The sequence below is a fragment of the Neorhizobium vignae genome (assembly GCF_000732195.1).
Lineage (GTDB): Bacteria > Pseudomonadota > Alphaproteobacteria > Rhizobiales > Rhizobiaceae > Neorhizobium > Neorhizobium vignae.
The window spans coordinates 1-57,671 of sequence record NZ_JNNU01000027.1 but is presented as its reverse complement, the minus strand read 5'-3'; the positions used below and the strand labels follow the sequence as shown (position 1 = coordinate 57,671).

The window sequence follows — 57,671 nt, the reverse complement described above, 5'->3', positions numbered from 1 at the left end:
ATTCAATTAGCGCGGGCGCCGTGGCGGTCGTTTGAGGCCGCGCCAAAACCGCAAAATTTTGCAGTGCCACATCATCTCCTTATTAGCCCGGTCTAAAGGACCCGCTAACGGCAGCCGCCATGTGGACGGGGGTTGCAAAGATAAACGACCAGGATTCGTGAAACATCGCACCGTCAATCCGGCGACGCGATGAGTGGGTAATTGCGTAACAACGCCCGCGGTTCCTGTTGGTCCGGAGACACTTCACCTACATGAATACAATGATTGTTGCTGCCGCGGCGGGCCTTGCCATGCTGGTCGCGGGAACCGAACTCGTGCGTGCTGAGGACGACGCCGTCACCACCTATACCAGGCCGCTCGTCATTCCATGGGAAACGCGCGAAACCGGTTTTGCCGCGCCCACCGACGAAGCCAAGCGCCTGGTTCGGCAGCTTCATTATTCCCAGCTGGTCTCGAAATATGCGGACGAATACGACGTTCCGGAAGAGCTTGCTTTGGCGGTGGTGCAGATCGAGAGCAATTTCCGCCCGACCGTCAAGGGCAGCGCGGGCGAGATCGGGCTGATGCAGATCAAGCCGGCAACGGCGAGGCTGATGGGCTACCGCGGGCCGGACTATGGCCTCTACGATCCCGAGACCAATATCCGCTACGGCATGAAATATCTGGCCGGCGCGCATGAACTCGGTGGCGGCAAGATCTGCGGCACCATCCTCAAATACAATGCCGGCCACGGCGCCAAGCGCATGAACCCGGTTTCGAAGCGCTATTGCAATCGGGTGCAGGCGGTGATCGAGACCGCCGAACAGTCGATCGAACAGACTGCGTCGCTTTCGCCTGTGGCATTTTGATTCCAAAAACGGCTAGAAGTGCTTCTGACAGAAGACATTTCGGCCGGTGGAATCGAAAGGCGAGGGCATGACGGAACGGTTCAGATTTATCGTGATCGGGAGGGGCATGATGGGCGCTGCGGCGGCTCGCTACCTCTCGAAATGGACCGACGGTATTGCGTTGGTCGGTCCCGGTGAGCCGGCGGACTACGGGCGCCATGACGGCGTCTTTGCCAGCCACTACGACGAGGCGCGCATCACCCGGACGATCGATCCCGATCCCGTGTGGGCGCGCCTCGCCAACCGTTCGATCGAGCGCTACGGCGAGATCGCTCGCGAAAGCGGCGTGGATTTCTATACCGAATCGGGCTGCCTGCTGGTCGGGCCGAAGCGGGGCGAGGGACCTTCCTACGTCGCAAACGTCCTCGATGCGGCAGACAGGCTCGGTGTTTCGACCGAGACGCTGTCGGATCCCGATCTTGCCAACCGGTTCGGTTTCTTCTCGTTCCCCCAGAAGAGTGAGGGTGTCTGGGAGCCGGCGAATGCAGGGCACATCAATCCGCGCCGGCTGGTGAAGGCCCAGGCTCTCATCGCCGAGCGCCAGGGCACGGCGATCATTCCGGAAACGGTTTCCTCGGTGCGCCAGGACGGCGATCAGGTCACCGTCACGACCAGCGAGGGCAACAGCTATCTTGCCGAAAAAGTGCTGGTCGCAGCCGGCGGATTCTCGATCAACGAAAACCTGCTGCCACGACGCCTCGACCTCAGCGTCTATGCCCGCACCGTCGCCTTCTTCGAGGTCGACGAGGCTACCATGGACATCTGGGGCAGGGTGCCTTCGCTGATCTGGAAATGGCGCGAGGGCGAGGACGGCATCTATCTCCTGCCGCCGGTGCGCTATCCCAATGGCAAGATCTACCTGAAGATCGGCGGCGATCCGGACGATCTTCTGCTTCCGACCGAGCCCGATATCCGCGCCTGGTTCCGCTCGGGCGGGCGCGAAAGCACCAGGGCGCGGCTTGCCGAGATCATGACGCGGCTGATGCCGGAGCTCGATCTTTCCCGCTCGTCGATGGCGGCCTGCGTCACCTCCTTCACCCCGACGGGATATCCGGCAATTGCCATGACCGATGCCTCCCGAATCGGCATCCTCAGCGGTGGCTGCGGGGCGGCGGCAAAGAGTTCCGACGAGATCGGCCGGCTCGGCGCCGAGTTGATCTTCCATGGGAAAATCCGGGACGAAGCCTATTCGGCCGATTTCCGGGCGGATTATCTCTAAGCCGATTATCTCCGGCCTGATTACGTCTCGCCTATGGCTTTCGCCCTGTATCTCGTTTATGGACCGCCTGCCAGTTGGCCGGGCAGCCGCGCTTTACCAATGCCGAAAGGCGGTAGGGTGAGGAAAGTCCGGGCTCCACGGAAACACGGTGCCGGATAACGTCCGGCGGGGGCGACCCTAGGGAAAGTGCCACAGAAAGGAAACCGCCCCGCCTGCTGTACCGCTTGTCACCAAGCGGCAGAGCTGGCGGGGTAAGGGTGAAAGGGTGGGGTAAGAGCCCACCGCGCTTCTGGTAACAGCGGCGGCAAGGTAAACCCCACCGGGAGCAAGACCGAATAGGGATGACGCGGGTCCACGCGAAAGCGCGGACTACAGCCTGTTTCCGGGCCAGTCATCCGGGTGGGTTGCGTGAGGCGATATGCAAATATCGTCCCAGATGAATGGCTGCCGCGTTCCGGTGCTTGCACCGGGGCCTTACAGAACCCGGCTTACAGGCCAACTGGCGTTTTCTCCCCTTCCTCGCGATTCTGTGTACGCCTGCCAGAGACGATGCAGGCGTCGCAGGAGGCCCGTTTCGGGCCTTTGTCTTTTATATGAGGAATTTTGAAAGCTGTTTGGTTTTCCGCAGCTTACTGGGTGTCCCAAATCGACTTGCCGGGCACTGCCAAGGCGGTTTCTTCGCTTCCTCTAATAACCCTTTGTTAAACTTAACAGCTTATAAATAAATCCTGCTTGGGAGTGGCTAGCGGGGCTTCTCCCATTGACGCCCATATGGTCCCATGGTATCCCAAAATCGCACTGCACAAGGGCGAATGAGCGCCCGTCAATCCCAGAGTTTCGGTCGTCGTCCTGCGGCCGGGCGGATATCCGCCCATCCGGACGGCGAAGCTGTGTCTGGTGTGGCGCTTACCGGTGGACGGGCTTCCGTCTTGAACCATAACGGGGCGGATGTTTGGCGTGATGAGCCGCTTCCTGTCGAATGCGACGAACAGGATCGATGCGAAGGGACGGGTCTCCGTTCCGGCGAGTTTTCGTTCGGTCCTTTCGGAGCGTGGGATCCAGGAGCTTTATTGCCTCCAGGATTTCACCTATCCGGCGATCAGCGTCGGCGGGCCGGATCTGCTCGATCGTTACGAGCGGCAGATCGCTTCCGTCGATCCGTTTTCGCCGGAAGCGAACCGGATGTCGCTGCTCGTTCACGGTGGCGGCGTCTTCATGAGGCTCGATGCGGAGGGCCGGCTGATGGTCACGGATTTTATCCGCGACTTCACGGGAATCAGCTCGGACATCACCTTCGTTGGGCGCTCGGATCATTTTCAACTTTGGCAGCCGCAGGCGTTTCACGAGGCGCAGGCGGCGGCGAGAGAGGGGCGCTTCGGTTCGCGCCCCGCGTAAGACAGGGGAACGGAATGGCGGCGAATCCAGGCGACGGAACAACCGAGCCCGAAGGCGGACCGGTTCGTCACATTCCGGTTCTTCTGAAGGAAGTCCTCGAGGCGCTCGAGCCCCGGGCCGGCAAGGTCATCCTCGATGGTACGTTCGGGGCGGGCGGTTATACATCCGCGATCCTTGCGGCGGATGCCGAGGTGATCGCGCTCGATCGCGACCCGAATGCGATTGCCGCCGGCAGGGCGCTGGTCGATGCCCATAAGGGCCGTCTCCACCTCATCCAGTCACAGTTCTCCGAACTTGCCGATCACGCGCCGGAAGGCGGACTTGATGGCGTCGTGCTCGATATCGGCGTCTCCTCCATGCAGATCGACGAGGCCGACCGCGGTTTCTCCTTCCAGCGCAACGGTCCGCTCGACATGCGGATGTCTTCGAGCGGTGTTTCGGCGGCCGATGTCGTCAATCGCGCCAAAGTCGGCGATCTCACCCGCATCTTCGGTTTCCTCGGCGAGGAAAAGCAGTCGGGCCGCATCGCCCGCGCGATCGAGAAACGCCGCCTCACCGAGCCGTTCACCACCACGCGCGAACTCGCCAACCTCATCGAGACGGTCAATCCGCGCAAGGCCAAGGACAAGATCCATCCGGCGACCCGTGTCTTCCAGGCGCTGCGCGTCTTCGTCAACGACGAACTCGGCGAGCTCGCCCAGGCGCTGTTTGCTGCCGAACGAGCCTTGAAGCCCGGCGGACGGCTGGTCGTCGTCACCTTCCATTCGCTCGAAGACCGGATCGTCAAGCAGTTCTTCGCCGATCGTTCCGGGAAGGCCTCCGGTTCGCGCCATCTGCCGATGGTGGTGGCAAAACCCGCGATCTTCGAACCGCTCGGCAAGTCGATGATCTCGGCGAGCGACGAGGAGGCGGAACTCAATCCGCGCGCCCGGTCCGCCAAGCTTCGCGCCGGGGTCCGCACGGATGCCCCGCCGCGGTCGGCCGACATGTCGATTTTCGATCTGCCCGATCTCGCCAGCCTTGCAAAGATGGGAGCCTGATACATGCTGCGTAGCTTCGATCTTGTCCTGATCGGCGTGATGACGGCGGCGGCCGTCGTCACCTATTCGATCAAGCACCGTGCCGATGAAAAACTCAGCGAAGTTCGCCGGCTGGAGTCGGAAATCAAGCTGGAGAAGGATACGATCGATCTCCTGAAAGCGGACTGGGCTCTGCTGACCCAGCCGAACCGCCTGCACCGGCTGATCAACGTGTACAATACCGAGCTGGCGCTCGCCCCGACGGAAACGACCCAGCTTGCGATGCCCAAGGAGTTGCCGATGCCGAAGGCCCGGCTTCCGCAGCCCGAGACCACCATCGAGGACATCATCGCCGGCAAGAACAGCGAGGTCGCCGCCGCGCTGAAGGGGGTTGCGGCCGCCAAGGCGAAGCCCGCCGCCAAAATTCCCGTGCCGCAACGGCGCGGTTCCATCGAAGTCATTTCCACAGGATCGGTGAAACGCTGATGTCTTTCCTGTCCCGCATCATGATCGTCAAGAGCCGCGCGCATTTTTCGTCCGACAGCCGCGCTTGCGGCTCCGAGAAGGCCTCCTTCGAGGGGACCCGCAAGCGCAAGTCCGCGCAGGCGAAAAACCGCGTCGGCCTGCTGATCGCCGGTTTCACGGTCTTCTACTGCGTCATCGGCGGCCGGCTGATGCAATATGGCGTCGCGCAGCCGCTGACGACGTCGAGCATCCTGCCGGCGGACCGCCTTCTGGCGTCGCGCCCCGACCTCGTCGACCGCAACGGGGCGGTTCTGGCGACCGACATCCGCACCGTTTCGCTGTTTGCAGAGCCCAACAAGATCATCGATGCGGACGAGGTGATCGAAAAGCTCTCGACGGTTCTGAACGACCTCGACGTCAAGGGCACCTATTCGAAGCTGACCTCGAACTCACGTTTCCAATGGCTGCGCCGCCAGTTGACGCCGAAGCAACAGAGCCAGATCCTGGCGCTTGGCATTCCGGGCATCGGTTTCCGGCCCGAGAAGCGCCGTTTCTATCCGGGCGGCCCGACCGCCGCGCATGTCGTTGGTTATGTGAATATCGACAACCGCGGCGTTGCCGGCATGGAGCGTTACGTCGACAATCAGGGGCTTGCCGATCTCGCGGCCGTCGGCATGACTTCCAGCCAGCCGCTGGAGCCGGTCAAGCTGTCCATCGACCTGCGCGTCCAGTCGATCGTTCGCGACGTGGTGACCGAGGCGATCAGCAAGTACAACTCGATCGGTGCCGGCGCGGTCGTTCTCGACGTCCATACCGGCGAAATCGTCGCCATGGCCTCCGCGCCCGATTTCGATCCCAACAATCCGGTCGAAGGCGGCGAGGAGGGATGGTTCAACCGCATGTCGAACGGCACGTTCGAAATGGGCTCGACCTTCAAGTCCTTCACCATCGCCATGGGCCTCGATTCCGGCAGGGTGAACCTTCAGAGCACGTTCGACGCCCGGTTCCCGATCCGCATCGGCGGCTTCACGATCAAGGATTTCCACGGCAAGGGGCGTGTGCTGAGCGTTCCGGAAATCTTCCAGTATTCGTCCAATATCGGCACCGCCAAGATTGCCGATACGGTCGGCATCGAAGGCCACAAGGATTTCCTGACCAAGCTCGGCCTGCTGACCAAAATGCACACGGAGCTTCCGGAAGTCGCCTCTCCGAGCCAGCCGCGCGAATGGAAGAAGATCAATTCGATCACCATTTCCTTCGGCCACGGCGTCTCGACGACGCCGCTGCAGACGGCGGTTGCCGGCGCCGCGCTCGTCAACGGCGGAAAATACATCCCGCCGACCTTTCTGCCGCGCAACCGGGCAGAAGCCGACAAGGTCGCGACCCAGGTGCTCAAGCCCTCGACCAGCAAGGACATGCGCTTCCTGTTCGAATGGAACGGCGTCAATGGATCGGGCCGGAATGCGCGCGTCGCCGGCTTCAATGTCGGCGGCAAGACGGGTACGGCGGACAAGGTCGTCAACGGACGTTACGCCCACGACAAGAACTTCAACGCCTTCCTCGCGGCCTTCCCGATGGACAATCCGCAATACGTCGTCTTGACGTTCTGCGACGAACCCAAGACCGACAAGGGCAATGGCGCAGCTCTTGCCGCAACTTCTGCCGCGCCGATGGTCAAGGAGATCATCACCCGCTCCGCGCCCATTCTCGGTGTAAAGCCGAAATTCGGCAATGACGGTTCTGCCCTGCTTGTGTCTTATTGAGCGATAACAAGTTGAGCGCACGATTCGAGGGACGACGCTCAGAATGGAACATCAGCCAATGAAATTGCGAGAACTCGCCGGAGGGGATTTCCCCGAACTAGCCGACCTGATGGCCGGGACGGCCGGCGATCTCGACGTGACCGGCCTTACGTCCGACAGCCGCAAGGTAAAACCCGGCATGCTGTTTGCGGCACTTGCAGGCACCAAGGCGGACGGGTCGAGCTATATCGGCGATGCCGCCGCCCGCGGCGCGGTCGCGGCGATTGCCGGACATACGGCGGACGCGGGCATTCCCGTCCTTGCCGTTTCCAATCCGCGCCGGCTGCTGGCGCTGGCGGCCGCCCGTTTCTTCCATGCGCAGCCGGAAACCATGGTCGCCGTTACGGGCACCGCCGGCAAGACCTCCGTCGCCTCGTTCACCCGCCAGATCTGGGCGCATGCCGGCCATGCCGCGGCGCAGATCGGCACGACCGGCGTGGTCTCGCCGACCCGCAACGACTACGGCTCGCTGACCACGCCCGATCCGGTCGAGTTGCAGATGCTGCTTTCCGAACTGGCCGCCGAGGGCGTCACCCATGCCGCCATGGAAGCCTCCAGCCACGGCCTGGATCAGAGCCGGCTCGATGGCGTTCGTCTTGCGGCTGCCGGGTTCACCAATCTCGGCCGCGACCACATGGACTACCATCCGACCGTCGAGAGCTACATGGCTGCCAAGATGCGGCTTTTCGATACGCTGATGCCGAAGGGCGCACCGGTTGTCATCTTCGCGGACGACGCGTGGTCGGAGGAAGCGATACGGGTGGCGACGGTTGCCGACCTCGAAGTCCGCACCGTCGGTCGTCGGGGGGATTACCTCTGCCTGAAGCGGGTCGAGCATTTCCGTCACAAGCAGACGGCCGAAATTCATGTCGGCGCGCAGATTTTCGAAGTCGATATTCCGCTCGCAGGTGATTTCCAGGTGTCGAACGCGCTGGTCGCGGCAGGGCTTGCCATGTCGACCGGGGTTCCGGCTGCCGTTGCCATGGCCGCGCTCGAAAAGCTGGTCGGCGCCTCGGGTCGTCTCGAACTGGTTGGCCAGACGAAGGACGGCGCGCTCGCCTATGTGGATTATGCCCACAAGCCGGACGCGCTGGAAAACGTGCTGACCTCCGTGCGCCCGTTCACGACCGGCCGCGTCATCGTCGTGTTCGGCTGCGGCGGCGACCGCGACAAGGGCAAGCGGCCGATCATGGGCGATGTGGCGACGAGGCTTGCCGATATCGTCATCGTCACCGACGACAATCCGCGTTCCGAGGTTCCCGAAGTGATCCGCTCCGAGATCATGGCGGCCGCTCCGGGCGCCGTCGAGATCGGCGATCGGGCCCAGGCGATCCGCGAGGCGGTCGGTATGCTGCAGTCGGGCGACACATTGATCGTTGCGGGCAAGGGCCACGAGGAGGGCCAGACGATCGGCACGACAGTCCTGCCGTTCTCCGATCACGTCGAAGTCCGCAAGGCATTGCAGGAGCTGAAATCGTGAACTGGCTATGGACATCCGAGGATTTGACCGCTGCCATGGGCGGCCGCCCGATCGGCTCGCTTCCGGTGGGCATTACCGGTATTTCTATCGACAGCCGTTCGATCGGGCCGGGAGAAGCCTTCTTCGCCATCAAGGGCGACCGCGTCGACGGTCATGACTATGCAAGCCTCGCGGTCGCCAACGGTGCGACGCTGATCGTCGTCAACGAATCGAAATTGCCGGCACTCGGCAAGCTGAGCGTGCCGATCATCGTCGTGGAAGACGTTCTTGCGGCGCTTGGAAAACTGGCGCTCGCCGCGCGTGCGCGCAGCCGGGCACGTATCGTCGCCGTCACGGGTTCGGTCGGCAAGACGACCACCAAGGAAATGCTGCGCCATGCGCTCGCCGCGTCCGGCAAGGTGCATGCCGCTGTCGCCTCCTTCAACAATCACTGGGGCGTGCCGCTGACGCTTGCCCGCATGCCGGCGGACACCGATTTCGGCGTCTTCGAGATCGGCATGAACCATCCGGACGAGATCCGCCCGCTGGTGAAGATGGTGCGTCCGCATGTGGCAGTGATCACCACGATCGCCGCCGCGCATCTTGGCCATTTCAAGGACCTCGAGGAGATTGCCGCCGCAAAGGCCGAGATCTTCGAAGGCCTGGAGCCCGGCGGTTCGGCGATCCTCAACCGCGACATCAAGCAGTTCGGCTTCCTGCAGAAAAAGGCGCAGGAGGCGGGTGTCTCGCACATCCACACCTTCGGCCAGCATGCCAAGGCGGATTTCCGGCTGGCGGATTTCGAAGGCAATGGGGAAAACTCGGTCGTCTGGGCCGTGCTGAACGGCGAGACGTCGGAAGTCCATATCGGCGCCCCCGGCCGGCACATCGCCGAAAACGCCATGGCGGTTCTCGGCGCCTGCCTGCTCGTCGGCGCGGACATGGCCGGCGCCATGGCGGCGCTTGCGGAACTGAGGCCGGTCAAGGGCAGGGGCGAACGCCACCGCCTCGGGATCGGCGAGGGCCATCTGACGCTGATCGACGAGAGCTACAACGCCAATCCGGCCTCGATGCGGGCGGCCATCGCGCTTCTCGCATCCGCGACGCCGGAACTGACCGGCCGGCGGATCGCGGTGCTCGGCGACATGCTGGAAATGGGCGAGTTTTCCGCCAAGGTGCATGAGGAACTGGCGGGTCCGCTGCTTGCCGCCGGTATCGAACATGTCTGGCTGGCGGGGGCGGAAATGGTTGCGCTGCGCGACGCGCTGCCCGACAGCGTCGATGTGCACCATTACGAAAAGACCGCGGATCTTGCCGAATTCGTGGTGCGCTCGGTGATGCCCGGCGACGTGGTGATGGTGAAATCTTCGCTCGGCATCGGTTTCGGCAAGATCGTGGCCGCGCTTATTGACAACTACCCGGCATTCTCCGACACGGAGCGCCACTAATTGAGACGGGCTTCTGGAAAGGGCGCTGAATGCTGATCTGGCTTGTGGAACTGGCGGATAAAGTCCAATTTTTCAACCTGTTCCGGTACATCACCTTCAGGACGGGCGCTGCGCTCTTTACGTCTGCGCTGATCGTCTTCCTGTTCGGGCCGATGATCATCGCATCGCTTCGCCTGCGCCAGGGCAAGGGACAGCCGATCCGTGCCGACGGGCCGCAGACCCATTTCAAGAAGGCCGGCACGCCGACCATGGGCGGGCTGATGATTCTCGCCGGCATTGTCGGCGGATCGCTGCTCTGGGCCGACCTTTCGAACGTCTACGTGGTGGCGACTTTGCTCGTGACGCTCGGTTTCGGCGCGATCGGCTTCTATGACGACTATCTGAAAGTCACCAAACAGACCGACAAGGGCTTTTCCGGCAAGGCGCGTCTCGGCATCGAGTTCGTAATCGCGGGGATCGCCGTCTTCTTCATGATGCGGGTGGCGCTCGCCAGCGGCCAGTCGAGCAATCCGACGCTCGGCACCTCGATTGCGTTCCCGTTCTTCAAGGACCTGTTCATCAATCTCGGCATCTTCTTCGTCCTGTTCGGCGGTTTCGTCATCGTGGCGGCCGGCAATGCGGTGAACCTGACGGACGGCCTCGACGGGCTGGCGATCGTGCCGGTCATGATCGCAGCAGCCTCCTTCGGCATCATCGCCTATCTCGCAGGGAACGCGGTGTTTTCGGGATACCTGCAGATCAATTTCGTCCCCGGCACCGGGGAACTCGCCGTCATTCTCGGAGCGGTGATCGGGGCCGGCCTCGGCTTCCTCTGGTTCAACGCGCCGCCTGCCGCCATCTTCATGGGCGATACGGGATCGCTGGCGCTCGGCGGCCTGATCGGCTCGGTCGCCGTCGCCACCAAGCACGAGATCGTCATGGCGATCGTCGGCGGCCTGTTCGTGATGGAGACGCTGTCTGTCATCATCCAGGTCGGCTTCTTTAAGATGACCGGCCGACGCGTCTTCCTGATGGCGCCGATCCATCACCATTTCGAAAAGCTCGGCTGGACGGAAAGCCAGGTGGTGATCCGTTTCTGGATCATCGCCGTCGGCCTTGCCATGCTCGGCCTTTCGACGCTCAAGCTGCGGTGACACGGCGATGATCGCGGTCACCACATTCAAGGACAAGCCGGTCGCGCTGTTCGGCCTCGGCGGCTCGGGACTGGCCACGGCCAGGGCCTTGGTTGCTGGCGGCGCGAAGGTGGTCGCCTGGGACGACAATCCCGACAGCGTCGCCAAGGCTACGGCAGAGGGCATCGCGACCGCCGACCTGCGCGCTATCGACTGGTCGGCACAGGCCGCCTTCGTGCTGTCGCCGGGCGTGCCGCTCACCCATCCGAAGCCGCATTGGAGCGTCGATCTCGCCCGGTCCGCCGGCGTCGAGATCATCGGCGATGTCGAGCTTTTCGTGCGCGAGCGGCGTGCGCATGCGCCGGATTGCCCGTTCATCGCGATCACCGGCACCAACGGCAAATCGACCACCACGGCGCTGATTGCCCATATCCTCAAGTCGAGCGGCCGCGATACCCAGCTCGGCGGCAATATCGGCACCGCGATTTTGACGCTCGATCCGCCGAAGGCCGAGCGCTATTTCGTCGTCGAATGCTCGTCCTACCAGATCGATCTGGCGCCGACGCTCAATCCGACCGCCGGCATCCTGCTCAACCTGACGCCGGACCATCTCGACCGGCACGGCACCATGCAGCACTATGCCGACGTCAAGGAACGGCTCGTCGCCGGTAGCAAGACGGCCGTCATCGGCGTCGACGATTCGTTCTGCGCCCTCATCGCCGACCGCGTCGAACGGGCCGGCGTCGCGGTCAAACGGGTTTCCAAACGCGTCGTGGTTGCTGACGGACTTTATGCCGAAGGCACCCGGATCATCGAGGCGCATGGCGGCGCGACATCGCTGCTCGTCGATCTCGACGGTATCCAGACCCTCAAGGGCAGCCACAACGCCCAGAACGCAGCGGCGGCAATCGCCGCCTGCCTGGCGGTCGGCGTGTCGCGGGACGAGATTCGGGCGGGACTGAAATCCTTCCCCGGCCTGAAGCATCGGATGCAGCCGGTCGGGCGTCGGGTCCAGGTGGTGTTCGTCAACGATTCGAAGGCGACCAACGCGGATGCGGCGGCGCCGGCGCTCTCCAGCTACGACCGGATCTACTGGATTGTCGGCGGCCTGCCGAAGGAGGGCGGCATAGTCAGCCTCGCTCCACTCTTCCCGCGTATCGTCAAGGCCTATCTGATCGGAGAAGCCGCACCGGCATTCGCGGCGACGCTTGGCGAGGCGGTGCCCTACGAGATTTCGGGCACCCTCGAAAAGGCGGTCGCACATGCCGCGGCGGATGCGAGCGCCGATACCACGCCGTCCGCGGTGATGTTGTCGCCGGCCTGCGCCAGCTTCGATCAGTTCAAGAATTTCGAAGTTCGCGGCGATGCCTTTGTCGGCCACGTCGCAAGCCTCGACGGCGTCACGATGTTGGTCGATTCAGATTGATCGAGACGGAAAAGGGGAACGACAGATGGTAAGCCGCGCAGACCGTGGGCCGCTCGCAGACTGGTTCTGGACGATCGACCGTTTCTTCCTCGTCGCCTTCGTGCTGCTGATGGGGGTCGGTTTCATGCTCTCCTTCGCGGCGTCGCCGGCGGTCGCCGAGCGGATCGGCCTCGGCAGTTTCCACTTCGTCGAGCGTCACGCGCTGTTCCTGCTGCCGTCGCTGATGGTGATGGTCGGCCTGTCTTTTCTGACCCCCCGGCAGGTGCGTCGGACCGCGATCGTCCTCCTGATCATCTCGCTGGCGCTGATGGTCCTGGCGCTGTTTTTCGGCGTCGAGGTCAAGGGATCGCGGCGCTGGATCGGTGTCGGCATGTTCTCCATCCAGCCCTCGGAATTCATGAAGCCGGCCTTCGTGGTGGTCTGCGCATGGCTGTTTGCCGAGCACGCGCGGCAGCCTGAAATTCCGGGCAATCTCTTCGCCATCATCCTGTTCGGCATCGTCGCGGCACTGCTGGTCGCTCAGCCCGACCTTGGCCAGACCATTTTGACCAGCGTCGTCTGGGGCGGCATGTTCTTCATGGCCGGCATGCCCTGGCTGTGGATCGTACTGCTCGGCGGCGTCGGTGCCGGGGGCATCGTCACCGCCTATTATATGCTGCCGCACGTGACCGCCCGCTTCGACAAGTTCCTGACCGGCGAGGGCGACCGCTTCCAGATCGAGACCGCGCACGAAGCGATCCTGCAGGGCGGCTGGTTCGGGCAGGGGCCGGGCGAAGGCATCGTCAAGCGCATCCTGCCGGACAGCCACACGGACTTCGTGTTCTCGGTTGCAGCCGAAGAATTCGGCATTATCTTCTGTATGGCACTTGTGGCGATCTTCGCGTTCATCGTGCTGCGCGGCCTGAACCACGCCTTCAAGGAGCGCAATGACTTCAACCGGTTCGCGGTCGCTGGCCTCGTCCTGCAGATCGGCATGCAGTCGCTCATCAATATCGGCGTCAATCTCGAACTCATGCCGGCCAAGGGCATGACGCTCCCCTTGATCTCCTATGGCGGCTCCTCGATGATCGCGATCTGCATCACTGCAGGCTTCATCCTGGCGCTGACCCGCCATCGTCCGGAGAAGCGAGCGCAAGAGCGGAGCCTGTTCCGGGTCGCCCAGGGCGTACCCGCGGAGTAAAAGTCTAATGACCAAGGGCATCATATTGCTTGCCGCCGGGGGAACCGGCGGTCATGTGTTTCCGGCGGAAGCGCTGGGACACGAATTGAAGGAGCGCGGTTATTCCGTGCACCTCGTCACCGACAGCCGGGCTGAGCGTTATGCCGGCACGTTTCCTGCCGACGAAATCCATGTCGTTCCGTCCGCCACGTTCGGATCCAAGAACCCGATCGCGCTCGCCCGCACCGGCTGGAAGCTTTGGACAGGCCTGCGGGCCGCCCGCCGACTGATCGGCCGGCTCAAGCCGCTCGCCGTCGTCGGCTTCGGCGGCTATCCGACCGTACCGCCGCTGATGGCCTCGACCGCCATGGGCGTGCCGACGATGATCCATGAACAGAACGCCGTGATGGGCCGCGCCAACAAGGCGCTGGCCGCCAAGGTCCAGGCGATCGCCGGCGGCTTCCTGCCAGAGGGCAGCGGTCCCTATGCGGACAAGACCGTGACGACCGGCAACCCGGTGCGGCCGGCCGTGCTTGCGGCCTCCAACGTCCCTTATTTGGCGTCCCGCGGCGATGATCCCTTCCGGCTGGTCGTGTTCGGTGGTAGCCAGGGCGCGCAGTTCTTCTCCTCGGTGGTGCCGACGGCGCTCAGCCTGCTCGACCAGGCCGAGCGCGATCGTGTCGTCGTTACCCAGCAGGCGCGTCCGGAAGACAAGGATCGCGTCAGCTCCTGTTTTGCCAAGCTCAAGGCACCCGCCGATATTTCGTCGTTCTTCTCGGACATGGCCGAGCGGTTGGCGACGGCACATCTGGTCATCTGCCGTTCCGGCGCCTCGACGGTGTCGGAAATTGCGGTGATCGGCCGGCCGGCCATTCTCGTGCCTTACCCGCATGCTCTGGATCACGACCAGGCAGCCAATGCCGAGGCGCTGGTGGCGACCGGCGGCGCAAAGGTCGTGCAGCAGTCGGAGCTTTCTCCGGAAAAGCTCGCCTCGATCATTTCGGGTGCGATGAAAGATCCGGACAAGCTGGAAAGAATGGCGGCCGCCGCCAAGTCCGCCGGACGGCCGAATGCCGCCGGCCTGCTTGCGGATCTGGTGGTGGCCATCGCCGAGCGGAAATCGATTTCGGAATTTAAGGGGGTGCATTCATGAAGATGCCGAAGGCCATCGGGCTCGTCCATTTCATCGGCATTGGCGGTATCGGCATGAGCGGTATCGCCGAGGTGCTGCACAATCTCGGCCACAAGGTCCAGGGTTCGGACCAGGCCGACGGCGCCAATGTCCAGCGCCTGCGCGACAAGGGCATCCCGGTCTTCGTCGGTCATCAGGCCGAAAACATCGGTGACGCCGAGGTGGTCGTCGTCTCGACGGCCATCAAGAAGAACAATCCGGAGCTGATGGCGGCGCGGGAAAAATCGCTGCCGATCGTCCGCCGGGCCGAAATGCTCGCCGAGCTGATGCGCTTTCGCAATGCGATCGCCATCGGCGGGACGCATGGCAAGACCACGACCACTTCCATGGTCGCGACGCTTCTGGAAGCGGGCAATCTCGATCCGACCGTAATCAACGGCGGCATCATCAATGCCTACGGCACCAATGCGCGCATGGGCGAGGGCGAGTGGATGGTGGTTGAGGCCGACGAATCGGACGGCACCTTCCTGAAGCTTCCCGCCGATGTCGCCGTGGTCACCAATATCGATCCCGAACATCTCGACCACTATGGCAATTTCGACGCCGTGCGCGCCGCCTTCCGGCAGTTCGTCGAGAACGTGCCGTTCTACGGTTTCGGCGTACTCTGCCTCGACCATCCTGAAGTCCAGGCTCTGGTCGCCCGCATCGAGGATCGCAAGATCGTCACCTATGGCGAAAACCCGCAGGCGGATGCGCGTTTCTCGAATGTCCGCATGGAAGGCACCAAGTCGATCTTCGACGTGGAAATCCGCCGTCGCCGCACCGGCCGGGTGTTCCAGTTCAAGGATCTTGCGCTGCCAATGCCCGGGCGCCACAATATCTCGAATGCCACGGCAGCGATTGCGGTCGCCAACCGGCTCGGCATTTCGGAAGAGGATATCCGCAAGGGGCTTGCCAATTTCAGCGGCGTCAAGCGGCGCTTCACCCTGACGGGCACCTGGAACGGCGTGTCGATCTTCGATGACTACGGTCACCATCCGGTGGAGATCAAGGCCGTGCTGCGGGCCGCGCGCGAATCGTGCCAGGGCCGCATCATCGCCGTCCACCAGCCGCATCGCTACACGCGCCTGTCCAGCCTCTTCGAGGATTTCGCCAATTGCTTCAACGATGCCGACAGCATCCTCCTGGCACCGGTCTATGCCGCAGGCGAGGAACCCATCGAGGGTGCCAATTCGGAAGCCCTGGTTTCGCGCATCCGGTCAGGTGGTCATCGAGACGCGCGATACATGGCATCGCCGACGGAACTCGCTTCGATTGTATCGGGCATTGCGAAACCGGGTGATTTCGTGGTTCTTCTGGGGGCGGGCAATATCACGCAGTGGGCGGCGGCATTGCCGAAGGAACTGGAAAGCGTATCGGGACAGTAGGAAATGAAACAGGTGAACGGGGAAAAGCTTCTGGCGTCGTTGGGGGATGACGTCAACAAACTGCGCGGCAGGCTGACGCCGGACGCGCCGATGGATCGCGTCACCTGGTTCCAGGCCGGCGGGCTCGCCGAACTGATGTTCCAGCCCCATGACGTCGACGATCTCGTGACTTTCCTGCAGATCCTGCCGGAAGAGGTGCCGCTGACGGTGGTCGGCGTCGGTTCGAACCTGCTCGTCCGCGACGGCGGCATTCCGGGCGTCGTGCTGCGCCTCTCGGCCAAGGGTTTCGGCGGTGTCGACCTCGTCGGCGACAACCGGATCAAGGCCGGCGCGATCTGCCCCGACAAGCACATTGCCGCAATGGCGATGGACAACGGCATCGGCGGTTTCGCCTTCTATTACGGCATTCCGGGCTCGATCGGCGGGGCTCTGCGCATGAATGCCGGCGCCAATGGCGGCGAGACGTCCGGGCGCGTCGTCGAAGTGCATGCCGTCGACCGCAAGGGCGGCACGCATGTCTTCTCGACCGCAGAGATGGGCTACAGCTATCGCCATTCCTCGGTCCCTGCGGACATGATCTTTACCCACGCGGTCTTCGAAGGATATCCCGAGGAGCGGGCAAAGATCCGCGCCGAGATGGATGCCGTGCGTCAGCATCGCGAGACGGTGCAGCCGATCAAGGAAAAGACCGGCGGCTCGACCTTCAAGAACCCCGAAGGCCATTCCGCGTGGAAGCTGATCGACGAGGCTGGCTGCCGCGGGCTGGTCAGCGGGGGAGCACAGATGTCGTCGCTCCATTGCAACTTCATGATCAATATCGGCCATGCCAGCGGCTACGACCTCGAGTATCTCGGCGAGACCATTCGTCAGCGGGTCTTCGAGCATTCCGACATCAAGCTCGAATGGGAAATCAAGCGTCTCGGCATATTCATGCCCGGCCGCGAGGTGAGACCCTTCCAGGGCATGACGAGCGAATGATGGCAGGCCGGCCTCCTGCCGGCCCGCAATCACAAGTGCCCGTGAAGATTTTGAAAACAGTAGCTTACGGCGGTTCGCTCATGTTTTTGTTTCATGAAACGGAGCTGAGCCGCCGCCTTAATATGGGCGTGTTCTTCAGAACTTGCTTATTCATTGAGCATTCATGAGCGTGTATTGCATAATGATCCCGTCTTGAATGAGATTCGTGCCAAGAACCGGCAGGGTGCCGGGGGCGCGAGCAGGGGGATATCCAATGTTCAAAAAATTAGCGGCCGAGTTCTTCGGCACTTTCTGGCTTGTCTTCGGTGGATGCGGCAGCGCGGTTCTGGCCGCCGCATTTCCGGATCTCGGTATCGGCTTCGTCGGCGTAGCGCTTGCGTTCGGTCTGACGGTGCTCACCATGGCTTATGCGGTCGGCGGTATTTCCGGCGGGCACTTCAATCCGGCGGTCTCGGTGGGACTGACCGTGGCGGGCAGGTTCCCGGCGTCTAGCCTGGTGGCCTATGTCGTCGCCCAGGTGGTGGGGGCCATCGTCGCGGCCCTGGTTCTCTATCTCATCGCCTCCGGCAAGGCTGGTTTCCAGCTCGGCGGCTTTGCGTCCAACGGCTATGGCGAGCATTCGCCCGGCGGTTATTCGTTGACTTCCGCGCTGTTGATAGAACTGGTTCTCACCGGTTTCTTCATCTTCATCATTCTCGGCGCAACCGGGCCGAAGGCGCCGGCGGGCTTTGCTCCGATCGCAATCGGCCTTGCGCTGACGCTGATCCATCTGATCTCGATCCCGGTCACCAACACATCCGTCAATCCGGCACGTTCGACCGGCGTCGCGCTGATCGTCGGGGACTGGGCTCTCGCGCAGCTTTGGCTTTTCTGGGCGGCACCGATCGTAGGCGCCATCCTCGGCGCGCTGGCCTGGAAGCTGGTGGACGATTCGGAAGAGCGGGCCGCGGCCTGATTCAGAAGAACGGCGCGTTCCGCCGAGGTGAAAGAGCCCGCGAAGCCGCCCGCTTCGCGGGCTTTTCTATGTCTCGAACTTTCAGGAATCGCCGCCCGATTCGAGAGGCTCGATCGTCCTTTTATTGCGGTTCCGAATGTTGCCGCAAACTGGGCGTTAACTTCCAGCGATTCGATTTTTCCTTTGTTTTCATGCTTTTGGCTACCCGGGTTAATCAAGGTAAACGGTTTGTTAACTATATTCGGGCACTAATGCAGGCATGCCTAACGTCCGGCGAGAATCGTCAGGGAACAGGTTGGCGCAAGCGCCGTACTAGAGAGTGTAGTCCTTTTTGGCGGGAGTGATTGATGAGCGACAAGCACGTGGCTGTTTTGATGGGAGGATTTTCCTCCGAGCGGCCTGTCAGCCTGTCCTCGGGCACTGCCTGTGCGGATGCTCTGGAAGGCGAAGGCTATCGCGTCACCCGAGTGGACGTCGGCCGGGATGTTGCGGCCGTTCTCTCGGAGCTTCGGCCGGACGTTGCCTTCAATGCATTGCACGGACCTTTCGGTGAGGACGGAACGATCCAGGGCATCCTCGAATACCTCGAGATTCCCTACACCCATTCCGGCGTGCTGGCCTCGGCGCTCGCCATGGATAAACATCAGGCCAAGCACGTCGCCAAGGCATCCGGCATTCCCGTCGCCGAAGCCAAGGTCATGAATCGCTTCGATATCGGTAACGCCCATCCGATAAAGCCGCCCTATGTGGTGAAGCCGGTGCGCGAAGGCTCGTCCTTCGGCGTCGTGATCGTGCAGGAAAATCAGTCGCATCCGCCGCAGATCATCGGATCGTCCGAGTGGCGTTACGGCGATCGTGTGCTGGTCGAGCGCTATATCTATGGCCGCGAGCTCACCTGCGGCGTCATGGGCGACGTGGCGCTTGGCGTCACCGAAGTGGTGCCTCTCAGCCACGCCTTTTACGATTACGATGCGAAATACGCGGAGGGTGGTTCGAAACACGTCATCCCGGCGCAAATTTCACCGAATATTTACCAAAAGATTCAAACACTAGCGCTCAAGGCGCATCAGGCGATGGGCTGCCGTGGCGTCAGTCGCTCCGACTTTCGCTACGACGACCGCTTCTCCGAGAACGGCGAGGTTATCTGGCTGGAAATCAACACGCAGCCGGGCATGACCCCGACATCACTGGTGCCCGAAATGGCCGGCCATGCCGGTCACTCCTTTGGTGAACTCGTCCGTTGGATGGTGGAGGACGCTACGTGTTTGCGTTGATCGGCAGAAAGGCGGGTGGACCGCGAGGCCGTTCTCAGGCTCATTATCTCGGTGCCGAAGAGCGCCGGGTTCTCCCGCGCCCGCTTCGTCGGGTGTTCCGGTTCTGCGCCAGCCTCGCCACCGGCCGCATCCATATCCCGCCCCATACCGGAACCCTTTCCGCTCTCGGCTTTTTCGCCGCGGTCGGTCTCTACGGCATGTCCCTCGGCGGTCACGGCCAGGCGGTCGCGCAGGCGACCACGGCGGCTGTCGGCTTTGCGATCGAGGATGTGCGCGTCTCGGGCAATGACCAGACGTCCGAAATCGACATCCTGCAGCTTCTCGGCCTCGACGGCACGACCTCGCTGGTCGCACTCGACATCGATTCCGCCCGCCGCAAGCTCTCGGCGCTTCCCTGGGTCCAGTATGCGGAAGTTCGCAAGATCTATCCGAAGACGATCGAGGTGATGCTGAAGGAACGTCAGGCCTTCGGCATCTGGCAGCACGGTGCCGAGCTGTCGCTGATCGAAAAGAACGGCAGCGTGATTGCGCCGCTGCGTGACAACAAATTCGCCTCGCTGCCGCTCTTTGTCGGCCGCGATGCCGAGACGGCCGCCTCCTCCTTCGAAGACGCCATGGCGGGCTGGCCGGAGCTGAAGAATCGCGTGAAGGCCTATGTCCGCATTGCCGGTCGCCGCTGGGATCTGCATCTCGACAACGGGGTCGTGCTGAAGCTGCCGGAAGCCAACGTCGCCAAGGCGCTCCGCGTGCTCGCACGGCTCGAAAAGGAGCAGGGCTTGCTGGAGCGCGATGTCGCCGCCGTCGATCTGAGGCTTGAGGATCGCACCACCATCCAGCTTACTCCCGGTGCCTTGGATCGCCGCAGAGAGGCGCTGGATGCGCGGACGAAGGCCCTGAAGAAACTGGGAGAGCAGTCTTGAGCGTATTCGGTTCATCCCATTTCGGTCTGCCCCGCATGAAGCCGCTGTCTTCCAAGCGCAGTCACGTCGTTTCGGTCCTCGATATCGGCTCCACCAAGGTGGTCTGCATGATCGCCCGGCTGACGCCGCGTCAGGAAAGCCAGGTTCTGCCCGGCCGCACCCACAATATCGAGATCATCGGCATCGGCCACCAGCGCTCGCGCGGTGTGAAGTCCGGCGTGATCGGCGATCTCGATGCCGCAGAAAGCGTCGTCCGTCTCGCGGTCGATGCCGCCGAGCGTATGGCGGGGCTTACCGTCGACAGCCTGATCGTCAACGTCTCCGCCGGCCGCATCACCAGCGACGTCTATACCGCGACGATCGATCTCGGCGGCCAGGAAGTGGAAGAGGCCGATCTCAAGAAGGTTCTGATCGCGGCAAGCCAGCAGTCGCTGCGCCAGGATCGTGCCATCCTGCACTCGCTTCCGACCGGCTTCTCGCTCGACGGCGAACGCGGCATCCGCGATCCGCTGGCGATGTTCGGCGATACGCTTGGTGTCGACATGCACGTCGTGGCCGCCGAGCGCGCCACGCTGAAGAACCTCGAACTCTGCGTCAACCGTGCGCATCTGTCGGTCGAAGGCATGGTCGCGACGCCCTATGCGAGCGGCCTTGCGGCCCTCGTCGACGACGAAGTCGAACTCGGCTGCGCCGCGATCGACATGGGCGGCGGCACGACGACGATCTCGGTCTTTGCCGAGGGCAAGCTGGTCCATACGGATGCGATCAGCCTTGGTGGCCATCACGTGACGACCGACCTTGCTCGCGGGCTTTCGACCCGGATCGAGGATGCCGAGCGCATGAAGGTCGTGCACGGTTCGGCGCTCGCCAACGGTGGCGACGAGCGGGATGTGATCTCCGTTCCGCCGATCGGCGAAGACGATCGCGACCAGCCGACCCAGGTGCCGCGCTCGCTGGTCACCCGCATCGTGCAGGCGCGCATCGAAGAGACACTCGAACTCATCCGCGACCGCATCCAGAAGTCGGGTTTCAGCCCGATCGTCGGCAAGCGCGTCGTGCTGACGGGTGGTGCCAGCCAGCTTACCGGCCTTTCGGAGACGGCGCGCCGCATCCTGGCGCGCAATGTCCGCATCGGCCGTCCGATGGGCGTCTCCGGCCTGCCGACGGCAGCCAAGGGACCGGCCTTTTCGACGGCAGTCGGACTGATGATCTATCCGCAGGTCGCGGATCTCGAAACACACGCTTCGCAGAGCGGCCTGATGGCCACGCTGGGAAGCGGCAATGGCAGGCTGGCCCGCGTGGGTCAGTGGTTGAAGGAAAGTTTTTGATGCGAGGGGCTTCGGCCCGCGTATCGGAGAAGAGTTGCAATGAATTGGCCGGCGGCGATGCGGCCAGCAAAAGAAGGAACTGGTGCAATGACCATCAAGCTGCAAAAGCCTGATATCACCGAGTTGAAGCCTCGGATTACCGTGTTTGGCGTCGGTGGCGGCGGCGGTAACGCCGTCAACAACATGATCACCGCCGGCCTCGAAGGCGTCGACTTCGTCGTCGCCAATACCGATGCCCAGGCGCTGACCATGACCAAGGCCGAGCGGATCATCCAGATGGGCGCCCGGGTCACCGAAGGTCTCGGCGCCGGTTCGCAGCCGGAAGTCGGCCGCGCCGCCGCGGAAGAATGCCTCGACGAGATCGTCGATCACCTGCACGGCACGCATATGTGCTTCGTCACCGCCGGCATGGGCGGCGGAACCGGCACGGGTGCCGCGCCGGTCGTCGCGCAGGCCGCCCGCTCCAAGGGCATCCTGACCGTCGGCGTTGTCACCAAGCCGTTCCACTTCGAAGGCCAGCGCCGCATGCGGCTTGCCGAATCCGGCATCCAGGAACTGCAGAAGTCGGTCGACACGCTGATCGTCATCCCGAACCAGAACCTCTTCCGCATCGCCAATGACAAGACGACCTTCGCCGACGCGTTCGCGATGGCCGACCAGGTTCTCTATTCGGGCGTCGCCTGCATCACCGACCTGATGGTCAAGGAAGGCCTGATCAACCTCGACTTCGCCGACGTCCGCTCGGTGATGCGCGAGATGGGCCGCGCGATGATGGGTACCGGCGAAGCATCCGGCCCGGGCCGCGCCATGCAGGCCGCCGAAGCCGCCATCGCCAACCCGCTGCTCGATGAGACCTCGATGAAGGGCGCCCAGGGCCTCCTGATCTCGATCACCGGCGGCCGCGACCTGACGCTGTTCGAAGTCGACGAAGCTGCGACCCGCATCCGCGAAGAAGTCGATCCGGATGCGAACATCATCCTCGGCGCGACCTTCGACGAAGCGCTCGAAGGCCTGATTCGCGTATCGGTCGTCGCGACCGGCATCGATCGCGCCGCCGGCGCCGTCGACATCCGTGCCGCCGAAATGCGCGCCGCCACGAAGCCGATCATCCGCCCGTCGGCGGCCATTGCTCCTGCTCCGGTTGCCGCTCAGCCGGCTCCGGTCATGCAGGCAGCCCCGGCTCCGAAGCCGTTCGTCGATCCGATCGCCGAGACGATCCGCATGGCGGAAGCCGAAATGGAACGCGAACTTGCTATCGCTGAACCGCAGCACCAGCATGCGGCCCCGGCACCTCAGCCGGTCGCTCCGCAGCCGGTCATGCATCAGCAGGAAGAGTTCCGTCCGCAGAGCCGCATCTTCGCAGCGGCTCCGGCCGAAGCACCGGCTCCGGTCATGAGCCGCCCGGCTCCGGCCCCGCAGCCGGCCCCGGTTCATCATCACGTGCAGCAGCCCGCTCCGGCGATGAGCCAGCCGGCGCCGCGCCCGGCGCAGCCGGTCTACCGCGAGCCGCTGGCGCCTTCGATGTCGCAGGTGGTCGAACCGGTCCGCATGCCGAAGGTCGAGGATTTCCCGCCGGTCGTGAAGGCCGAGATGGATCGTCGCGCCCAGCCCGTGCAACATGTGCAGGAAGAGCGCGGCCCGATGGGTCTCCTGAAGCGGATCACCAACTCGCTTGGCCGCCGCGAAGAGGAAGAGCCTGCTCACGTCGAGCCGGCGGCACCGGCTCCGGCCCCGCAGCAGCGCCGTCCGCTGTCGGCCGAAGCAAGCCTCTATGCGCCGCGCCGCGGCAATCTCGACGATCATGGACGTGCGGTTCCGCAGGCCCATCACGAGGAAGATCAGCTCGAAATTCCGGCCTTCCTGCGCCGCCAGTCGAACTGAGTTAAAGACGGTCACGAAACGTGAAGAAGGCCCGGATCACGCATCCGGGCCTTCTCGCGTTTTCTCAATCAACACGCAGGGTTAACAACGTAACAATCCGAAATGAACAGTGATTTGGATTGTGCCGGATGGCTGCGTATGAAGGACTCTGAGACACGCCGACAGAGATCGACCGATTCAGGCGATCGGTCCGGCAGGCGTTAAGAATATCGGATCCTTCTGCTTTACGGATCCGGCGAAAAGAAGGCAGCAGGAATGACCATCGGACTGTTCGGTTTCCAGACCACCATCGCCTCCCCGGTAACCCTGAAGGGCATTGGCGTTCATTCCGGAGCCCCCGTAAGCCTTACTTTTCAGCCTGCAGAAGCCGGCACCGGCGTAATCTTCACGCGTCTTCTCGACGACGGCAGCTCGGTCGAATATCGGGCCGTTTCCTCCCAGGTCGGCAATACCGATCTCTGCACCGTTCTCGGCACGTCGCTTTCCCGCTCCGTCGCGACGATCGAACATGTGATGGCCGCGATTTACGCGCTCGGCATAGACAACCTCATGGTTGAAGTCGACAGCGGCGAAATGCCGATCATGGACGGCAGCTCCCTTCCTTTCATCGAAGCCATCGAGCAGGCCGGCATCGTCAATCTCGGCATCAAGCGCCGCTATATCCGCGTCCTGAAGCCGGTGCGCATCGACGCAGGTGCGTCCTGGTCGGAGTTCCGCCCCTATGACGGCACGCGCTTCGAAGTCGAGATCGACTTCTCTTCGCCGCTGATCGGCCGTCAGAGCTGGAAGGGCGACCTGACCGCAGAGACCTTCAAGCAGGAACTCTCCCGCGCCCGCACCTTCGGTTTCATGCGCGACGTGGAACGTCTCTGGGCTGCCGGCTACGCGCTCGGCTCCTCGCTCGAAAATTCGGTGGTCATCTCCGACGACGACACGATCGTCAATGTCGAGGGCCTTCGCTACAAGGACGAATTCGTCCGCCACAAGACGCTCGATGCCGTCGGCGACCTGGCGCTTGCCGGCGCCCAGTTCATCGGCTGCTACCGCTCCTATCGCGGCGGCCACAAGATGAATGCCAATGCGCTGAAGGCGCTGATGAGCGATCCGACGGCTTATGAGGTCGTCGAGGCTCCGTCGTCGCGTGCGGCCCGCGTGCGGGCGCGGGAGTTCGTACCGGTCAACGTGCCGGAACTCGCGTCCTGGTTTGCCTGATAAAGTTGATCCAGTCGACTCGGCCGCTTCTCCGGAAGCGGCCTTTTTCTTTTTGGGAGACAGGTTCCGATTTAACCTTGAAATGCCGTATATTGCGGCGACGTGCCACAAAAATGCATTAATGCCACAGCATTGCGTTGCTCTCCCTTTGCTTTTATGGCTAGAACGGCCTGCTTGGGCAGCGGGCTTTTCAGGCGCGGGACGATCAGGAATTCTCGAATGAACCATGTAAGGTCTGTTGGAATGCGTAAGACGGCAAGAGTAGCGCTTATGTCGCTGGTGCTGGCCGGCGCCGGCTTTGGCATGACCGCGTGCCAGTCGGATCCCGATATCGACATCACCAAGCTCGGTCTCGAAACGGATGCGCCGGAGACGCTCTACAACCAGGGTCTCGCCAACATGAAGGCCGGCAACCTTGCCGAAGCGGGCCGCAAGTTCGATTCGATCGACCGCCAGAATCCCTTCACCGAATGGGGCCGCAAGGCGCTCGTGATGAGCACGTTCACCAAGTATCGACTCGGCCGCAACGACGAGGCGGTGGCCACCGGCAACCGCTACATGAGCCAGTATCCGCAATCGCAGGATTCGGCCTATGTCCAGTATCTCGTCGGCCTCGCCTATTCCAAGCAGATCGCCGACGTGACCCAGGACCAGCGCGCTGCGGTGCGCACCATCGATGCGATGAACAAGGTCGTGACCAATTATCCGACCTCGGAATATGTCGAGGATGCGCAGGCGAAGATCCGCTTTGCGCGCGACCAGCTCGCCGGCAAGGAAATGCAGATCGGCCGCTATTACCTGGAGCGCAAGGAATATCTTGCCGCGATCCAGCGCTTCCGCAACGTGGTCGAGCAGTATCCGAACACCAACCAGGTGGAAGAGGCGCTGGCGCGTCTGACCGAAGCCTATTATGCGATGGGCATCACGGAGGAGGCGCAGACCGCTGCCGCTGTCCTCGGGCGCAATTATCCCGACAGCCAGTGGTATGCCGATTCCTTCAAGCTCCTGAAGGGCAACGGCGTCGAACCGCGCGAGAATCGCGGTTCGTGGATTTCCCGCGCCGGGGCCAAGCTGATCGGCGCATAAGGTCTGAGACATGCTGATCCAGTTGTCGATCCGCGATATCGTTCTGATCGAACGGCTGGACCTTGCCTTCGAGACCGGCCTTTCGGTTCTGACCGGCGAAACCGGCGCCGGCAAATCGATCCTTCTCGACAGTCTTTCGCTGGCGCTCGGCGGCCGCGGCGATGGCGACCTGGTGCGCCATGGGGAGGACAAGGGCCAGGTGACGGCCGTCTTCGACGTCTCCGGCAGCCACGGCGCCCGAAAGCTCCTGCGTGATAACGGCATCGACGACGACGGCGACCTGATCTTCCGCCGCATCCAGTCGGCCGACGGGCGCACCCGCGCTTCTATCAACGACCAGCCGGTCAGCGTGCAGCTGATGCGCCAGGCGGGCCAGCTTCTGGTCGAAATCCACGGACAGCACGACGACCGGGCGCTGATCGACACGGACGCGCACCGCACGCTGCTCGACGCCTTCACGGGCTTGGGCGACGAGGTGCTGCAGCTTTCCGGCCTCTATCGCTCTTGGAGGGACGCGGAACGGGCCTTCAAGACCCATCGCGCCAAGGTGGAGGCCGCGGCGCGCGAAGCCGATTATATCCGTGCCTCGGTCGAAGAGCTCGAAGCGCTCTCACCGCGCGACGGCGAAGAGGACGAGCTCGCCGAGCAGCGCTCGCGAATGCAGAAGTCCGAACGCATCGCCGGCGACATTTCCGAGGCCTCCGAATTTCTCAACGGCAATTCATCGCCCGTGCCGCTGATCGCCTCGCTGGTGCGGCGCCTGGAGCGCAAGAGCCACGAGGCGCCGGGCCTGCTGGAAGAGACCGTCGAGCTTCTCGACCAGGCGCTCAACTACCTCTCCAATGCCCAGATGGAAGTCGAGGCGGCGCTGAGGCGCACCGAATTCGACCCGCGCGAACTGGAGCGAGTCGAGGAGCGACTGTTTGCCCTGCGCGCCGCCGGTCGTAAATATTCGATCCCGGTCGCCGACCTGCCGGCGCTTGCCGAAAAGATGATATCGGACCTTGCCGATCTGGATGCCGGTGAGGAGAAGCTCGCCGAGCTGGAAAAGCTCACCGCCTCTGCCAAGGCCGCCTACGATCAGGCCGCCGCCATCCTGTCCGAGAAGCGCCGGCATGGCGCCGAGGCGCTGGCCGACGCCGTGATGGCCGAGCTGCCGGCGCTGAAGCTCGAACGGGCCCGCTTCATGGTCGATGTGGCGAGCGATCCGGAAGCGGCGAGCGCCGAAGGCATCGATACCGTCGAGTTCCACGTCCAGACCAACCCCGGCACGCGTCCCGGTCCGATCATGAAGGTCGCTTCGGGCGGCGAGCTGTCGCGTTTCCTTTTGGCGCTCAAGGTGGCGCTCGCCGACCGCGGCTCGGCCCCGACGCTGGTCTTCGACGAAATCGATACCGGTGTCGGCGGTGCCGTCGCCGATGCGATCGGCCAGCGGCTGAAACGATTGTCGGACAAGGTGCAGGTGCTGTCCGTCACCCACGCGCCGCAGGTGGCCGCGCGTGCCGCCACCCATCTCCTGATCTCCAAGGGACCGGCCGGCGAAGGCACAGACAAGATCGCCACCCGCGTCGCCACCATGGAACCGGAACACCGCACGGAAGAGATCGCCCGCATGCTCGCCGGCGCATCGGTGACCGACGAGGCGCGGGCGGCGGCCAAGCGGCTTTTGGCGGGGAACGGTTAGGCTTTGCGCTGGGGGCCGGCATCGCAGCCCTATCTCTTATCGCGCCCCAAATGCCATCCCGCAGAACCTTCCCCCACCCTTCCCATCGCTAAAAATTGCTCTACAAAACGACTCCTCGCTATCCGAGGAGTAGACCCGCATGCCCGCCGAACAGACCCCCGTCGAAAACCTGACCGAGGAACAGGCCGCCGCCGAACTGGCCTATCTGGCGGCGGAGATCGCCCGCAATGACGAGCTCTACCACGGCCATGACGCGCCGCAGATTTCGGATGCGGATTACGACGCGCTGAAGCGACGCAACGATGCGATCGAGAAGCGGTTTCCGCAGCTGATCCGTGCCGACAGTCCCTCTATCCGGGTCGGCGCTGCGCCGCTGCCGACCTTTGCCTCGATCACCCATTCGCGGCCGATGCTGTCGCTCGACAACACGTTCTCGGATGACGACGTGCGGGATTTCGTATCCTCCGTCTATCGTTTCCTTGGCCAGCTTCCGGATGGATCGATCGCTTTTACGGCAGAGCCTAAGATCGACGGGCTGTCCATGTCGATCCGCTACGAAAACGGCCGGCTGGTGAATGCCGCCACCCGCGGCGACGGCACGACCGGCGAGAACGTCACCGAGAACATCAAGACCATCAAGGAAATCCCCAACCGCCTGCCAGCCGGCGTGCCCGATGTCGTCGAGGTGCGCGGCGAGGTCTATATGACGAAGAGCGACTTCCTGGCGCTCAACGAGAAGATGGTGGCGGAAGGCAGGCAGACCTATGTCAACCCGCGCAACACGGCCGCGGGGTCGCTGCGCCAGCTCGACGCCAAGGTGACCGCCAGCCGCAACCTGAAGTTCTTCGCCTATGCCTGGGGTGAGATGTCGGAAATGCCGGCCGACACCCAGATGGGCATGGTCGAAAAATTCAGGGAATGGGGTTTCCCGGTCAATCCGCTGATGAAGCGGCTTTCCGCGGTCGAGGATATCATCGCCCATTACAAGGATATCGGCCTGAAGCGTCCGGATCTCGACTACGAGATCGACGGCGTCGTCTACAAGGTGGACAGGCTCGACCTGCAGGCCCGGCTCGGCTTTCGCTCGCGTTCGCCGCGCTGGGCGACGGCGCATAAATTTCCGGCGGAACAGGCCTTTACCCATGTGGAGCGGATCGACATCCAGGTCGGCCGCACCGGCGCGCTGACGCCGGTCGCGCGCCTGACGCCGGTCACGGTCGGCGGCGTGGTCGTCACCAACGCGACGCTCCACAACGAGGACTATATCAAGGGGCTCGGCAACTCGGGCGAACCCATCCGCGAGCCGGACCACGATATCCGCGTCGGCGATACGGTCATCGTGCAGCGGGCAGGGGATGTCATCCCGCAGGTGCTCGACGTGGTGATGGAGAAGCGTCCTTCGGAAGCGGTGCCTTACGAATTCCCGAAAAAATGCCCGGTCTGCGGCAGCCATGCGGTGCGCGAGCGCAACGAAAAGACCGGCAAGCTCGATTCGGTCACCCGCTGCACCGGCGGTTTCGTCTGCCGGGCGCAGGCGACCGAACACCTCAAACATTTCGTGTCGCGCAACGCCTTCGATATCGAAGGCCTCGGTTCGAAACAGATCGATTTCTTCTTCGAGGCGGAAGACGAGGCGCTGAGGATCCGCACCGCGCCGGATATTTTTACGCTGAAGCGGCGACAGGAGGGATCGACGCTGACCAAGCTCGAAAATATCGAGGGCTTCGGCAAGGTCAGCGTCAAGAAGCTGTTCGATGCGATCGACGAGCGGCGCGAGATTGCACTCCACCGCTTCATCTACGCGCTCGGCATACGCCATGTGGGCGAGACCACCGCCAAGCTGCTCGCGCGCGCCTACGGGACCTATGAGGCCTTTGCGAAGGCCATGGACGACGCGGCCGAGCTTTCCGGCGACGCCTGGGACGATTTGAACAATATCGAGGGCATCGGCGAGGTGATGGCGCGCGCCATTGTCGAGTTCTTCAAGGAGCCGCGCAATGTCGAGGTGATTACGCGGCTTCGCGAAGAGGTGACGCCGCAGGCGGCCGAACAGCCGGTCGCATCGAACAGCCCGGTCGCGGGCAAGACGGTCGTCTTCACCGGCTCGCTCGAAAAATTCACCCGCGACGAGGCCAAGGCGAGGGCGGAAAGCCTTGGCGCCAAGGTGGCCGGATCGGTCTCCAAGAAGACCGACTATGTGGTCGCAGGCCCGGGCGCCGGCTCCAAGCTCGACAAGGCGAGGGAGCTCGGCGTCCAGGTGATGGACGAGGACGAATGGCTGGCCTTCATCGGGTGATAGCCTTCGTCGGGTGGCGAAGGTCACGCCCTGAGTCGCGCCATCGAATAGGCATCGACATATCGTCCTTCGCGGAAGGCGAATTGTTTGAGATGGCCTTCCACCTCGAAGCCGAATTTCCGGTAGAGCGCGATAGCTGCCTCGTTGTCGGTGTAGACGGTTAGTTCGACGCGCTTCAGGTCCAGCCACCGGTCGGCGATGGCGAGGATTTCGCCGATCAGGGCGCGGCCGATCCCGCGGCCAATATAGGCGTCGTGGACGCCCATGCCGATACTTCCGGCATGTCCCCGACGACTCGCATAGCGGGTCATACCGACATCGCCGACGATCCTGTCCTTTAGGACCGCGACCAGCGAGATGAAATTGGCGGACTGGTTCTCGATGCCCTTGCGGATTTCCTCCGAGCTGTGGTGCGGCGTTCTGAGGGTGCCGTAGCGGTAGCCGGGCATATTGTGCAAGGCGGCAATGGCCGGCGCGTCCGCCAGCGTGCGTGCGCGGAGCGACAGGCCTTCGGGCCATCGCGCCTCGGGATCCAGCGGTGGTGGGATATCGAACTCTGTCATGCTTGCTCTCCTTGGTCTTCGCCGAGGCAGAGCGGAAATACCGAACCCTGCCATCGGCAGGGTTGGTGGACGGATGACCGGCTAACGCGCCAAAACCGCCACGCACCCTGCGAGGTGAATGGTCACGGTAAGATGCATGTGAGCGGCGAAACGGGTCATGGCGGCCAAGGTCTCAAAGAAGCGCCAATGCGTCAAGAGGGGGAAACGCGCTGACCGTCTTTGCCGAATCATCCGTCGGTCTGTAGAAGTTCTCCGACCTTCATCCGGAACTCGCCCTTGAAAACCATCGCCATCGATTTCGAGACCGCCAACGAGCAGCGCGGCAGCGCCTGTTCGGTCGGGCTTGCCTGGCTGGAGGGCGACGAGGTGGTGCGGGTGGAGGAACGGTTGATCCGTCCGAAAGACATGCGGTTTTCGTCCTTCAACGTGGCGATCCACGGCATCCGGCCGGAACATGTCGAGGATGCCGGCGAGTTTCCGGAAGTGATGGACGAGTTCGCCGACGATTTTCGGGGCGCGACGATGATTGCTCATAACGCGGCCTTCGATTTCAGCGTCTGGCGGGCCTGCCTCGATGCCTATCGGCAGAGTTATCCGGAGCTCTCCTATCTCTGCAGCGTAAAAATGTCGCAGAAGGTCTGGCCGCATCTCGGCTCGCACAAGCTCAACGTCCTTGCCCAGCATCTCGGCCTCAGGTTCGCCCATCACAATGCCGCCGAAGACGCGGCCGTCTGCGCGCGAGCGACGGTCGCGATCGCAAAATCGCTTGCCGTGCAACATGTCCGCGACATTCCGGCGATGATCGGCATGAAGGTCGGGCGGCTGTTTTCCGGTGGCTACGCGCCCTGCACCTGCCGACTGAAATAGGAGTTCGGCTGAGGCCTGCTTGTTTCTGCCCCGGCAATCCTTATCTCTGATCACGGATCGTTTACCGGAGCCGTGCCCCATGAGACACCCCATCAACCGCCTTGCCTGCCTTGCATCCGCCGCAGCCTTTTCGCTGGGCGTGCTTGCCCTTCCCGCTTCGGCCGAAGTGGTCGGCGAAGTCGGGGTCGACTGGATCGGCAACGACATCATCGTCGAGGCTGTCGCCGATCCGCAGGTGAAGGGCGTCACCTGCCACGTGACCTATTTCGAGCGCGGCATCATCGACCGGCTGAAGAACGGCAACTGGTTCGAGGACCCGTCCAACAATTCGATCGCCTGCCGCCAGACCGGCCCGATCGAGATCGGCAATATCGATCTCTCCAAGGATGGCGACGAGGTGTTTCGCGAGGGCATGTCGCTGATCTGGAAGTCGCTGGTCGTCAACCGCATCTACGACAAGGCCAATGATACGCTGATCTATCTCGTCCATACCCGCGAACTCACCGACGGTTCGGCGAAGATGGCGATCTCGACCATTCCGCTCTATAACCAGAACGTCACCTGGAAGAACGGCAAGCCGTAATCGGGCTCATGTAAGGGCGGCGGCGGCCGCCCGGCCGGCATTGCGGCCGGAAAACAGGCATCCGCCGAGAAAGGTGCCTTCGAGCGCCCGATAGCCGTGCATGCCGCCACCGCCGAAACCGGCGGCCTCGCCGACGGCATAGAGCCCAGGGATCGGTTCTCCGTTCTCGCCGAGCACGCGGGCCGAGAGGTCCGTCTCGATCCCCCCGAGCGTCTTGCGCGTCAGGATATTCAGTCTCACCGCGATCAGGGGTCCGTGCGCCGGATCGAGAATACGGTGGGGTCTAGCCGTGCGCACCAGCTTTTCGCCAAGCGAACGGCGGGCATTGTGGATGCCCATGATCTGCGCGTCCTTGGCAAAGGGATTGGCCACCTGGCCGTCACGGGCCGATATCTCGCGCTCGATTTGTGCAACGTCCAAAAGATTGCTGCCCGCGAGCCGGTTCATGCCGGCCACCAGATCGCCAAGGCTCTCGGCGATCACGAAGTCCTCGCCATGTTCCTTGAAGGCCTCCACCGGCCCGGTCGCCTTCCTGCCGATCGCCCGTTTCGCCGTCAGCTTCCAGTCGCGGCCGGTGAGATCGGGGTTCTGTTCGGAGCCGGAGAGCGCGAATTCCTTGCGGATGATGCTCTGGTTCAGCACGAACCAGCTGTAGTCATAGCCGGTCGCCATGAGGTGCTGCAGCGTGCCGAGCGTATCGTAGCCGGGAAAAAAAGGGGCGGGCAGGCGCTTGCCCGTCGCGTCGAACCATAGCGAGGAAGGGCCGGGCAGGATGCGGATGCCATGGTTTTGCCAGATCGGGTTCCAGTTCCGCAGGCCCTCGGTATAGTGCCACATGCGGTCGCGGTTGATCACCTGCCCGCCGGCCGCCCGGGTGATGCCGATCATCCGCCCGTCCACGTGTCTCGGCACGCCCGAGACCATGAACGCCGGCGGTCGCCCCAGCCTTGCCGGCCACATCTGCCGTACGAGGTCCTGGTTGCCGCCGATGCCGCCCGAGGCGACGATGACGATCGGCGCATCGAGCTCGAAGTCACCGGCCGGTGTCCTGGAGGTTTCCTCGCCGCGCAGCGCCGTGCTTGCCGCAAGGACCGTGCCTGCAACCCCTGTCACGGCGCTGCCGGTCCTGACCAGATTGTCGACCCGGTGCCGCCAGAGAAAGCGGATTCGGCCGTTTTTCTCCGCCTCGCGCGCCCGGCGCTCGAACGGTTCGACGACACCGGGGCCTGTTCCCCAGGTGGTGTGAAACCGAGGCACGGAATTGCCGTGCGAGGTCGCCGAGCCGCCGCCACGCTCGGCCCAGCCGACGATGGGGAAGATGCGGTGACCCATGTGCCTGAGCCAGGAGCGTTTTTCGCCGGCGGCGAAGGCCACATAGGCTTCCGCCCACAGGCGCGGCCAGTGGTCTTCCTCGCGGTCGAAACCGGCGGTGCCCAGCCAGTCCTGCCAGGCGAGATCCAGCGAATCGCGGATGCCCATCCGCCGCTGCTCGGGAGAATCGACGAGGAACAGCCCGCCGAGCGACCAGAATGCCTGGCCGCCGAGGTTCTGTTCCGGTTCCTGGTCGAGGATGACGACGGAGCGGCCGGCATCTGCAAGTTCGGTCGCGGCGACGAGGCCCGAAAGGCCCGCGCCCACCACGATGGCGTCAACTCTGTCGCTCAAGCGCGCCCCTCCCAAAGCGTGAAGATGCAGAGCATGCTGCATCCTGGCGCTGAATACAGTCATGCTGTGTGGCTGAGGTCAACAGGATGGCGGGCAAAACGACAAAACCGGACTCGGCAGGCGAACCCGGTTTTGAAATCCGTCGGGAATGGTGGGCGAATCAGCGGACGTAGACGATCCGGCTGCCGTCGGCGGCGGTGTCGATCGCCACGACGTTGTTGAGTTCGACATTCTGGCTCAGCAGATCGGCGCGCAGCGCGCGGTCGGTCTTCACTTCGTTCTGGGCCTTCTGGATGGTGGCCTGATCCGGGTGGATGAAGGCGTCCGGAACGTCCAGCCGCTTTGCGCTGTCGTCGAGTTCGGGGTTGGTAAAGACGATGGCGACGTCGCCGGCGGGTTTTGCCGTCATGCCCATATCGCGGGCATAGGCGGTTCCCATCGTGGCGGCGGACATCAGGACTGCGAGAGCAAAAGCCTTGTTCATGGTCATTCTCCTATCTTGGTAGCCACCCGAAGAGCTTTTGAAGCGGTCCGGTTGGGCGTTTGCGGCAGGAGAACGTCGACTTGCTTCCTCGGTTCCGGTTAAAATTATTACAAATAGGCAATGATTACAATAAGTTAATCTCCCGTCACATCTGCGTGTAACGGGAGATCCGGTCATAGTTTCGAACTTTTTTGTGCCGCAGATTACGCGGCTTCGCGCGCGAGTTCGTCGGCGATCACGGTGTCGAGGTTCAGGAAGCAGACCATGGTCTTTTCGAGCGCCACGATGCCGCGGCAGAAAGCGCGCTGGGCTTCCGGAATGATTTCCGGGGCCGGCTGCAGGTCTTCCCCACGGATGGTCATCATGTCCGATACCTGTTCGACCAGCAGGCCGACCAACTTGCCGGCGATGTCGGTGACGATGATCGCGGAGCGTTCCGACGGTTCGGTCATCTTCATGCCGAGGCGGCAGGCCATGTCGATGACCGGGATCACCGCGCCGCGCAGGTTGATGAGGCCGAGCACGTAAGGCGGGGTGTGCGGCATCGGGGTCACCGGCGCCCAGCCGCGGATTTCGCGGATCGCCATGATGTCGATGCAGAATTCCTGGTCTCCGAGGTGAAAGGAGACGATTTCAAGGTAGGCGCCGGACTGCTTGATGGCATTCGTCATGTCAGAACTCTTCCCATTTGTCTGAGGATCCCACGGCCTTCGGCTTGGCGGAGGTGGGGGTGTTGCTGAAGGCTCCCGCGAGCTTGTTCATCAAGTTGAGTGCGGGCGATGGTTTGGGTGGCGTGGAAGCGCTCGCAGTCTCGACGGCGCGAGGGCCATTGCCTCCACGGATCTGGAAATGGCCGATCAGCTTGTTCAGGTTTTCGGCATCGCTGGCCAGCGAATGGCTGGCAGCAGTGCTCTGCTCCACCATTGCGGCATTCTGTTGCGTTGCTTGGTCCATCTGGCCGATCGCCATATTGATCTCGGTTAATCCGGTCGATTGTTCGCGCGCAGAAGTGAAAATCGCGTGAACGTGATCGTTGATTTTCAGCACGTCGTCGCCGATCCGGGTGAGGGCGTCGCCTGTCGCCTTCACCAGGTCCACGCCGGTTTTGACCTCGTGGTTCGAACGGGTGACCAGTGCCTTGATGTCCTTGGCCGCACCGGCGGCGCGCCCGGCGAGCTCGCGCACTTCCTGCGCGACGACGGCGAAACCCTTGCCGGCCTCGCCCGCGCGGGCTGCCTCGACCCCGGCATTGAGAGCCAGCAGGTTGGTCTGGAAGGCTATTTCGTCGATGACGTTGATGATCTTGCCGATTTCGGCGGTCGCGCCCTCGATCCGGCCCATGGCGGCCGTGGCATCGCGAACCACGCCGGAGGACTTTTCGGTATAGTCCTTGGCGTCGCTCACCATCTGCGTCGCTTCCTCGGCGCGGCTGGTGGCGTTGCGTACGGTCGCCGTGATTTCTTCGAGGGCTGCCGATGTTTCCTCGAGCGAGGCCGCCTGCTTCTCGGTCCGCTTCGCCAGGTCGTCGGCAGCGGAGCGCATCTGGTTGGCGTTGGCACCGATGGAGCTGGAGCTGTTGGCAACCTCGGTCATGATGTGGCGCAGACGCTCGACGACCCGGTTGAAGTCGGTGCGCAGGCGCTCGAGATCTCCGCGGAAGGGACGATCGAGGGCAGCTGCGAGGTCGCCTTCGGAGAGACGGTTGAGCGCGCTCGCAAGCGAATCGACCGCGAACTGGAGCGCCTGGGCTTCGGCCTTCTGTTCCGACTCGCTCGCCTGCCGCTGGGTCTCGTTCCGGCGACGTTCGTCGTCCAGGCTGTTCTCCAGGGTCTGGCGCTCGACGGCCGCAAGCCGGAAGATATCGGTGGCGCGCGCCATCTCGCCGATCTCGTCGCCGCGGTCGATGCCGGGCACGGATGTCTCGTAGTCGCCGCCGATGATCCGCTGCATGCTGGCGCGAACGCCGTCGATGCCGCGCCGGATGGCGCCGCCGTGAATGCTCTGCAGGATCGCCATGGCGACCAGTGCGATCAGGCCGCAGCCAAGCTGCACATAAAGAGCGTTCGAGGAAAGCGTGTTCGCCTCCCGAACGCGGTTTCTGACAAGCTTTTCGCCTGCGACGGCTGCTGCCTCAAGCGTTGTGCCAAGCCGTTCGCCGGCGCCGTCGATGACGTCGTCGATCTTGTCATAGGCGTCGTCGGGCGCGCCGGTTTCGACCATTTTCCTGAGATCGACCTGGATCGCGGTGGAAACGGCCGAGAGATCCGTCTCAAAACCTGTGACGAGGCCCGGATTGCCGATGTCGGCCGCGAGTTTCTTCAGATCAACCGAGGAGCTTTTCAACTTGTCGATGGAGCCCGCCATCGCCTTCAGCCGGGCGGGATCGACGCGTTTGTCGTCGCGGTCGACGATCGTGTCCATCGCTGCCAGGACGAGTTCCAGGTTGGCGATGCGCATGCCGTTGACGGTATCCACATGCTCCCGAATCTCGGTGGCGCGCTGCAGCGCTTCGTTGACCTGGCGGCCTTCGTACCAGCCGACAAGCAGCATGGCGCCGATACCGGCAAAGGCGGATCCTGCCAGCGTCCATAGCCGGTGATTGACCGATAGCGTCTTGCGAATGGGCTTTGCCGTCATGCTGCTGAAATTCTCCCGGCGCCGGACAGGTCCGGCAGGCTTTCGGATAGAGATGGGAACAGGGAGCGAGCCGATATCGGCGACGTCATGTCTTTGGGTGTTCTCGCGATCTCGCGGCACTCGGTACGATGCGTTCCGCATCTCACTCCCATGTGCCGCAACGATTCGTGAACCACCTTCGCCGCCATAAGATCTCAGACAGATATTAATCTTACGCTAAGCTTGTTTGGAGGTTGTGGCGCCTTCCAAGAAGCCGAAAAAGGTTGTAGATTGAACACCATGGATAGCACCCTCGACGGTTACCGCCTGCCGCTGATCACCGCCCTCAGCCTGCTCTTGCTCGGGCTCGGCGGCATCGCCTTTTACGGCTGGCTCCGGTTCGGCTCTTCCATCCTGCTGACGCTCGATGAAACCGGTCTTTCCTGGTGTTTCTGACCGCTGCCTTTCCGTTGAGACAAATCAGCGCGATGTCTTTCGAAAACGACTTCTTGAATTGCGCGCCCGTCGGCTCGGGTCTATCGCTCCGTCGACTGGGCCTGAAGTGAAGAGTTACCGATGAAGAGCTTCCGAATTGTTCTGTGGATCGCCGTCGTTGCGTTGGCGGGCGTGCTGGTGGCGCTGACGCTGACATTGACGCGTTCGAAACAGCAGCTTGCCGAGGGGCCGTTCGGCGTACCGTTCGAACTCGTCGCTCAGAACGGCCAACCGATCACCGAAAGGGCCTTCCAGGACAAGCCGACGGCGCTGTTTTTCGGCTTCACCCATTGCCCGGAAGTCTGCCCCACGACGCTTTTCGAGCTCAATGGTTGGCTGCGCAAGGTCGATCCGGACGGCACCAAGCTCAACGGATATTTCGTCAGCATCGATCCGGAGCGCGACAGCCCGGAACTGCTCGGCCAGTACGTTTCCAATGTCACCGACCGGGTGAAGGGCATTTCCGGCCCGCCGGCCAAGGTCCAGGAGATGGCCAAGGGGTTCAAGGTCTATTTCAAGAAAGTGCCGGTCGACGAGAAGGATCCGAACGGCGACTACACCATGGATCATACGGCGTCGGTATTCCTGCTCGACAATGGCGGCCGTTTCGCCGGCACGATTGCCTACGGCGAAAACCCGGACGTCGCGATCAAGAAGCTCGAAAATCTGATCAAGGGCTGATACGTTTGACGTTGAAGCCGACAGGGCTTCTGTGGCAATCCTCTCCGCCACCGATCAATAGCTGAGAGACCGTTTCCTTGAGCGAAATCCGCCTTTACGTCACGTCCACCGAAAAAGGTGCGGCCGAGATCCTCGATATCCTGTCGGAGGTTTTCGGCGAAGAGGATTTCGCCATCGCCACCACCGAGGTGGACGAGAAAAAGGACATCTGGGAAGCCTCCGTCTACATGATGGCGGATGACGAGGAAGTCGTGCGCGAGCGCGTCGCCGAGGGTCTCGCCCAGGCCTTTCCCGCTCTGGAAATCCAGAGGGAAGTCATTCCGGACATCGACTGGATCGCCAAGTCGCTGGAGGGGCTGAAGCCGGTGAGAGCAGGGCGGTTCATCGTTCACGGCTCGCATGACCGCGACAAGGTGAAGGTCAACGACATCGCCATCGAGATCGATGCGGGCCAGGCCTTCGGCACCGGCCATCACGGCACTACAGCCGGATGCCTCGAAGTGATCGAGGACGTGATGCGCGCAAGACCGGTTCGCAACGCGCTCGACCTCGGAACCGGAAGCGGCGTGCTGGCGATTGCCGTGCGCAAGCTGCGCAATATTCCCGTGCTCGCGACCGACATCGATCCGATCGCCGTGCGGGTGGCCAGTGAAAACGTCCGCCGCAACGGCATCGCCACCGGCATCCGCCTGGAGACGGCGCCGGGATTTCATTCGCCCGCGTTCGATCGCGAGGGGCCGTTCGACCTGATCATCGCCAACATTCTCGCACGGCCGCTGATGAAGATGGCGCCGCAGCTGGCGGCACATCTGGCGCCGGGCGGTTCGGTCATCCTGTCCGGCATCCTGGCCGGACAACGCTGGAAGGTGCTGGCCGCCTATAGCGGCGTCCATCTCGCCCATGTCCGCACCATATGGCGCAATGGCTGGGTGACGATCCACCTGCGCAACCGGTGATCCATTTCGCAATGCAGCATTGAATTAACTGCATGGCTTCTGATGCGGACAGCAAAAAGGCGACACCAGAGGTGCCGCCTTGCGACCAGTTCTGAGACTGATCTGCCCGCGAGCGTGAGGGAGGAGTCTGCTCGAGCGGGCCTCGTATCCTGGTAGCCGGGGCGGGTGAGGGAGGAGTGCCCGCGCCGGCCGTATGATCAGAATACGTAGCTTAGAATACGTAGCTCTGGGCACCCTTGCGGCGCAGTTCTTCGCGGCTGGTGCCGAGGCCCTTCAGCGTTTCGTCGTCGAGGTTCAGCAAGGCGCCGTTGACGTAACGGGCAACCTGACGCTCGCGAGCTTCGACCACGCGGTTGAAGGCATTGCGGAAGAAAGAGTTGGCCATGGAAGCGATCCTTTTGATACGGGCCTTGTTCGGCGCCCGTTCGATGATGTGAATATAGCGATTGCTGCACCGCACAGTGAGAGGGCTTCTCTCATTGGTGGTATGCGTTTGCTGCATAGGATGGCCAGATCCGCGCCAGACCTCGTGAGCAGATGCACAATCGCCGCTCATTCAGCCCGTCTGGCAATGTCCGTCGAAGATCGGCTAACATGGTCCGACCTCTCGGAATCAGGCAGCCCGGAAAAACAACCTCATGTTCCAGTCTTTCGAAGTGAAGTCCGCCCCGCAGTTCGGCCGTGATCGCGTCAGCGCGCTCAGAGCGAAATTCGCGGAGCTCGGCATTGACGGTTTTCTCGTTCCCCGTGCCGACGAGTATCAGGGCGAATACGTGCCGGCCTCGGCCGAACGCCTGTCCTGGCTCACCGGTTTCACCGGATCGGCCGGCATGGCGCTCGTCACGCAACGTGAGGCTGTCGTTTTCGTCGACGGACGTTACGTCACCCAGCTTGCCGAACAGGTGGATGGCTCGGTCTTTACCGCCGGCGATCTCGTCAACGAGCCGCCGCATGTCTGGCTGCCGCGCCACGGCGCAAAAGGTTTCCGGCTCGGCATCGATCCGTGGCTGCATGCGGGGGCGGAAGTGCGCCGGCTCGAAAAGGCACTTGCCGAGATCGGCGGTTCGCTGGTTCTGCTCGACAGCAATCCGCTCGACGCAATCTGGACCGATCGGCCGGCCGAGCCCCTCGGCGCCGTCTCGATTCAGAAACAGGAGCATGCCGGCACGCTGGCGGGCGAGAAGATTGCCTCGATTGCGAGCCAAGTGAAGGACAAGGGAGCTGCCGCGGTCGTCATCGCCGACCCGACCTCGGTCGCCTGGATCTTCAACATCCGCGGCAACGACGTACCGCACACGCCCTATCCGCTGTCGCGCGCCATCATCCCGGCCGAAGGCAAGGCCGAGATTTTTCTCGACCAGATGAAGACCGGCATCGAACAGGCGGCCTATCTCGCCCAGATCGCCGTCCAGCGCCCGCCTTCGGAATTCCTCGCGCGGCTTGCGGCTCTCTCGGCGGACGGCGCAAGGATCCTCATCGACCCTGACCTGACACCGCTGGCGCTTACCAAGGCGATCGCGGCCGCTGGCGGCGAGGTTGTCGAGGCTTCCGATCCGGCAAAACTGCCGCGCGCCTGCAAGAACCGCGAGGAGATCGAAGGCTCGGCCAAGGCGCATCTGCAGGATGGCGCCGCAATGGTCGAATATCTCTGCTGGTTCGACGCCCAGGCGCCCGGCACGATCACCGAGATCGATGCGGTCAAGGCGCTGGAGGCGGCCCGAGCCCGCGTCGGCCAGGCCATGCAGAACCCGCTGAAGGACATTTCCTTCGACACGATCTCCGGTGCCGGCGAGCACGGCGCGGTCATCCACTACCGGGTGACGACCGAGACCAACCGCAAGCTCGAAGCGGGCGAGCTTTTCCTGGTCGATTCGGGCGCGCAATATGTCAACGGCACGACCGACATCACCCGCACGGTCGCGGTCGGCTCCGTTCCGGAAGAGCACAAGCGCTTCTTCACGTTGGTGCTGAAGGGCATGATTGGCATCAGCACCGCGCGCTTTCCGAAAGGCACGCGTGGCTGCGATCTCGATCCGCTCGCCCGCATCGCGCTCTGGAAGGCTGGCGGCGACTATGCGCACGGTACGGGCCACGGCGTCGGCTCATACCTTTCCGTCCACGAGGGACCGCAGCGGATCTCGCGGCTGGCGACCCAGGAACTGCTGCCCGGCATGATCCTTTCGAACGAGCCCGGTTATTACCGTCCCGGCTCCTTCGGCATCCGCATCGAAAACCTGATTTATGTGACCGGAGCGGAAGAGATCGACGGCGGCGACCAGCCGATGCTCGCTTTCGAGACGCTGACCTGGTGCCCGATCGACCGCCGCCTCGTGCTGCCTGACCTGATGACCGCCGAGGAACTCGGCTGGCTGAACGGTTACCATGCTGCCGTGCGCGAAAAGCTGCTGCCGCTGATCGAGGACGACGCGGTCAAGACCTGGCTGGTGAAGGCGACGGAGCCGCTTTCCTGAGCCGGCGCCGTTAATTCAGAAGCCCAGCAGGTGGCGGCAGAGCATCGCTGCCGCCCAGCCGGCGCCGAGCGGCAAGAGGCCCGGATACCGGATCCCGACCACGAGCGCCGCCAGCATGGCGATCTTCACGTCCCAGCCGCCATTGAAGAAGGCGGGGGCGACGAGTGTCGTCAGAACCGCTGCCGGCACGGCGTTGAGGGCCTGTTCCATGCGCGGCGGGATCGTCGTCATCCGGGTGATCAGCACATAACCGCCGATACGGGTGAGGAAGGTCGCGACGGCTGCGGCCAGTATCAGCAGAGCCATATCCACGGAGATGAGGTCGGTCATGTCAGCTCTCCATCTCCGTGACGGCGTTCGCCGGCACGGATTCGGTGGGCAGCGGCAGGAAAGCCGCCACGGCGACCCCGACCGCGGCACCGATGCTGACATGCCAGGGCGAGCCGACGAAATGATAGCCGAGCACCGAGCCGAGCGCGCTTCCCACCACCACCGGATAAAAGCCCGGCTTGCGACGAAAGCCGATGACCAGCCCGAGGAAATAGACCGGCAACAGCACGTCGATCGCAAGCGCACGCGGATCGCCCATCATCCGCCCGAAAAACGCGCCGACCACGCTGAAAAACAGCCAGGGAAAATAGATCGCGGCGCCGAAGCCGATATACCAGGGAAAACTGACGCCCCGGCCGCTTTCGCCGCGTTGCACGGCTTCCGCGAATTGCGGATCGGTCAGCAGGAAGAAGGTAAGGAATTTCTGGACCGGCGTGAAATGGGCAATGTATCGGGTCAGCGCCGCCGAATAGAGGATATGGCGGAAATTCACGGCGAAGACGGAGAGCACGATCAGCCACGGCGCCACGTGGTGGCCGAAAAGTTCGATGCCGACGAGTTGGCTGGCGCCGGCATAGACGGTCGCGCTCATCAGACCCGCTTCCATGACCGAGAGGCCGTTGTCGCTTGCCACGGCGCCGAACAGCACCGCGAACGGAGCCGAGGAGAGGGCGATGATGAGGCCACCCTTCAGACCCTGGTTGAATTCGCTGCGATTCATCGAAGAAATCCTTTTCGCACCGGCTTTAGAGCCCTGCGGGACCTCGCGCAATTCAATTGGGCTGATGGAACGATCGATTCCGCTGAACTATGGAACCCCGGCGACCCCGGTGCCGGGAATCAGTCGGCGAGGATGTCCTTGCTCGAAACGATGCCGACGCCTTTTTCTCTCATCTCGGCGATGGCGCTCTTGACGCCTTCCGGATCGATGCCACGGCTGGCATCCTCGATGAAGCGCACTTTGACGTCCGGCAGCATTTCCACGGCGTCGAGAGCGGAAAACTTCACGCAATAGTCGGTCGCGAGCCCGCAGAGATCGAGCTCGGTCACCTGCTGGGCTCTCAGATAGCCGGCAAGGCCGGTTATTGCGGCCTGGTCGTTGTCGCGGAAGGCGGAATAGCTGTCGACAGCCGGGTTCTCGCCCTTCTGCTGGATATAGTCCACGGCCTCGACGTTGAGGTCCGGGTGAAACTCCGCATCCGGCGTGCCCTGCACGCAATGGTCCGGCCACATGACCTGCGGCTGGCCGGACAGCTCGCCCATATCGAAGGGTTTCTTGCCCGGATGCCGGGAGGCAAAGCTGCCGTGGTTTTCCGGGTGCCAGTCCTGCGACGCGACGATGACATCGTAACCGCCGCCTTCGATCAGCTGGTTTGCGACCGGCACGATCTCGTCGCCGTGAGCCACCGGCAGGTTGCCGCCCGGGCAAAAACCGTTCTGGATGTCGATCAGGAGCAGCGCTTTCATCGGTCGTCCTCCGAATCCTGGGTTATCGGAGGATGCCAAGGGCGGACGGCAGGATCAAGGCCGATATGTTTTGCAATGCAGCAGTCGGAGCGATTCTGTGGATCCCCATCCATCCCGGATCAAGGGTCATCCGGCCGTTTTGCGGGTTCGGAAAATTACCCCGCGAGGGCCATCGTGGTGCGACAGAACTCCGTCTCTACAACGCTGTCGAGCATTCACAGCGAACTGGGGATTGGGCTGTTTTCCGATTCGTGGCGACCGGCCAGAAGGATCTGATCTCCTGTTTTCGACCCAGGATTTCGCCTGCTGCAGAGACCTGCCCGACCACTCCGAAAAGCTTCGGTATACACCTCGGGGCGGGCACTCATGCCCGTCACCAAGGCACTGCTGGGGGAATATGTGTCCGCGGGCCGGCGTCGCGCGGAGAGAGAAATGGTATAAAAATTCTGACAAGCCTTGAAAGACTTGGATTTTGTGGCTAAACAGCAACGGTCGTTGGCTTGACTAGCCTCAATTGTGCACCGGGCGGACACCCTGTTGCCGCAATTCGGTTAAACTTCCGACGGCATGCGCTTTTATGTGCACCACCGAAACCAAATCGGGGCGACGTAAAGACATTGGTTACCATAATCGTTCATCCTCACATGCAGTCGATAGGCGGCAGTGAGCAAAATCTTCGTTTGCTCAGCGCTCGCCAGGGTTGTGTTGGTGGTCTCGCGGAAGCGAGCCTCGCCGGTGTGAGTAACGGTTCGGGTAACGAGTGATGGCGCGTTCGGTCCAGACGTCGGTAAATGGCAGGCAGGCAGGCAAAGCTTCGCAGCGCCGCAAAAAATCCCGCTCTCTCCTGGTCAATGTCACGGTCGGTTTCGGCCTGACGGTCGCCGCCCTGATGGGTGCGTCGATGGTTACCATGGCGACGGCTGTGAAGTCGGCCTCCGATGTGAAGTTCGAGACCGCGTTGGCAAAGCCGATGGCTCTTGCCGCTCCCGCTGCCATAATGCGTGAACGCGAGATCGACGTTTCGAAATTCTCCCGCCTGCCCGGCAGAGCGCCTGCGGATCCCAAGGGCAATCGCCTGGCTGGCGCCGATGTGGCCGCCCTTGAAGCGCGCAAGCCGGATCTTTCGAACGTCAGCCGGGTGCTGACCGTGGCGATGGCCAAGGCCGCCCGGCATCAGGAGCACGAACAGCGGTTCGCCGCACTCGAAAAAGCCCGTCCTGACGCCAATGCCATTCGCGCGGTGCTTGGCCCTGCGATGGAAAGCCTCGTGGTCGTGGCGCCTCGTTCAGCGAGCGGCACCTTGCCGGATATGATCCAGGATGCCGAGACGGTCACCACCGTCGCCGGGCTCAAGGACATGAAGCCGGTCGAGATGGCCGCGCTTGAAGAAACCGCCCTGGAAGAAGACGGTGCCGACGAGAGCGAGGTCGCGGTGGTCGAGGCGACCGTTCCCACGGCGCCTTCCTATGATCTGCCGAAGGCCGGTCCGCTGCCGGTGATCCGTCCGGGGTCCGCCGCCGAGAAACCCACCAAGCCGGCAGCCCTTGCAGCCATCGCCGCTGTCGCGCCGCAAAAGCCCGCCAAGACGGATGACGGTGACGACAAGCCGACGGCGCTCGCCTTTGCCAAGCCCGACAACCCGATGCGTGAAGAGCCGACCCGTCCCTCGCAGTCCGCGCCGGCCTGGCCAGGCATCGGCACGAAAGTGGCCATCTACGATATTTCCGGCGGCATGGTCTATATGCCGAACGGCTCGAAGCTCGAAGCGCATTCCGGCATCGGCAAAATGCGTGACAACCCGGCCTTTACGCATGTGACGATGCGTGGCCCGACCCCCCCCGGCACCTACAAGCTGTCGATGCGCGAAAAGCTGTTCCACGGCGTCGCGGCGATCCGCCTGACGCCGGTCGACGGCAAGGCGCCGCAGGGCCGCACCGGCCTGCTTGCTCACAGCTTCCTTCTGCGGGTGCGCGGCGACTCGCACGGTTGCGTCGCGTTTGCCGACTATCCCGCGTTCCTGAAAGCCTTCCAGCGCGGCGACATCACCCATATGGTGATCGTGCCCAAGTGGGACGGCAAGCGCCCCGGCCGCGGCACCAATGGCGGCTTCATGGCCAAGCTGTTCGGCAATAACGACGCCTAGTCGGAGCCATGATGGTGACGCCGGATGAAGGCGTCACCTGCAATCAGTTCAGCCGAGAATATCCCGCGCCACGCGCATGAAGACCTTGGTGCCGATCGGGATCAGGTCATCGGGGAAATCGTAGTTCGGATTGTGCAGGTTCGGCATGTTTTCGCCGGCGCCGAGGAAGAACATTGCCGATTTCGAGACTGTCGCGAACCGTCCGAAATCCTCCGAGCCGCGCATCGCCTCACCGACATCGTGGGAAACGCCTTCGGCATCCATCGCCGCCCGCAGCATCTCGGCGGCTTCGGCATGGTTTTCGCAATGGCCGAAAATGTCGTGATAGTCCATCTCGCATCGGAGATCGCCAGCTGCTGCGATTTCGCGGACCAAGGCCTCGGCCCTGGTCGTCAGCGCTTCCATCTGGCTGTCGGTCATCGTGCGCAGCGTCACCCAGACTTCGGCATGGCCAGGCGCGATGCCGAATGCGGGTTCGCCGATCGAGGCATGCGTCACCGTTGCCAGCACCATGTCGCCGGTTGCGATTGAGCCCCGGCTGAGAGCGGTCAGCGCCGGCATCAGCGTTGCGACCGCCGGGACCGGCGAGATTCCCGTCTCCGGCATGGAGGCATGCGCCGTGCGCCCGGTCAGCGCGATCCGCAGGCCGCGCGAGGCGCAGTTGACGATCCCGTCCTTCAGCCACGCATGGCCGAGCGGCAGGCCCGGCATGTTGTGCAGCGAAAAACTGTAGTCCGGCACCAGTTCCTTGAACGCCGCGTCGGCGACGACCGCCGCGGCGCCGGCGCCGGTCTCTTCCGCAGGCTGAAAAAGCAGGATGACGCGGCCGCGCTTCGGCCTTTCGCGGCCGAACTGCCGCCCAAGCGCCGCGAGCATGGCCATATGGCCGTCGTGCCCGCACATATGGCCCTTGCCGGGGACTTTCGAGCGATGGTCCGGCGAGCCGACTTCCTCGATCGGCAGCGCATCGAGCTCGGCGCGGAACAGGACGGTCGGACCGGGAAGCCCGCCGTCGTAGACGACCGCGACGCCGGTGCCCCCAAGGCCTGTCACAACCCGGTCGGGCACCGTATCGGCGAGGAACCCTTGCACCTCGGCAGCCGTCGCGATCTCCTCGCCGGAAATCTCCGGCATGGAATGCAGCTTGCGCCGCCAGGCGGTGAGTTCGATGACGTCCTGATTGGTGAGAAACATGGCGCTGCTTCCTGATGGCCGGGTCTGGTTCTCGGGGTAACCGGGGCAGGGGTTCTCCGCAAGGAAAACCTCTGCCCTTGGCGTGTCACCACTCGATGCCGATCTTGCCGAAATGGCTGCCGCTCATCTCGTAACGAAACGCGTCGGCAAGTTTTTCGAGCGGAAACACCTTGTCGATCACCGGCCTCACCAGGCCCGTATCGAGCGCGCGGACGAAATCCTGCTGCTGTCGGCGGCTTCCGACCAGAATGCCGGACAACACCGCCTGCTTGCCCATCAGCGCCGCGGTCGGCACCTCGCCGCGCGGACCGGTCAAGACGCCGATCATGGCGATATGGCCGCCCATCTTCACCGCCTGGATGGACTGCCCGAGCGTTGCCGGACCGCCGACCTCCACCACATGGTCGACGCCGCGGCCGCCGGTCCAGTCGAAAACCTGTCTGCCCCAATCGGCATGGTCCTTGTAGTTGACCGTGAACTCGGCGCCGAGCTTGCGGGCACGCTCCAGCTTGTCGTCCGAGGAGGAGGTGATCGCCACCCGTGCGCCCATGGCTCTCGCGATCTGCAGCGCATAGATCGACACGCCGCCCGTGCCGAGCGCCAGCACCGTCTCGCCGGCCTTCAGTCGCCCAAGCTCTGCCAGCGCCCGCCAGGCGGTCAGCCCCGCCGTGGTGATCGTCGCCGCCTCCACATGGCTGAACCCTTTTGGAGCGAGCGTGAAGGCGGCCGCGGGCCGCACCGCATATTCCGTCGCAAACCCGTCGATGCCATCGCCCGGCGTGCGCGAAAAGCCGCCGGGCAGCGGTGGACCGTCCTGCCAGTCCGGAAAGAAGCAGGAGACGACATGGTCGCCCGGCCTGAATTCGCTCACCGCTTCGCCGACCGCCTCGACCACGCCGGCACCATCGGCCATCAGCACCCGCCCATCGGTGGGGGTGCGGCCGCTTGCGACGCTCAGGTCATGGAAATTGATCGAACTCGCATGCAGCGCCACCCGGATCTCACCACGGCCGGGCTCTCCCGGGTCCGGCAGATCGACGAGTTTCAGTGCGTCGAGCCCGCCGGGGGCTGTGACGATGGCTTTCATGAATTCCTCCCTCAATTGTCCAGATCTCAATGGACGTAGAGAGAGAAACGGGGTGCCGCAAGCCCGATGTTTTGGTTGGATCCTAGCAAATGTGTGTTTGAAATCCCTGCGTCATCGACCCTACTCACTGTTCGAGAACACCGGCCGTGAAAACAAGGTAAATAGCGAGCTTTCGTGTCTGTCTATATTTAAAGTTGAATATTGACTCGATTTCGTTTTTTACGCTTATCTTGGTTCGGGAGAAAAACTCAAGTCCTCAATGTGCGCGAGACGTGTTGTGAGGGGGGGTCCAATGCTGGATTTTCAGAAACTCTTCAACGCGCTTATGGAGCAGATCACATCCATTACGGAATTTCTTTCCGGATCTTCCCAAGGCGGCAGTGCTAAAACAGACCAACTCGATTCAGCAATCATATTAGCGTTATTAACTGCTATTCTTGCCACAGTCGGCTATCTCGGCAAACATCTCGTTCAGGGTTTGCTGCATTTGCGGGAAGAACGAAAAAAGTATCGATCGGCCATGGTTCGGTACGTGTATGACGCGGATATCTGGCGGAACGATTTTTCCAAGAATTTCAGTAGGGCGGAATTGGACAAATGGTCCGGCAAACTTATCGATGGGCCTGATGATTTCAAACTCGCTCTCGGGAGTTCGAAGGAGGAGGACGCACAGGATATTATGACCTATCTTCATTGGCTCAGGCCAAGAGAAATATATTCTATAAGGCTGTTTATCGCCTATTCGGAGCTATTCGATAGCATGTGCGGTATTCTTTCCAGCAATGAATTTGCTGCTTTCGATCGCCGCCGTAAACTGAACGCTCTGATAACCACACAAAGGGTGGGAATTGACGCTTACGGCTATGCGGTCCAGTCCCTGGAGGCTCTTCGGAAACCTGAAATCCCGCTATTGGCCGCCTGGGCGGGCTACTTATTTAAAACGATAGCTGGATTGGTATATCGGACTGAAAGACATCATCTCAATCCCGCGATCAGGTTCAACTCCGCGGACCCGAATGGTGCGCAGCCATCGCACTATGTTCCCCCAGATTGGGCAGCGGATTCTCTTGAGGAGTTTCGCCTAAACGCAGAAATGCGTTTGCAGAAGGTATCAAACAAACGGGGGAAGCGGCTTTGACATCCTGGTAGATCCTTTGTCTTAGGTCACCCTAAGATAGGGGATTATATGCATTGGATCAACTTCCTCGTCACACCCGTTCCACAAACCCGTCCAGCACCCGCTTCTGACCGGCCCGATCGAACTCGATCGTCAGCTTGTTCCCCTCGATCGCCGAGATATTGCCGTTCCCGAACTTGACGTGGAACACCCGGTCGCCGACCGAGAACTGCGATGGCGTGTCGGCCACCGATTTGGCCACCAGTTCGCCGTCGATGGTCCTCGTGCGCGGGCCGCTTTCGCCGTAGCCGATGCGTTCCACGGCGTGGCCGGAGCGGGTGCCCCAGTTGTCGCGGGTGGCGTCGGTCTTGTTGGCCTGGGCGCGCTTCCAGCCAGGTGTGGAATAATTGTTGGTGAAGGGGTCGGCCTTGTCGAAACGCGACTGGCCGTAGCCGCCGCGCCCGCCATAACCGCCGTAATTGCTGTCGGAGGCCGCTACATCCACATGGGCTGCCGGCAGTTCGTCGAGGAAGCGCGACGGCATGGTCGATTGCCACAGGCCGTGGATGCGGCGGTTCGAGACGAACCAGATATGGCAACGGTGCTTTGCGCGCGTCAGGCCGACATAGGCGAGGCGGCGTTCTTCCTCCAGCCCTGAGCGGCCGCCCTCGTCGAGCGCCCGCTGGTGGGGAAACAGGCCTTCCTCCCAGCCGGGCAGGAAGACGGTGTCGAATTCCAGGCCCTTGGCCGAATGCAGCGTCATGATCGAGACGGCGTCGAGGTTTTCGTTGTTCTCGGCATCCATGACCAGCGAGACGTGTTCGAGGAAGCCGCGCATGCTCTCGAAGGCCTCCATGGAACGCACGAGTTCCTTGAGGTTTTCGAGCCGTCCCGGCGCTTCCGCCGATTTGTCGTTCTGCCACATGGCGGTATAGCCGCTCTCGTCGAGGATCTGCTCGGCAAGCGTGGTGTGGAGCGTGTTTTCGAGCAGGCCCTGCCAGCGGCGGAAGTCGGTCACCACGTCGAACAGCGCCTTGCGCGCCTTCGGCTTCATCTCGTCGGTCTCGATGAGGTCGGCTGCCGCCTGGAGCATCGGGATGTCGCGGGCGCGGGCATAGTCGTGCAGGTAGCGCACGGTGGTGTCGCCGAGGCCGCGTTTCGGGGTGTTGATGATCCGCTCGAAGGCGAGGTCGTCGGAAGGCTGGCAGACCATGCGGAAATAGGCCATCGCATCGCGGATCTCGAGCCGCTCGTAGAAGCGCGGGCCGCCGATGACGCGGTAGTTGAGGCCCAATGTCACGAACCGGTCTTCGAACTCGCGCATCTGGAACGAGGCGCGCACCAGGATCGCCATGTCGTTGAGCGCGTGCTTGCCGCGCTGGAGGTTCTCGATCTCCTCGCCGACGGCGCGCGCTTCCTCCTCCGAATCCCAGGCGGCATGCACCACCACCTTCTCGTCGTCGGGGTCTGAGCGGTCGGTGAACAGCGTCTTGCCGAGCCGGCCCTCATTATGGGCGATCAGATGGCCTGCGGCGCCGAGGATGTGCTCGGTGGAGCGGTAGTTGCGCTCCAGCTTGATGACCTTTGCGCCCGGAAAATCCTTCTCGAAGCGCAGGATGTTGTCGACTTCGGCGCCGCGCCAGCCGTAGATCGACTGGTCGTCGTCGCCGACGCAGCAGACGTTCTGGGGAATGTCCTTCGGCCGCTGGGCCAGCAGCCGCAGCCACATATATTGCGCGGTGTTGGTGTCCTGGTACTCGTCGACCAGGATATAGCGGAACTTGCCGTGATATTCCTTCAAGAGGTCCGGGTTCTTGCGGAGGATGGCGATCGGGTGCAGCAGGAGATCGCCGAAATCGCAGGCGTTCAGGGTGCGCAGCCGCGCCTGATAGGCGGCGTAGAGTTCGCGGCCCTTGCCGTTGGCAAACGCGCGGGCGTCGCCCTCGGCAATGTCCGGCGGGGTCAGGCCCTTGTTCTTCCAGGTGTCGATCATGCCGGCAAACTGTTTGGCCGGCCAGCGCTTGTCGTCCAGCCCCTCGGCCTGGATCAGCTGCTTGATCAGCCGCACCACGTCGTCGGTATCGAGAATGGTGAAGTCGGAGCGAAGGCCGGCGAGTTCCGCATGGCGGCGCAGCAGTTTCACGCCGATCGAGTGGAAGGTGCCCATCCACGGCATGCCCTCGACCGCCCCGCCGACCAGAACGCCGACGCGTTCCTTCATCTCGCGCGCCGCCTTGTTGGTGAAGGTGACGGCAAGGATCTGCGAAGGGAAGGCCCGGCCGGTTGCGAGGATGTGGGCGATGCGGGTGGTCAGCACACGCGTCTTGCCCGTGCCCGCGCCCGCGAGCACGAGGACAGGGCCGTCGAGCGTTTCGACCGCTTCGCGCTGTTCCGGGTTGAGGCCTGCGAGGTAGTCGGGCGCCCGGTACTGGTCGCGGGCCGCCATGGCGCGCGCGGCAATGCCGAGGCCGCCGTTTCCGGCCGGCTGCGCCAGGGCAGGGGCCTTGCGCTGTGCCTGCTGGGGTTCTTCGTCGAAGAACGGAATGTCGTCGAAACTGTTCGTCATGCGGCCAATGTAGTGATTCGGACCTGAAAGACCAGAAAATGTTCTGCTTTCATTCCGACTGTTCACACAAGGCAAGGCCAAATTGTGAAGAGGCCACCGGTTGACCACTGCGAAAGCGGCGATTTTAGGAGTATATGTATGCCTCCGATCTAACATATGCGTGAGATTTCGTGAGGTTACATTTTTGTAAGGTTGCCGAACACCCATTGCGTGAGCACCCGCAAAAAAGGATACTCGCAGGCAATATGGCCTCTTTGTGCCGCCATCGGAGAATTGAATGCGGATTTGGAAACAGCTTCTGCTCTGTATCGTAGTCCTGGCCGGAGCGCTCGGCCTGTGGATCTACCTGGTGCCGAGCGCCGGCGGAACCCTTAAAAAGATGGGGGTTCCCGGTGAAGTGATCGCCGCTGTCATTCCGAGAACCGCAGCCCAGCCAGCACCCGCTCCAGCGGGTGGTGCCAACGGTAATGCTGCGGCGCGTCCGCAGGGCGAGGGCGGAGCACAGGGCGCCGCGCAGAATGGGCAGCGCGGGGCAGGCGGCCAGGGCGGCAACCGGGCGACGCTCATCGTCGCCCAGCCGGTCGCGATCGGCACCGTCAACGACCGCCTCTCGGCGATCGGCAGCGGCGAGGCCATCCAGTCGGTCGTCGTCATGCCGCAGGCTTCCGGTACCGTCAACGAGATCATGGTGACGTCGGGTCAGAAGGTCACCAAGGGTCAGGTTCTTGCCCGCCTCGATGACGAAGAGCAGACGATCGAGCGCGACAAGGCGCGGGTGGCGCTGGCCAGCGCCCAGGAAAAATCCGCCTCCTACAAGAACCTGCAGTCGTTCTCGCGCCTCGACGTTTTCGATGCGCAGATCGCCGAACAGGCCGCAAAGCTGGCACTCTCCACCGCCGAACTCAATCTCAGGCGCCGCGATATCGTCGCCCCGATCGACGGCATCGCCGGCATCGTCGCCGTCAATATCGGCGACAACGTCACCACCCAGACCAATGTCGTGACGATCGACGACCGCTCGGCCGTGCTGGTCGACTTCTGGGCGCCGGAGCGTTTCGCGGTGGCGATCCAGCCGGGCCAGGCGGTTGAGGCGAGTTCGATTGCCCGTCCGGGCCAGGTCTTTTCCGGCAAGGTCGAGGCGATCGACAACCGCATCGATCCGGCCAGCCGCACGATGCGCATCCGTGCACGGGTCGAAAATCCTGGCGATGTGCTGCGCGCCGGCATGGCCTTCAACGTCGGTATGCGCTTTGCCGGCGAAAGATATCCGGCGGTCGATCCGCTGGCCATCCAGTGGGACGGCGAAGGTTCCTATGTCTGGCAGGTCAGGGACAACAAGTCCGTCAAGACCAGGGTGCGCGTCGTCCAGCGCAATCCCGATGCAGTCCTCGTGGGCGCCGAGCTCAAAGAGGGCGACAGGATAGTGACCGAAGGTCTGCAGCGTGTGAGGGAAGGGGCGCCGGTCCGGATCTTCGGCGCGCCGGAAACGGCTGAGGTGGCGCGCCAATGAAGATCGAACTCCCAGGCGCTGGCCATGATGGCGAGGGGAAGGCCGAGACGGAAAAATCCGCCCAGAGCTTTACCGCCCTCTTCGTTCGCCGGCCGATCCTTGCCGCGGTTCTGAACACGCTGCTGGTCGTTGCGGGCCTTGCGGCTCTCGCCGGCGTCGAGGTGCGTGAACTTCCCGACGTCGATCAGCCGGTCATCACGGTGCGCACCAATTACGACGGCGCCTCGCCGCAGACGATGGACCAGGAAGTCACCCAGGTCATCGAAGGCGCCGTCGCGCGCGTCTCGGGCCTCAAGGCCCTGTCCTCGCAGTCGCAGTTCGGCTCCAGCCGCGTGACGATGGAGTTTTCCGACAGCGTCGACCTGTCGGAGGCCGCAAACGACGTGCGCGATGCCGTTGGCCGCGTCGTCAACCAGCTGCCGGACGATGCCGACGAACCGCGCATCGTCAAGGCGGACGCCGATTCCGACGCCATCATGCGCCTTGCGGTCACATCGTCGAACATGTCGATGGAAGACCTCACCCAGCTCGTCAACAACGAGGTCGTCGACCGGCTTGCCGCCGTCGAAGGTGTTGCCGACGTCGAACTTTACGGCGATCAGGACAAGGTGTTTCGCGTCGACGTCAACCAGGCCGCCCTGGCTGGCCGAGGCCTGACCGTCGCCGACGTCTCCAAGGCGCTGTCGAGCGCGGCGCTCGACGTTCCGGCCGGCTCGCTGAAGAGCACGACCCAGGATATCGTCGTTCGCGCCACCGCCAACCTCACCACGCCCCAGGATTTCGAAAACGTCCTGATCGGCCCGAATGTCCGCGTCCGCGACGTGGCGACCGTGGCTCTCGGCCCGGATGACGGCACGACGGTGCTGCGCGCCAACGGCGTGCAGGGCGTCGGCCTCGGCATCATCCGCCAGGCGCAGTCGAACACGCTCAACATTTCCGAAGGCGTCAAGGCGGCCGTCGCGGAGATGCAGAAGGCCTTGCCGGAAGGCACCCGCATCGCCATCACCGGCGACGACGCGATCTTCATCCAGGGCGCGCTCCACGAGGTCGAGATCGCGTTGGTTCTCTCGGCCGCTGTCGTCGTCGTGGTCATCTACCTCTTCCTGCGCGACTGGCGCGCCACGCTGATCCCGGCGATCACCATGCCGGTGGCGCTGATCGGCACGCTGGTGGCAATCTACCTCGTCGGTTTCTCGATCAACATCCTGACGCTGCTCGCCATCGTGCTCGCGACCGGTCTCGTGGTCGACGACGCGATCGTCGTGCTCGAGAACATCGTCCGGCGACGAGCGGAAGGCATGGGGCCGCGCGCCGCCGCCGTGCTCGGCACCCAGGAAGTGTTCTTCGCCGTCATCGCGACCACGGCAACGCTTGCCGCCGTCTTCATTCCGCTGTCCTTCCTGCCCGGCCAGATCGGCGGCCTGTTCAAGGAATTCGGCTTCGTGCTCGCCTTCTCGGTGGCGCTGTCCTCGGTGACCGCCCTGACGCTCTGCCCGATGCTCGCGTCGCGCATGCTGACCAAGCCGATGAAGGAGGACCACGGCCTGCTCGGCGCCTTCGGCAACGGGTTCGCCAGGGTCTATGCATCGGCGTTGCGGTTCTGCCTCAACGCGCCGCTGGTCGTCATCGTCGTGTCGGTGGTCTTCTCGATTGCCGCCTACAATGTCTTCGGCCTGGTCAAAAGCGAGCTGACGCCGCGCGAAGACCGTGCCACGATCATGCTGCGCCTGACGACGCCGCAGGGCGTCAGCCTCGATTATACCCGCGACCAGATGCAGCGCGTCGAAGAGAACCTGAAGTCGCTGCGCGATTCCGGCGAGATCACCAATGTCTTCTCGATCTCGGGTTTCGGCAGCAATACCAATAGCGGCTTCATGGTTCTGACGCTAGCGCCCTGGGGCGAGCGCAGCCGCACGCAGGACCAGATCGCCGCCGACGTCAGCGCCGCGGCGCTGAGGGTTCCGGCCCTGCGCGGTTTCACCATGCAGGCCAACAGCCTGAAGATCCGCGGCGCCGGCAACGGCCTGCAGATGGCCCTGGTCGGCAACGACTACGACGTCCTGACCTCGACGGCTCTGAAGCTCGTGTCGCATATGGAAAGCGAGGGCGCGCGGTTCTTCGATACGCCGCGCCTTACCAACGAGCCGACCCAGGCACAGCTTTCGGTGGCGATCGACCGCGAGCGGGCCTCCGACCTCGGGATCGACATCACCGGCCTGTCGACCGCCATGCAGTCGCTGCTCGAGGGCCGTTCGGTCGTCGACGTCTTCGTCAACGGCGATGCGCTTCCGGTCAAGCTCACCTCGACCACAAGGCCTATCGACGACCCGACCGATCTGGAGAACATCTTCCTCAAGACCGGCGACGGCAAGATCGTGCCGATGTCGACGATCGCGACCTTGAAGGAAGGCGCGGTGGCGCCGCAGCTCAACCGCGAGGAACAGCTCGCCTCGGTGTCCATTTCGTCCAACCTGCGCGACGGCGTGGCGCTCGGCGATGCGGTCAGGGAAGTCTCCGCGATCGCCCAGCCGTTTCTCCCGGCGGGCGTCCGCCTGGTTCCGATGGCGGAGGCGAAGACGCTCGGCGAAAATTCCAATGCCATGCTGATGACCTTCGGTTTTGCGATCGCGATCATCTTCCTGGTGCTCGCCGCGCAGTTCGAAAGCGTGCTGTCGTCGATCATCATCATGTCGACCGTGCCGCTCGGTCTTGCCTGCGCCGCCATCGCGCTGGTGCTGACCGGATCGAGCCTCAACGTCTACAGCCAGATCGGTCTCGTGCTGCTCGTCGGCGTCATGGCGAAGAACGGCATCCTGATCGTCGAATTCGCCAATCAGCTCCGGGACCGCGGGGCGAGCGTGCGCGAGGCGATCGAAACCGCCTGCGCGCTTCGTCTGCGCCCGGTGATGATGACGATGATCGCCACCGTCATCGGCGGCGTACCGCTGCTGCTGGCCCAGGGCGCGGGTGCGGAAGCCCGTATCGCACTCGGCTGGGTCATCGTCGGCGGCCTCGGTTTTGCGGTCATCGTGACGCTGTTCATCACCCCGGTCGCCTATCTTCTGCTCGCCGGCTTCGCCAAGCCGCATATGCACGAGGAAGCGCGGTTCCATCAGGAACTGGCGCATGCCTCGCGCCGTGGGCAAGAGAAGCAGGACAACGACAAGGAAGAAGAGGAACGGCTGCTCGCCGCCGAGTGACGGGCGCTGGCAGATCTGTTCCTTCCATGGCCGCTGTCCCCGGACCTGATCCGAGGACAGACAAGATAGCGTCGAGATTTTCGACGACCTATCGGCCGAGCAGGTCGTCGAGCCGGCCGGCAAGCGCGCCGCCGCCGGCCCGGTCGTCGGCCATTTTCTGAAACAATCCCGCCATTCCCCTGAAGATCTGCGAGGCGGGATCGTCTTCGCCAAGGAATGCGGCGATTTCCTCCATCTCCGCCACCCAGCGATAGGCTTTCGCATACATGTCCGGAATGGCGCCCGAGAGTTTCCGGTCGAGGTCGGGATTGCTTTCGGCCATCTCGCGTCTGAGGCTCTGGTCGGCGCCCGATCCGATGGCGGCGAGAAGCATGGCGGTGCCGAGGCCGGTGACGCCCTTGTTGATGCCCGCATAACACATCTTCAGCGCCGAGGCTGCGCCGATGGGCCCTTCGATCCGGCGGACGTGAAGCCCGTGCGTGGCGAGAACGGCGCTTCTGTCCGCCCCGTCCCCGCTGATATAGAGTTTTGGTCCGGCTTTTCCCGGCTGCGGAGGCAGGCCGATGATCGAGCCGTCCAGCACATTCGCCTGGCCAGGTCTGAAAGCGGCTGCGACGGCATTCATCGTATTCGGCGAGATCGCGTTGCAATCGATGAATGTCACCGGGGTCGGGCGCTCTCCGATCGCCGCGGACAGACGTTCCGCGACGCCGATCGCCTCGGCGGGCGGAACGATCGACAGAACGACCTCCGCCCCGACGATGTCTTCAAGCGAGGCTGGCTTCATTCCGGCGGCCCTGGCCCGGTTGTGGGTTTCGGATGAGCGGCCTTCCAGATGGGTCAGCACGCTCGCGCCGCCGTCCGCCAACTGCCGGCCGATCCCGCTGCCCATCGCACCCGCGCCGATGATTGCAATTGTCGCCATCGCTGATCTCCTGAAACTTGATAAGGCAGAGCCTGATCTAGCGCATCGATCGGTGACTTGCAGATGAACTATTTTGCGCCGGGACAAAAAACCTGTCCGTGGTGCGAAGGCCTTGCCGGCGATTCGCGTCCGGCTCCCGGAAATTCGCCTGCCGGGGCGGGCAAGGACTTACCGGCACGGGAGGCTGATCGCCGACATCCCGCTGCGGTGGTCGATTTCGAGGCTTCTTGTGGTCATAGCGGTCATGACCCGGGCCTGTTAAACTTGCTGCAACCTTGTGCATGGCATGGCATATCCCGCCACGCAGCAGAAGGAGAGACGTATGGCGCTGATCGGATTCAAGAATACCCATAACCAATCCGTATACATCAATCCCGCGCAGGTGCTTTACGTCACGACTTTCGAAGAGGAAGTCACGATCGTCGCGCTTGCGCTCGCCAGCACCGGCGGCAAGCCCACGGCTGTCTATGTCCGCGGCAATGTCGATCAGGTACAGCAGAGACTGAGCATGGCCCTGGCGGGCTAGGTTCGCCCCCCAGGTTTCGCGTCCGGCATCCTTATTTCAGGTTCGTCGGGAAGCGCCGTTGCGGGGATGTCCCAAGCTTTACCCGCCTGTCGGCTCAACGACTTAATTTAATTTTTCACCCCTCTCATCCCCGCCCTTCCGGCCCGTGCCTACAATCCCCTCGTCCCGTCGCGGATACACCGGCAGGCGTGCCGGCGAGGCGGGACCGGCGCCGGGTGGGCAGGAAACGACGTAAGTCCTTCCATCCGGGGTTCGCGGAAAATGGTCTCCCTCCGGCGACAACGGGGAGAGATGAAGGCAAACGGACCGAGCCTTCGTCTCTTGAAGCCCGAAAGCGCGCGCCGGACGTGCCTGTGCGGCACACATGGTGGCTGACCGGATGGTGTCGCCGGATTTTTCAAAGTCCGACCGATCCCATCGGAGAAACCGGCGGAGATCCATGGAAGCCTTTCCGATCGAATCGGATGGGGCGTCCCGGGTCATACGAACACCGTCCGGAAGAGCCACGGCAGAGGGACCGAAGTCGCGGATATTAACCGCCGAACGGGGCGCTGAGAGGTGTCACCTAAACTAAAAACTTACGAGGCAGCTTTCAGCGCCCCGTCCGATCCTCGGGTCTCGCTCTGCTCGCCCGAGGGTGACGAAAAGAAACCGAGGATCG

Annotated in this window: 48 protein-coding genes and 1 other RNA gene (1 of these 49 running past the window's edge); 36 read left to right on the top strand and 13 right to left on the bottom strand. The window is 63.0% G+C overall.

What is annotated here, in order from left to right; all coding sequences use genetic code 11:
• The 25 genes from GQ59_RS27475 to ligA form a co-directional block, all read left to right on the top strand.
• A protein-coding gene (locus tag GQ59_RS27475; RefSeq protein WP_037087448.1) for an N-acetylmuramoyl-L-alanine amidase crosses the window boundary here: on the top strand, positions 1-10 show its final stretch. The gene continues 752 nt to the left of window position 1, outside the view; 10 of the gene's 762 nt are visible here — the last part of the coding sequence; its start codon lies beyond the left edge, outside the window; its stop codon occupies positions 8-10.
• Positions 11-251: 241 nt separating this feature from the next.
• The gene (locus GQ59_RS27470) at positions 252-848 is read left to right on the top strand and encodes a lytic transglycosylase domain-containing protein (protein WP_037087444.1); all 597 of its coding nucleotides are present in this window, start codon (positions 252-254) and stop codon (positions 846-848) included.
• A 67-nt stretch (positions 849-915) separates the two neighbouring features.
• A complete protein-coding gene (locus GQ59_RS27465) occupies positions 916-2,106 on the top strand; it encodes an NAD(P)/FAD-dependent oxidoreductase (RefSeq protein ID WP_037087482.1) in 1,191 nt (396 codons plus the stop codon).
• Between the two features lie 70 nt (positions 2,107-2,176).
• Positions 2,177-2,613: RNase P RNA component class A (rnpB, locus tag GQ59_RS30765), an RNA gene on the top strand.
• A gap of 453 nt (positions 2,614-3,066) precedes the next feature.
• On the top strand, positions 3,067-3,501 hold the full coding sequence (mraZ, locus tag GQ59_RS27460; protein WP_037087442.1) for a division/cell wall cluster transcriptional repressor MraZ: 435 nt from the start codon (positions 3,067-3,069) through the stop codon (positions 3,499-3,501).
• Positions 3,502-3,515: 14 nt separating this feature from the next.
• The gene (gene rsmH, locus GQ59_RS27455) at positions 3,516-4,541 is read left to right on the top strand and encodes a 16S rRNA (cytosine(1402)-N(4))-methyltransferase RsmH (protein WP_037087440.1); all 1,026 of its coding nucleotides are present in this window, start codon (positions 3,516-3,518) and stop codon (positions 4,539-4,541) included.
• A gap of 3 nt (positions 4,542-4,544) precedes the next feature.
• Positions 4,545-5,006, top strand: coding sequence for a cell division protein FtsL (gene ftsL, locus GQ59_RS27450; RefSeq protein WP_037087437.1), 462 nt, complete (start codon positions 4,545-4,547; stop codon positions 5,004-5,006).
• Entirely contained in the window at positions 5,006-6,748 is a 1,743-nt protein-coding gene (locus GQ59_RS27445) for a peptidoglycan D,D-transpeptidase FtsI family protein (RefSeq protein ID WP_037087435.1), read from the top strand. Before ftsL ends, GQ59_RS27445 begins: the two co-directional genes overlap by 1 nt.
• Before the next feature lie 58 nt (positions 6,749-6,806).
• Positions 6,807-8,267 carry a UDP-N-acetylmuramoyl-L-alanyl-D-glutamate--2,6-diaminopimelate ligase gene (locus GQ59_RS27440; protein WP_037087433.1) on the top strand — a complete coding sequence of 487 codons (1,461 nt, stop codon included), beginning with the start codon at positions 6,807-6,809 and terminating at the stop codon, positions 8,265-8,267.
• Positions 8,264-9,694, top strand: coding sequence for a UDP-N-acetylmuramoylalanyl-D-glutamyl-2,6-diaminopimelate--D-alanyl-D-alanine ligase (locus GQ59_RS27435; protein WP_037087432.1), 1,431 nt, complete (start codon positions 8,264-8,266; stop codon positions 9,692-9,694). Before GQ59_RS27440 ends, GQ59_RS27435 begins: the two co-directional genes overlap by 4 nt.
• Positions 9,695-9,723: 29 nt before the next feature.
• Entirely contained in the window at positions 9,724-10,827 is a 1,104-nt protein-coding gene (gene mraY, locus GQ59_RS27430; protein WP_037087431.1) for a phospho-N-acetylmuramoyl-pentapeptide-transferase, read from the top strand.
• Positions 10,828-10,834: 7 nt separating this feature from the next.
• Complete coding sequence (gene murD / locus GQ59_RS27425; RefSeq protein ID WP_037087429.1) at positions 10,835-12,232, top strand: UDP-N-acetylmuramoyl-L-alanine--D-glutamate ligase; 1,398 nt, start codon at positions 10,835-10,837, stop codon at positions 12,230-12,232.
• Positions 12,233-12,257: 25 nt separating this feature from the next.
• Positions 12,258-13,412, top strand: a complete 1,155-nt coding sequence (ftsW, locus tag GQ59_RS27420; RefSeq protein WP_037087428.1) for a putative lipid II flippase FtsW — start codon at positions 12,258-12,260, stop codon at positions 13,410-13,412.
• Positions 13,413-13,419: 7 nt separating this feature from the next.
• Entirely contained in the window at positions 13,420-14,544 is a 1,125-nt protein-coding gene (murG, locus tag GQ59_RS27415; RefSeq protein WP_037087424.1) for an undecaprenyldiphospho-muramoylpentapeptide beta-N-acetylglucosaminyltransferase, read from the top strand.
• Positions 14,541-15,950 (top strand): UDP-N-acetylmuramate--L-alanine ligase, encoded by a 1,410-nt coding sequence (murC, locus tag GQ59_RS27410; protein ID WP_037087421.1) that lies wholly within the window; start codon positions 14,541-14,543, stop codon positions 15,948-15,950. Before murG ends, murC begins: the two co-directional genes overlap by 4 nt.
• Before the next feature lie 3 nt (positions 15,951-15,953).
• Entirely contained in the window at positions 15,954-16,928 is a 975-nt protein-coding gene (gene murB, locus GQ59_RS27405) for a UDP-N-acetylmuramate dehydrogenase (RefSeq protein ID WP_037087419.1), read from the top strand.
• Between the two features lie 253 nt (positions 16,929-17,181).
• Positions 17,182-17,883, top strand: a complete 702-nt coding sequence (gene aqpZ / locus GQ59_RS27400; protein WP_037087417.1) for an aquaporin Z — start codon at positions 17,182-17,184, stop codon at positions 17,881-17,883.
• Between the two features lie 347 nt (positions 17,884-18,230).
• Positions 18,231-19,157: a D-alanine--D-alanine ligase gene (locus tag GQ59_RS27395; protein ID WP_037087415.1), complete on the top strand. Its 927-nt coding sequence runs from the start codon at positions 18,231-18,233 to the stop codon at positions 19,155-19,157.
• Positions 19,145-20,077, top strand: a complete 933-nt coding sequence (locus GQ59_RS27390; RefSeq protein ID WP_037087413.1) for a cell division protein FtsQ/DivIB — start codon at positions 19,145-19,147, stop codon at positions 20,075-20,077. Before GQ59_RS27395 ends, GQ59_RS27390 begins: the two co-directional genes overlap by 13 nt.
• The gene (gene ftsA / locus GQ59_RS27385; protein WP_037087410.1) at positions 20,074-21,405 is read left to right on the top strand and encodes a cell division protein FtsA; all 1,332 of its coding nucleotides are present in this window, start codon (positions 20,074-20,076) and stop codon (positions 21,403-21,405) included. The genes GQ59_RS27390 and ftsA overlap by 4 nt, the downstream gene beginning before the upstream one ends.
• A gap of 87 nt (positions 21,406-21,492) precedes the next feature.
• Positions 21,493-23,286 carry a cell division protein FtsZ gene (gene ftsZ, locus GQ59_RS27380; protein WP_037087408.1) on the top strand — a complete coding sequence of 598 codons (1,794 nt, stop codon included), beginning with the start codon at positions 21,493-21,495 and terminating at the stop codon, positions 23,284-23,286.
• A gap of 255 nt (positions 23,287-23,541) precedes the next feature.
• Positions 23,542-24,498 (top strand): UDP-3-O-acyl-N-acetylglucosamine deacetylase, encoded by a 957-nt coding sequence (gene lpxC / locus GQ59_RS27375; protein ID WP_037087405.1) that lies wholly within the window; start codon positions 23,542-23,544, stop codon positions 24,496-24,498.
• Positions 24,499-24,741: 243 nt separating this feature from the next.
• Entirely contained in the window at positions 24,742-25,584 is an 843-nt protein-coding gene (locus GQ59_RS27370; protein ID WP_105430592.1) for an outer membrane protein assembly factor BamD, read from the top strand.
• Positions 25,585-25,594: 10 nt separating this feature from the next.
• On the top strand, positions 25,595-27,268 hold the full coding sequence (gene recN / locus GQ59_RS27365) for a DNA repair protein RecN (protein ID WP_037087399.1): 1,674 nt from the start codon (positions 25,595-25,597) through the stop codon (positions 27,266-27,268).
• Between the two features lie 139 nt (positions 27,269-27,407).
• Entirely contained in the window at positions 27,408-29,564 is a 2,157-nt protein-coding gene (ligA, locus tag GQ59_RS27360; RefSeq protein WP_037087397.1) for an NAD-dependent DNA ligase LigA, read from the top strand.
• A 23-nt stretch (positions 29,565-29,587) separates the two neighbouring features.
• Here ligA and GQ59_RS27355 read toward each other — a convergent pair whose 3' ends face one another.
• On the bottom strand, positions 29,588-30,127 hold the full coding sequence (locus GQ59_RS27355; protein WP_037087395.1) for a GNAT family N-acetyltransferase: 540 nt from the start codon (positions 30,125-30,127) through the stop codon (positions 29,588-29,590).
• 276 nt (positions 30,128-30,403) lie between these two features.
• Between GQ59_RS27355 and GQ59_RS27350 the strand changes: the two genes are divergently transcribed.
• Complete coding sequence (locus GQ59_RS27350) at positions 30,404-30,994, top strand: 3'-5' exonuclease (protein ID WP_037087393.1); 591 nt, start codon at positions 30,404-30,406, stop codon at positions 30,992-30,994.
• A 79-nt stretch (positions 30,995-31,073) separates the two neighbouring features.
• Positions 31,074-31,577 carry a CreA family protein gene (locus tag GQ59_RS27345; protein ID WP_432762613.1) on the top strand — a complete coding sequence of 168 codons (504 nt, stop codon included), beginning with the start codon at positions 31,074-31,076 and terminating at the stop codon, positions 31,575-31,577.
• Positions 31,578-31,583: 6 nt separating this feature from the next.
• Here GQ59_RS27345 and GQ59_RS27340 read toward each other — a convergent pair whose 3' ends face one another.
• The 4 genes from GQ59_RS27340 to GQ59_RS27325 form a co-directional block, all read right to left on the bottom strand.
• Complete coding sequence (locus GQ59_RS27340) at positions 31,584-33,284, bottom strand: FAD-binding dehydrogenase (RefSeq protein ID WP_432762614.1); 1,701 nt, start codon at positions 33,282-33,284, stop codon at positions 31,584-31,586.
• A 118-nt stretch (positions 33,285-33,402) separates the two neighbouring features.
• The gene (locus GQ59_RS27335) at positions 33,403-33,726 is read right to left on the bottom strand and encodes a hypothetical protein (RefSeq protein ID WP_037087390.1); all 324 of its coding nucleotides are present in this window, start codon (positions 33,724-33,726) and stop codon (positions 33,403-33,405) included.
• A 203-nt stretch (positions 33,727-33,929) separates the two neighbouring features.
• The gene (locus GQ59_RS27330; RefSeq protein WP_037087389.1) at positions 33,930-34,397 is read right to left on the bottom strand and encodes a chemotaxis protein CheW; all 468 of its coding nucleotides are present in this window, start codon (positions 34,395-34,397) and stop codon (positions 33,930-33,932) included.
• 1 nt (position 34,398) lies between these two features.
• Positions 34,399-36,363 (bottom strand): methyl-accepting chemotaxis protein, encoded by a 1,965-nt coding sequence (locus tag GQ59_RS27325; protein WP_037087388.1) that lies wholly within the window; start codon positions 36,361-36,363, stop codon positions 34,399-34,401.
• Positions 36,364-36,642: 279 nt separating this feature from the next.
• Here GQ59_RS27325 and GQ59_RS32770 point away from each other — a divergent pair, with 279 nt between their 5' ends.
• From GQ59_RS32770 to GQ59_RS27315, 3 genes are all read left to right on the top strand, one after another.
• The gene (locus GQ59_RS32770) at positions 36,643-36,798 is read left to right on the top strand and encodes a hypothetical protein (RefSeq protein WP_167336317.1); all 156 of its coding nucleotides are present in this window, start codon (positions 36,643-36,645) and stop codon (positions 36,796-36,798) included.
• Positions 36,799-36,918: 120 nt separating this feature from the next.
• A complete protein-coding gene (locus tag GQ59_RS27320; protein ID WP_037087386.1) occupies positions 36,919-37,518 on the top strand; it encodes an SCO family protein in 600 nt (199 codons plus the stop codon).
• A gap of 77 nt (positions 37,519-37,595) precedes the next feature.
• Positions 37,596-38,474, top strand: coding sequence for a 50S ribosomal protein L11 methyltransferase (locus tag GQ59_RS27315; RefSeq protein WP_037087385.1), 879 nt, complete (start codon positions 37,596-37,598; stop codon positions 38,472-38,474).
• A gap of 211 nt (positions 38,475-38,685) precedes the next feature.
• Here the strand turns inward: GQ59_RS27315 and GQ59_RS32765 are convergent, their stop codons facing one another.
• The gene (locus tag GQ59_RS32765; protein ID WP_037087476.1) at positions 38,686-38,859 is read right to left on the bottom strand and encodes a hypothetical protein; all 174 of its coding nucleotides are present in this window, start codon (positions 38,857-38,859) and stop codon (positions 38,686-38,688) included.
• 253 nt (positions 38,860-39,112) lie between these two features.
• Here GQ59_RS32765 and GQ59_RS27305 point away from each other — a divergent pair, with 253 nt between their 5' ends.
• Positions 39,113-40,945 (top strand): aminopeptidase P family protein, encoded by a 1,833-nt coding sequence (locus tag GQ59_RS27305; protein ID WP_037087384.1) that lies wholly within the window; start codon positions 39,113-39,115, stop codon positions 40,943-40,945.
• Between the two features lie 15 nt (positions 40,946-40,960).
• On the opposite strand, the gene GQ59_RS27300 is transcribed toward GQ59_RS27305, so the two are convergent.
• From GQ59_RS27300 to pncA, 3 genes are all read right to left on the bottom strand, one after another.
• Positions 40,961-41,275 carry an AzlD family protein gene (locus GQ59_RS27300; protein ID WP_037087382.1) on the bottom strand — a complete coding sequence of 105 codons (315 nt, stop codon included), beginning with the start codon at positions 41,273-41,275 and terminating at the stop codon, positions 40,961-40,963.
• A gap of 1 nt (position 41,276) precedes the next feature.
• Entirely contained in the window at positions 41,277-41,996 is a 720-nt protein-coding gene (locus tag GQ59_RS27295; protein WP_037087381.1) for an AzlC family ABC transporter permease, read from the bottom strand.
• Positions 41,997-42,115: 119 nt separating this feature from the next.
• The gene (gene pncA, locus GQ59_RS27290) at positions 42,116-42,742 is read right to left on the bottom strand and encodes a bifunctional nicotinamidase/pyrazinamidase (RefSeq protein WP_037087379.1); all 627 of its coding nucleotides are present in this window, start codon (positions 42,740-42,742) and stop codon (positions 42,116-42,118) included.
• Between the two features lie 763 nt (positions 42,743-43,505).
• Between pncA and GQ59_RS32865 the strand changes: the two genes are divergently transcribed.
• Positions 43,506-44,885 (top strand): DUF2778 domain-containing protein, encoded by a 1,380-nt coding sequence (locus GQ59_RS32865; protein WP_051904230.1) that lies wholly within the window; start codon positions 43,506-43,508, stop codon positions 44,883-44,885.
• A gap of 48 nt (positions 44,886-44,933) precedes the next feature.
• Here GQ59_RS32865 and GQ59_RS27280 read toward each other — a convergent pair whose 3' ends face one another.
• Positions 44,934-46,079: an amidohydrolase gene (locus tag GQ59_RS27280; protein ID WP_037087377.1), complete on the bottom strand. Its 1,146-nt coding sequence runs from the start codon at positions 46,077-46,079 to the stop codon at positions 44,934-44,936.
• An 85-nt stretch (positions 46,080-46,164) separates the two neighbouring features.
• Positions 46,165-47,166, bottom strand: coding sequence for a zinc-dependent alcohol dehydrogenase family protein (locus GQ59_RS27275; RefSeq protein ID WP_037087376.1), 1,002 nt, complete (start codon positions 47,164-47,166; stop codon positions 46,165-46,167).
• A gap of 292 nt (positions 47,167-47,458) precedes the next feature.
• On the opposite strand from GQ59_RS27275, the gene GQ59_RS27270 reads away from it, so the two are divergent.
• Positions 47,459-48,304, top strand: coding sequence for a hypothetical protein (locus tag GQ59_RS27270; RefSeq protein ID WP_037087375.1), 846 nt, complete (start codon positions 47,459-47,461; stop codon positions 48,302-48,304).
• 70 nt (positions 48,305-48,374) lie between these two features.
• On the opposite strand, the gene GQ59_RS27265 is transcribed toward GQ59_RS27270, so the two are convergent.
• Entirely contained in the window at positions 48,375-50,849 is a 2,475-nt protein-coding gene (locus GQ59_RS27265) for an ATP-dependent helicase (protein WP_037087373.1), read from the bottom strand.
• A gap of 277 nt (positions 50,850-51,126) precedes the next feature.
• Between GQ59_RS27265 and GQ59_RS27260 the strand changes: the two genes are divergently transcribed.
• Positions 51,127-52,359 (top strand): efflux RND transporter periplasmic adaptor subunit, encoded by a 1,233-nt coding sequence (locus GQ59_RS27260; protein ID WP_037087371.1) that lies wholly within the window; start codon positions 51,127-51,129, stop codon positions 52,357-52,359.
• A complete protein-coding gene (locus GQ59_RS27255; protein ID WP_152564478.1) occupies positions 52,356-55,559 on the top strand; it encodes an efflux RND transporter permease subunit in 3,204 nt (1,067 codons plus the stop codon). Before GQ59_RS27260 ends, GQ59_RS27255 begins: the two co-directional genes overlap by 4 nt.
• Before the next feature lie 88 nt (positions 55,560-55,647).
• Here GQ59_RS27255 and GQ59_RS27250 read toward each other — a convergent pair whose 3' ends face one another.
• Positions 55,648-56,484 carry an NAD(P)-dependent oxidoreductase gene (locus tag GQ59_RS27250; protein ID WP_037087369.1) on the bottom strand — a complete coding sequence of 279 codons (837 nt, stop codon included), beginning with the start codon at positions 56,482-56,484 and terminating at the stop codon, positions 55,648-55,650.
• A gap of 322 nt (positions 56,485-56,806) precedes the next feature.
• Here GQ59_RS27250 and GQ59_RS27245 point away from each other — a divergent pair, with 322 nt between their 5' ends.
• Complete coding sequence (locus GQ59_RS27245; protein WP_037087366.1) at positions 56,807-57,010, top strand: hypothetical protein; 204 nt, start codon at positions 56,807-56,809, stop codon at positions 57,008-57,010.
• The last annotated feature ends 661 nt before the right edge of the window (positions 57,011-57,671 follow it).

What these genes read in the sequence shown, in the direction of transcription:
- GQ59_RS27470 (WP_037087444.1), top strand. Translation starts at nt 252, where the DNA reads ATGAATACAATGATTGTTGCTGCCGCGGCGGGCCTTGCCATGCTGGTC.
- GQ59_RS27465 (WP_037087482.1), top strand. Translation starts at nt 916, where the DNA reads ATGACGGAACGGTTCAGATTTATCGTGATCGGGAGGGGCATGATGGGC.
- mraZ (WP_037087442.1), top strand. Translation starts at nt 3,067, where the DNA reads ATGAGCCGCTTCCTGTCGAATGCGACGAACAGGATCGATGCGAAGGGA.
- rsmH (WP_037087440.1), top strand. Translation starts at nt 3,516, where the DNA reads ATGGCGGCGAATCCAGGCGACGGAACAACCGAGCCCGAAGGCGGACCG.
- ftsL (WP_037087437.1), top strand. Translation starts at nt 4,545, where the DNA reads ATGCTGCGTAGCTTCGATCTTGTCCTGATCGGCGTGATGACGGCGGCG.
- GQ59_RS27445 (WP_037087435.1), top strand. Translation starts at nt 5,006, where the DNA reads ATGTCTTTCCTGTCCCGCATCATGATCGTCAAGAGCCGCGCGCATTTT.
- GQ59_RS27440 (WP_037087433.1), top strand. Translation starts at nt 6,807, where the DNA reads ATGAAATTGCGAGAACTCGCCGGAGGGGATTTCCCCGAACTAGCCGAC.
- mraY (WP_037087431.1), top strand. Translation starts at nt 9,724, where the DNA reads ATGCTGATCTGGCTTGTGGAACTGGCGGATAAAGTCCAATTTTTCAAC.
- murD (WP_037087429.1), top strand. Translation starts at nt 10,835, where the DNA reads ATGATCGCGGTCACCACATTCAAGGACAAGCCGGTCGCGCTGTTCGGC.
- ftsW (WP_037087428.1), top strand. Translation starts at nt 12,258, where the DNA reads ATGGTAAGCCGCGCAGACCGTGGGCCGCTCGCAGACTGGTTCTGGACG.
- murG (WP_037087424.1), top strand. Translation starts at nt 13,420, where the DNA reads ATGACCAAGGGCATCATATTGCTTGCCGCCGGGGGAACCGGCGGTCAT.
- murC (WP_037087421.1), top strand. Translation starts at nt 14,541, where the DNA reads ATGAAGATGCCGAAGGCCATCGGGCTCGTCCATTTCATCGGCATTGGC.
- murB (WP_037087419.1), top strand. Translation starts at nt 15,954, where the DNA reads ATGAAACAGGTGAACGGGGAAAAGCTTCTGGCGTCGTTGGGGGATGAC.
- aqpZ (WP_037087417.1), top strand. Translation starts at nt 17,182, where the DNA reads ATGTTCAAAAAATTAGCGGCCGAGTTCTTCGGCACTTTCTGGCTTGTC.
- GQ59_RS27395 (WP_037087415.1), top strand. Translation starts at nt 18,231, where the DNA reads ATGAGCGACAAGCACGTGGCTGTTTTGATGGGAGGATTTTCCTCCGAG.
- ftsZ (WP_037087408.1), top strand. Translation starts at nt 21,493, where the DNA reads ATGACCATCAAGCTGCAAAAGCCTGATATCACCGAGTTGAAGCCTCGG.
- lpxC (WP_037087405.1), top strand. Translation starts at nt 23,542, where the DNA reads ATGACCATCGGACTGTTCGGTTTCCAGACCACCATCGCCTCCCCGGTA.
- GQ59_RS27370 (WP_105430592.1), top strand. Translation starts at nt 24,742, where the DNA reads ATGCGTAAGACGGCAAGAGTAGCGCTTATGTCGCTGGTGCTGGCCGGC.
- recN (WP_037087399.1), top strand. Translation starts at nt 25,595, where the DNA reads ATGCTGATCCAGTTGTCGATCCGCGATATCGTTCTGATCGAACGGCTG.
- ligA (WP_037087397.1), top strand. Translation starts at nt 27,408, where the DNA reads ATGCCCGCCGAACAGACCCCCGTCGAAAACCTGACCGAGGAACAGGCC.
- GQ59_RS27355 (WP_037087395.1), bottom strand. Translation starts at nt 30,127, where the DNA reads ATGACAGAGTTCGATATCCCACCACCGCTGGATCCCGAGGCGCGATGG.
- GQ59_RS27345 (WP_432762613.1), top strand. Translation starts at nt 31,074, where the DNA reads ATGAGACACCCCATCAACCGCCTTGCCTGCCTTGCATCCGCCGCAGCC.
- GQ59_RS27340 (WP_432762614.1), bottom strand. Translation starts at nt 33,284, where the DNA reads ATGCAGCATGCTCTGCATCTTCACGCTTTGGGAGGGGCGCGCTTGAGC.
- GQ59_RS27335 (WP_037087390.1), bottom strand. Translation starts at nt 33,726, where the DNA reads ATGAACAAGGCTTTTGCTCTCGCAGTCCTGATGTCCGCCGCCACGATG.
- GQ59_RS27330 (WP_037087389.1), bottom strand. Translation starts at nt 34,397, where the DNA reads ATGACGAATGCCATCAAGCAGTCCGGCGCCTACCTTGAAATCGTCTCC.
- GQ59_RS27325 (WP_037087388.1), bottom strand. Translation starts at nt 36,363, where the DNA reads ATGACGGCAAAGCCCATTCGCAAGACGCTATCGGTCAATCACCGGCTA.
- GQ59_RS32770 (WP_167336317.1), top strand. Translation starts at nt 36,643, where the DNA reads ATGGATAGCACCCTCGACGGTTACCGCCTGCCGCTGATCACCGCCCTC.
- GQ59_RS27320 (WP_037087386.1), top strand. Translation starts at nt 36,919, where the DNA reads ATGAAGAGCTTCCGAATTGTTCTGTGGATCGCCGTCGTTGCGTTGGCG.
- GQ59_RS32765 (WP_037087476.1), bottom strand. Translation starts at nt 38,859, where the DNA reads ATGGCCAACTCTTTCTTCCGCAATGCCTTCAACCGCGTGGTCGAAGCT.
- GQ59_RS27305 (WP_037087384.1), top strand. Translation starts at nt 39,113, where the DNA reads ATGTTCCAGTCTTTCGAAGTGAAGTCCGCCCCGCAGTTCGGCCGTGAT.
- GQ59_RS27300 (WP_037087382.1), bottom strand. Translation starts at nt 41,275, where the DNA reads ATGACCGACCTCATCTCCGTGGATATGGCTCTGCTGATACTGGCCGCA.
- GQ59_RS27295 (WP_037087381.1), bottom strand. Translation starts at nt 41,996, where the DNA reads ATGAATCGCAGCGAATTCAACCAGGGTCTGAAGGGTGGCCTCATCATC.
- pncA (WP_037087379.1), bottom strand. Translation starts at nt 42,742, where the DNA reads ATGAAAGCGCTGCTCCTGATCGACATCCAGAACGGTTTTTGCCCGGGC.
- GQ59_RS32865 (WP_051904230.1), top strand. Translation starts at nt 43,506, where the DNA reads ATGGCGCGTTCGGTCCAGACGTCGGTAAATGGCAGGCAGGCAGGCAAA.
- GQ59_RS27280 (WP_037087377.1), bottom strand. Translation starts at nt 46,079, where the DNA reads ATGTTTCTCACCAATCAGGACGTCATCGAACTCACCGCCTGGCGGCGC.
- GQ59_RS27275 (WP_037087376.1), bottom strand. Translation starts at nt 47,166, where the DNA reads ATGAAAGCCATCGTCACAGCCCCCGGCGGGCTCGACGCACTGAAACTC.
- GQ59_RS27270 (WP_037087375.1), top strand. Translation starts at nt 47,459, where the DNA reads ATGCTGGATTTTCAGAAACTCTTCAACGCGCTTATGGAGCAGATCACA.
- GQ59_RS27265 (WP_037087373.1), bottom strand. Translation starts at nt 50,849, where the DNA reads ATGACGAACAGTTTCGACGACATTCCGTTCTTCGACGAAGAACCCCAG.
- GQ59_RS27260 (WP_037087371.1), top strand. Translation starts at nt 51,127, where the DNA reads ATGCGGATTTGGAAACAGCTTCTGCTCTGTATCGTAGTCCTGGCCGGA.
- GQ59_RS27255 (WP_152564478.1), top strand. Translation starts at nt 52,356, where the DNA reads ATGAAGATCGAACTCCCAGGCGCTGGCCATGATGGCGAGGGGAAGGCC.
- GQ59_RS27250 (WP_037087369.1), bottom strand. Translation starts at nt 56,484, where the DNA reads ATGGCGACAATTGCAATCATCGGCGCGGGTGCGATGGGCAGCGGGATC.
- GQ59_RS27245 (WP_037087366.1), top strand. Translation starts at nt 56,807, where the DNA reads ATGGCGCTGATCGGATTCAAGAATACCCATAACCAATCCGTATACATC.